Consider the following 57,377-nt stretch of genomic DNA (forward strand, 5'->3'; position numbering starts at 1 on the left):
TAACGGATTACCCTTTCGTTTATTTGAAACAGTATCAATAAGGTCCATTTACCACCCAATAATTCCAAAGATTTCCGTACAGGGCAGTTTTCGTCGGACTGCTTAATTATTTTTTTATTTTCTTCCATTTGATAATCAGTGTTTCTAACAAATAGGTAAGTACTGTACCAATAGGTAGGTACTTGTACAAAGGTAAGTAATGTTCTAATTTTGTACAATAAACATTAAAAGAAATTATTATGACAGCAAAAGAAGTAGTAATTGCATATGCTGAAGCACTGGGAAAAGGTGATGTACCGACAGCATTTTCGTATTTTTCAGAAGGCGTTAAATGGCATCAGCCAGGCGACAATCAATTTTCTGGATTGAAAAACGGTGCTGATGAGATCGGTAAAATGATTGCTGGTATGATGGAAGTTTCCAAAGGGACCTTTGCATTAACGCCAAACAGTAATTTAATGGTCAATGGTGATTTGGTTGCAATGCCTTTGCGTTTCAGCGGTTCGATAGACGAACGCAAATTGGATATGTTAGGTGTTGATCTGTTTAAAGTGGAAAATGAAAAGATTACCGAAGTTTGGTTGTTTTCAGATGACCAAGAAGCTGAAAATGCTTTTTGGGGGAAATAGTAAAATATTATTTAATGGACATATTGATAAAGAGCATTCTAAAAAATGCTCTTTTTTTATTCAGGGATAAGCAAGGAAGGGAAGGGTTGGGAAATATTTTATTCCATCCAGGGGTTTTCAAAAAAAATATGGGCATAGATAGATCCGAGACCCTTCGGCGGAGCCCTCAGGGTGACACATAAAAGATGTTGAAAAATATTTCAGCCATGCTGAGGTTTGGTCATTGATTGATAACATGGGTCTACAAAGATTTCACCCACGCTGTGGGTTGGTCATTATAAACATCCAATTTCTACAAATATTCCACCCATTCTGGGGGTTTATGAATCCTAAATACCTTTATTTATCTTTAGTCATGAAAAGTTAAGAATGGTTTTGGCGTACAGGTCCTTTACCTTCGGTAAAGGATGACAGGGAATATTAGTAGAGAACCGTACAGATTCTTCACTGTTCGTTCAGAATCAAAATGCGCTAAAGAGGGATTCAGAGTGAAACGAAGAATCTATTTTTTAACTTTTTAAGGATCCGTGTCATTCCGTAATCGTAAGATGAGGAAACTTTTTCAAATGATTGTGGATAGTTCCGAGACCCTTCGGCGGAGCCCTCAGGGTGACACATAAAAGATGGTGAAAAATATTTCAGCCATGCTGTGGATTGGTCGTTGATCGATTTCCATTTTTTATAAAGATGTTCCCCATGGGAGTTTGGGCTGTGGATTTGTAGGCGCGATAATTTGAAAATCGAGGAATTTTTTTAATCAGAATTGAGGTTGATGTTAGGATTGCAGAAGGCGGGCTTATGCAATAAGCCCCTACAAAATCGGCTACCTTTCCAGTGGCAAATTAAGCATAATCTTGGACCATCCTCACATCCCTTCCATCCTGGTTCAAAACCCAGATCTTGGACCATCCTCACATCCCTTCCATCCTGGTTCAAACATGAGCTTACTTACTTTTTCGCAAAAAGTAACAACAAAAAAAACAGTAGCAGCTCTTCGCCACTACTGTTTTTCATATAGGAATTATTCCTGTTTCCAGGAACAAATCAAATTATCCTTATAATTTACCTACTTCTTGAGCTAGGTCGATAATTTTGTTTGAGTAACCCCACTCATTATCGTACCATGATACCACTTTCACGAAGTTATCGTTCAAGGAGATACCAGCTTTAGCGTCGAAGATAGAAGTACGGGCGTCACCTAAGAAGTCAGTAGAAACTACATCATCTTCAGTGTATCCAAGGATACCTTTCAAGTCGCCTTCAGAAGCCTCTTTCATTGCTTTTTTGATGTCTTCGTAAGAAGCACCTTTTTCTAGACGTACCGTTAAATCAACAACAGATACGTCAGCAGTAGGAACGCGTAGAGACATACCGGTCAATTTACCTTTCAATTCAGGTAAAACAAGACCAACCGCTTTAGCAGCCCCAGTTGAAGAAGGGATGATGTTTTGGTAAGCACCACGTCCACCTCTCCAGTCTTTTACTGAAGGACCGTCCACAGTTTTTTGAGTAGCAGTCACGGCGTGAACTGTAGTCATCAAACCTTCTACGATACCGAATTTGTCGTTCAATACCTTAGCGATAGGCGCTAAACAGTTTGTAGTACAAGAAGCGTTAGAAACGATGTTGTATTCTGGTTTAAGATCTTTATGGTTTACACCCATTACGAAAGTAGGAGTGTCGTCTTTAGCAGGAGCAGACATAATTACTTTCTTAGCACCAGCTTCGATATGTTTTTGAGCTAATTCTTGAGTCAAGAAGAAACCTGTAGATTCGATCACAACTTCAGCACCAACTTCATTCCATTTCAGGTTTGCAGGGTCTTTTTCAGCTGTAACGCGGATAGTTTTTCCATTAACGATCAAGTTACCGTCTTTTACTTCAACAGTACCGTCGAATTGACCATGTGTTGAATCGTATTTCAACATGTATGCTAAGTAATCAGGTTCTACTAAGTCGTTAATACCTACTACTTCGATATCACTGCGTTTTACAGCAGCTCTGAATGCTAAACGGCCAATACGGCCAAATCCGTTAATTCCAATTTTCATTTTTACTAATTTTTATTTATAAAATATTTAACAAGGTTTTGTACAGGTTCCCTAATAATGGTGCCCACGGCCAGATGGTTTTCTTTGGCGATTTCGCGCAACCAATCGGCGTAATTATTAGCTACTGAACCTGTGAAATTTAAGGTTGAGTCAGGGTATGTCTCCGAAAGGGGGACCAAATAGGTCTTCACATATTTTTCGAGACCTTTTTTGATGATCCCTTCCATGTAAGGGTCATCCTTGTTTTCCAGGATGAAGTCGGCGAAAGAGGTCAGGAAGATGTTAGGGTTTGGGCTGTTGTACGTTTTGTCCAGGATGACCTTGCGGTCGATGTTGTGCTTGTGCAATAACTTTTCGCGGAATCCCTGGGGCATGGACTCGGTCAGGAAATCCTTGAGGATCTGACGTGCCTGCCAGTTTGTAGAAGCTTCATCCGCTAGGATGTAGCCCAGACCATAATTGTTCTCGACGACTTTACGTCCGTTATAATATGCAGCATTTGATCCACTGCCGATGATGCCAATGATCCCTTTTTCGTTTCCGAAGGTGGAGATTGCCGAGGCCAGCATATCGTGGCTGGCTTTGACTTTGGCATTCTTGAAGAAATTGGAAAATACCTTTTCGATCTTTTCCTGTCTTTCTTTGGAAGAGGCACCGGCGCCGAAGAAATAGATCTTGCGGATCTTTTCGGCATTGTTGATCAGTTGGGTGTTTTTATTGAGCAGCTGAAAGATAAACCTTTCATCTTGGATATAAGGGTTGATACCGGTAGTGCGGAATCCATGAAGGATCCTGCCTTTTTCGGCAAGTCGCCAATCGGCGTATCTTGATCCACTAAAAACGACTGCAATCATAAGTTTATATGTTCATTACTTCAGCAATAGTGATGAGCTCTTCATCCAGTTTGAATTCCTTGCCACGCAAAGCTTCCTCCAGAGTGGTGCTTACCATTTTGCTACCACGTATTCCTACTGTAGCGCTTCTATTGCCATTTATTAGTTCATTGACTGCGAAATATCCCATTCGGGTTGCAAGTACTCTGTCGAAACTACTTGGGGATCCTCCACGTTGTAAATGTCCTAATATACTAACTTTTGTGTCATAAAAATCAAATTTTTCTTCCACGCGTTTGGCAACATTGTAGGCGCCACCATTTTTATCACCTTCAGCAATAATAACGATCATGGAGGTTTTGTTTCGATCTTTTGCAACTTCCAACATTTCGATGAGTTCGTCGATCGCGGTATCCTTTTCAGGGAGCATAATGGCTTCTGCACCACCAGCTACACCAGCATTCAGGGCGATACATCCAGAGTCTCTACCCATTACTTCAACGAAAAACAAACGGTTATGTGATGCGGCGGTATCTTTAATTTTGTCGATGGCATCAATGACAGTATTGTTTGCCGTGTCAAAACCTAGGGTATAGTCCGTACCATATAGGTCGTTGTCGATAGTTCCTGGGATACACATCACCGGGATATCATATTCTTGGGAGAACACTTCGGCCCCTGTAAAGGTTCCATCTCCACCGATTGCCACCAAAGCGTCAATCCCCACTCTTTTAATATTTTCGTACGCTTTTTTACGTCCTTCAGGAGTTCTAAATTCAGGGCAGCGAGCAGATTTCAAAATAGTTCCACCTTTTTGAAGGATAGAACTTACCGAGCGACTTACCATTTCGGTGAAATCTCCCTCGATCATTCCTTCATATCCCCTAAATATACCTGTTACTTTGAGGTCGTTAAAAAGTGCTGTTCGAACTACTGCGCGAATGGCTGCATTCATGCCTGGAGCGTCTCCTCCTGATGTATAAACGCCAATCCTTCGTATCTTGTTCATTAGGTCTTTCTTATTTTTTAGAAATACGAATATAATGTGTATTTCTTACACTATTAAATTTTTTTAGTAATTTGTTTGTGTAATTCTTATTATTGTTGAGGTTTTAGGGGAAACAATTGATCAATTAAAATAAATTTAGATTTTGCAAACACATTTTACCATAGATTGTGTCATTCTGACATTTGATGAGGGCCAACTAAAAGTATTGTTAGCGGAAAGAAATGAATATCCTTACAAGGATTGGTGGGCTCTACCGGGCTATTTTGTGAATAAATACGAGGAAATGGCCGATGCTGTGGCCCGTATCCTATTCGAGATGACTGGGTTAAAAGATATTTACATGGATCAATTGGCCGCCTTTGCCGGGGTCAAGCGACATCCCGAAGGGCGGATCCTGACGGTTGCTTACATGGCTTTGGTACAGATGGAAGAGGTCAAGAATAAAATTTCCTCGGGCGGTACCTATATGCGTCAGCTGAAATGGTTTCCTGTAACAGAATTGCCTGACCTGGCCTTTGACCACAAAGATATTATAGAGCTGAGCTTGGACCGACTCAAGAAAACGGTCACTTTTTCTACCACTCCCTATGAGTTATTGCCAGCCAAGTTTACCCTGACCCAATTGCAGCAAGTCTACGAGGCCTTACTCAACAAACAGCTAGATAAAAGGAACTTTAGGAAAAAAATCAATAATCTGGGTTATCTCAAAGAATTGAATGAATTCCAAAAAGGAGTATCCTATCGTGCTGCAAAGCTGTATTCATTCGACAAGAAAAAATTCCACAAAATCTTTAGCCAGGACTAAAAACAACTTTTTTAAATTTTTGTCTAAACGTAGGTCCTATGTTAAAAAAGTGTTAATCGTCACTTTTTTGACAAAGGGATGATATTATTTATTTTCTATTTTATACTTTTGAACAATTTTTAGAAAAAGTCAAAAATAAAAAAGGTATAAAAATGGAGAACCGTAAGGATCAAATCATTGATGCAGCGTTGAAACGCTTCTCTCATTTTGGTTTTCATAAAACCACAATGAATGAAATTGCCGATGATCTGCGAATTACAAAAGCCAATCTTTACTATTATTACCCAGATAAGTCAACTCTTATTTTAGATGTATTGATAAAGATTGGAAATGATGTGTATGCAGGAGAGAAGGAGATTGTAGAGTCCTATTCAGGCGACCTGATGAAGACGATGACGGATGTATTGGAATATAGGGCTGCTTATACCCGCAAATATTATGTGTTGCATATCTGTGAGAACCTGGACTGGATCAAAGGTCTGGATTTGAACGAGGTGATGCAGGAGTTCTATAAACGTGAGGTGGCCTTGATCAAGATGCTTTTCCAACGTTCGATAGAAGCTGCCGAATTGATCATGGATGATGTGGAAGGATGTGCACAGACTCTAGTAGAAATACAGAAAGGCCTTGGGATTATTCATACCATTTCGGATGTCATTACAGGCATTCCGAATGAGTCGAATGTAGACAAGATCGTAGAGAGTCAAAAAAGAGCGCTAAAACTAATTTTCGAAGCACGAATAGCTAGCAACAAATAGAATGAATAAAACAAAACTTATGGCCCTTATGGTAGCGGGAATGCTATCCGGATCATTGTTACATGCACAAGAGACCTTAACCTTGCAGGAAGCGGTAAAATTTGCATTGGAGAATAAAGCTGAAGCCAAAAAGGCGATGCTGGACCTAGAAAACTCGGAGTACCAAATCGACGAGGTTAGGGCAGGGGCTTTACCACAAATCAACGGCTCGGCAAGTGTAAAATACAATGCCATCATCCCAAGTATGCCCTTGGAAGTTGGTGGACAGACCCAATACCTTAAAATGGGTCAGCCTTGGAACTCCACTGCTGGACTTTCAGTGAACCAACAGATCTTTAACCAATCTTTGTTCACTGGCTTGAAAGCAGCAAAGACCACGCGCGAATTTTATATAATCAACAGACAGTTGACCGATGAATCCTTGATCGAGAAAGTGGCCAATGCATATTACGATGTTTTCCAAACGCAACTGCAATTGGAAACCATTGACAATAACTTGGAAAATACCAATAAGACCAAGACGGTAATTGAAGGTTTGGTTACTGCGGGTATCGCTAGACAGATCGACTTAGATCGTATCATAGTAAACATCAATAACTTGGTTGCACAGAGACAGATCGTTGTCAATGCATTGGAACTAAAGGAAAATGCCTTGAAGTTTGCGATCGGTATGCCAATCGAAACAGATATTGAATTGCCAGAAGAAACATTTGATGTAAATCTGGAAATGGCAACATCAACCATGGATTTAGCAGGTAGGACCGAGATCAAGTTGATGGAAAAACAAGCTGAATTATTGGAGCTGAACAGGAAGAGCATGAAAGCGGCCTATTATCCATCGTTGTCATTTGGTGGTGATATCGGTTACCAAGGTTTCGGTCAAGGGATACCGGGAAGCAATGACTTCAAATGGTTCCCAACATCAGGACTAGGCTTGAACCTATCCATTCCAATCTTCAATGGTGGTTCTACCAAAGCAAAGATCAATCAGGCAACCATCCAGATCAAACAATTGGAGGTTGATATTGAAGATACTCGTCTTGGTCTGAACTTGGCCAATGAAAATGCGAAAGCGCAGATCAAGAACAGTTTATTGACCGTGGATGCGAACAGAAGAAACGTTGACCTGTCAAAAGAAGTTTTGGATGATACCCAGAACAACTACCGTAACGGTTTGGCAACCTTGACCGAGCTTTTGGATGCAGAGAATGCACTGGCTACGGCAGAGAACAACCTGAATACCTCATTGTTGAATTATAAAATTGCCGAGATCCAGTTGATCAAAGCAAACGGACAGTTAAAAACATTAGTAAACGAATAATATAACCACATAAATGAAACGTACATTAATTACCCTAATTGTTATCATTGCTGCTGGAGCAGGTATCTACTTTATCCTCCAAAAGAATAAAGCAAAAAATGATGCAGATACAGCTGCGGTAGCTGAGAAGAATGCTGCAGTGGCAGTTCGTATCGATACGGCTGAGAATAGCAATATGAGCTTAGAATACCTAGCGAACGGTACTTTTATGCCAAAACAAGAAGTAACGGTAGCAGCAGAAACTGGTGGTCGTGTGGTTCGTGTTATGGTTGATGAAGGATCAAGAGTTTCAGCAGGACAGACTTTGGCAATCGTGGAAGGCGATAAGCTGAACGTGAATGTTGCTAATGCGCAAGCAAGTTATGATAATGCGCTAGCGAACCTACAACGTTATGAGAATGCCCTGAGCACTGGTGGTGTTACTCAACAACAAGTGGATCAAATGCGCCTTCAGTTTGAAAGTTCTAAAAATAACCTGAAAAGTGCAAAATTGACTGCTGGTGACGTAACGATCAAAACATCAGTTGCTGGTATCGTGAATTCCCGTAAGATTGAACCAGGTGCTTATGTAAGCCCAGGTACTCCGGCATTTGATATCGTGAATGTGAGCACTTTGAAATTGCGTGTGAATGTTGACGAAAAGAATGTTGCAACCCTACGAGTGGGACAGGTTGTAAACGTAAGAGTGAGTGTATATGCTGACAGAGAGTTTACTGGAAAGATTACTTTCATTGCACCTAAGTCCGATGGAAGCTTAAACTTCCCAGTGGAGATCGAGATTGCGAACAACCCGAACAATGAATTGCGTGCAGGTATGTACGGAACTGCTGTATTCGGAGCAAGCGGTACTTCAAGCGTATTAGTAGTTCCTAGAACAGCATTCGTAGGTAGTATTTCGGATAACAAAGTATTCGTTTTGAAAAACGGAAAAGCAGTAGAATCAGAGGTTGTAGCAGGTAGAAGCTTTGGTGATAATATTGAGGTTCTTAGCGGTTTACAAGCTGGTGACCAAGTTATTATTTCAGGTCAGATCAACTTGTTTAACAACTCACCTGTTGAAATCATTAAATAATTTGTGCTAAGAACGAACTCATAAAATGAAGATTACTGAAATATCGATAAAACGTCCGAGTCTAATCATAGTATTGTTCATACTATTGACATTAGGCGGGATATTCTCATATACCCAATTGGGTTATGAGTTGATACCTAAGTTTGAGGTAAACGTAATTACCATCCAGACCGTGTATCCAGGTGCTTCACCTTCCGAGGTTGAGAGTACTGTAACCAAGAAAATTGAGGATGCCGTATCCTCGTTGGAAAATATCAAGAAATTGGAATCCACTTCCTTGGAGAACGTTTCGATCGTAATGATTACCCTGAATGATGGAGCGGATGTCAACTTCCTGCTCACAGATGCCCAGCGGAAGATCAATGCGGTCCTCAATGACCTCCCTGAAGATGTCGAGGCTCCATCCTTGAATAAATTCTCCCTGGATGATATCGCCATCATGAGTTTGGCGGTGACTTCCAACCAATCGGAGAAAGAATTGTACGACCTGTTGGACAACAAGATACAACCGATCTTTGCGCGTATCTCTGGTGTTGCAAAAGTAGACATGGTCGGTGGTGAAGAACGTGAAATCCAGGTTTCCGTAGATCCACAAAAAGCAGAGGGTTATGGAGTTTCCATTTCCCAGATCCAGAACGTAATTGCACAGTCCAATTTGGACTTCCCTACGGGTAACGTGAGCACACGTGAGTCTAGAACGACAATCCGTTTGGCAGGTAAAGTTGTGGATGTTGAAGAGTTGAGAAACTTGCCTATTACCACGCCTACAGGTGTAACGATCTTCTTGAGAGATGTTGCCGATGTTCAGGATGGTATCAAGGAAATCGAAAAAATCGCTCGTTTGGACCGTAAGAATACCATTCTATTACAGGTATTCAAGCAGTCGGATGCGAATGCGGTTGAGGTTTCCAAATTGGTAAAAGAAACCATTGAAACTGTTCAGGTAGATTACAAAACAGATAATATTCAGATCAAAGTTGCGAACGATTCAACGGATTATACCTTGAATGCAGCAGACAACGTAATCCACGATTTAATGATCGCGATTGCCTTGGTAGGTTTTATCATGTTGTTCTTCTTGCACAGTTTGAGAAATGCGGCGATCACCATGATTGCGATTCCGTTATCCTTGGTGGCAACCTTTATCGGTCTGTTATTGATGGGATATACCTTGAACTTGATGTCCTTGTTAGGTCTTTCCCTAGTGGTAGGTATCTTGGTCGATGATGCGATCGTTGTAATCGAGAATATCCACCGCCATATGGAGATGGGTAAGAATAAGGTTCGTGCAGCTTATGATGGAGCAAAAGAGATTGGATTTACCGTATCGGCGATTACCTTGGTTATCGTGGTGGTATTCTTGCCTATTGCGATGTCAACCGGTTTGGTAGCTAACATCCTAGCACAGTTCTGTGTGACGGTAATTATTTCGACCTTATTATCCTTATTGGTTTCCTTTACCGTGGTGCCTTGGTTGTATTCACGTTTCGGAAAATTAGAGCATATCAATCCTAATTCCTTTATCGGAAAGATTGTACATGGTTTTGAAGCAGGATTGACAGCATTCACGCACTGGATCACAGGTATCCTTGAATGGTGTTTGAAAAACTGGAAAACCAAATTGGCAACCTTGTTTATCGCTTTGGTTCTATTCTTTGGTTCATTCGCATTGGTAGGACTTGGATATATCGGTACTGACTTCTTCCCGGCATCAGATAAGGGAGAATTCATGATCCAGTTGGAATTGGAGAAAGATGCGTCTTTGGAGAAAACCAACTTCCTGACACAAAAAGCAGAATCGATTATCGAGTCTAAACCAGAAGTGGAAAGTATCATTACCACAGTAGGTCAATCCTCTGATGGGGTAATGTCTACAGCAGGTTCACGCTATAAGTCAGAGATCCACGTGATCTTAAAAGATACCTATACAGAAAGCTCGAAGGTTTATTCAGCTCGTTTGAAACGTGAGTTGGAGAATAAATTGATCGGTTCCAAGGTTACGGCCGTAAACATGGGCTTGATGGGAGCAGAGCAGGCACCTTTGAAATTGACCGTTATGGGTTCAGATTTGGAAGATGCACGTGAGTTTGCGATCAAGGCGGAAGAGATTTTACGCAATATCCCTGGAGCTACAGGTGTGAAATTGACTTCGGAAGATGGTAACCCTGAGATCCGTGTTCAAGTGGACCGTGATAAGATGACTTCACTTGGATTGAATGTGGCTACTGTAGGTATGACCATGCAGACAGCATTCTCGGGTAACACGGACAATAAATTCCGTGCAGGTGATAACGAATATGATATCAATATCCGTTTCGCTGAGAGTGGAAGAGCAAATATCAATGATGTGAGAACCTTGAAGTTTATCAATAACCAAGGGGCGACCATTTCACTGGATCAGTTTGCAACCGTAGGTTACGGCTCAGGACCAACATTATTGGAACGTCGTGATAAATCACCGGCGGTATCTATCCAAGGTTCGGTAGTTGGTCGCCCAATGGGTACCGTAGCTGCTGAATGGGAAGAAGGATTCTCTAAGTTGGAGCGTAAGCCAGGTGTAGTATATGTATGGGGTGGTAACATGGAAAGTCAAACTGAAGGTTTCGGTACCTTAGGAGTAGCTTTGATTGCATCCATCTTATTGGTGTACTTGGTTATGGTTGCTCTTTACGATAGTTTCTCTACTCCATTTGTGGTATTGTTCTCGATTCCATTGTCATTCATCGGAGCGTTATTGTTACTAGCATTAACGAACCAGACCTTGAACATCTTTACCATCTTGGGTATTATCATGTTGATCGGTTTGGTGGCGAAGAATGCGATCCTATTGGTTGACTTTGCCAACCATAGAAAAGAACATGGGGACAGTACACATGACGCTTTGGTTGCTGCCAACCATGCCCGTCTACGTCCGATCTTGATGACAACCATCGCGATGGTTTTCGGTATGATCCCGATTGCATTGGCAACAGGTGATGGTGCGGATACCAACAGAGGTTTAGCGATTGTAATTATCGGGGGACTTTTATCGTCTCTATTATTGACCTTGGTTGTCGTACCGGTAGTTTACTCGATCTTCGATGGTTTCGGTCGTCGTTGGGGTAAGAAAGAAAAAACGGATTATGCTGAATTGATGGAAGCGGATTATGTTCCAAACGAACATTATGTTGACGAAATGGAAGTTAAGCATAACTAAACTTGAACAATTAATTTTCTAAATACTAAAGGCCTGGAATTCGTTTCAGGCCTTTTTTATTGAAAATAGGTAAATTTTAGCGTCCGTTTTTGCTGGAAATGGATTAGAAATTGATGGAAATCGACGGAAAAGCAGGTGGTTAAACATGTAATTTATTTCTGGTAAAATCATTGTTTTTTGTGGTTTTAAGACAGATTTATGATTTTTTGAGACCGATAAAACCTTTACTTTTTTTAGAAATATATCCTTCTCTCGTGAAATTTACCGTACTTGGTACAAAGCAAATTCCTCCAACGAATCGAATTAAATTTGAAATCGGTTTTTGGGTCGAGATATTTAAAGATCACACACACTAACTATTATGCTAACGGCCTGAATCCGCAAGGATACAGGCCGTTTAATTTTTTCCGTTTTCTATTAATCGCCATCGTGGTCATCGACCTTATTGGGGTTAGGAGGGAGCGGATTGGTATCACCTTCCGGACGCTTTCCGGTATCCGATTGTACTTTTTCGTTGTCCTCCCTTGGTTGCTCAGGTTTGTCTTTTTCTAATTCTTCAGGTCTTGTTTCTTTCTGTTTGCTCATGATCTGTGTATTAATTGTTTCTATGCTTAGAACAAGAGAGGCAGCTTTATGTTCGGAACAATTGTTGATTGCATAAGCAAACATTTTAATTTGATGGCTGTTTCTAACAGATAGAGAGCAACGATAATTTATGGAAAAACAAGAAAGCAAAGGATTTTTTAAGGATACATTTCAAATATTAAAGAATACTGTCATGGGGTTTATGAATGAGGACAGTATGAAGTACAGTGCATCACTAGCTTATTATACGATATTTTCCCTTGGTCCCATATTGGTTTTGATGATCTCCCTGGCAGGGATCTTTTATGGAGAGGATGCCATCAAAGGTAAGTTGTTTTCAGAGTTGAATGAGCTTGTTGGGCTGACCGCTGCCCGTCAGATTCAGGACGTAATCAAGAACCTGAGTCTTTCTGGTAAGTCTAATCTGGCCCTTATCGTCAGTATCGTGACCTTGATCATCGGTGCCACTACGGTATTTGGGGATATGCAAAACTCCATCAATAAGATTTGGCATGTCAAGGCTAAACCCAAAAAGGGCTGGTTAAAGATGATTATGGACCGTTTGCTTTCTTCTTCCTTGATCATTGGATTGGGATTCTTATTGGTCGTGACTTTGGTTGTCAATGGTATTATCCTGGCCTTTACCGATAGGTTATTACGATTTTTCCCGGATATGACGGTCTATGTGATGGATTTAATCAATTTTGCATTGACCTTCGGTATCACTTTTATCCTCTTTGCCGTGATCTTTAAGGTGCTACCCGATGTGACCATCAGCTGGAGGCCTGTAAAGGCAGGAGCCCTTTTTACAGCTATATTGTTCGCTATTGGTCGTTTTGGAATTGGTTTTTATCTACAATCATCCGACACGGAGTCTACCTATGGTACTGCGGCATCCATTGTTTTGATCTTGTTATGGGTGTACTATACGGCCGCCATCCTTTATTTTGGAGCCATATTTACCCGAGAGTTTGCTACGTTCCATGGCATCAGTATTGAACCTTCTGAATATGCCGTTCATGTAGAATTAAAGGAGATAGAAAGGAATGTCAGTGAAATCCCCCCCGCGCCACTAACTGAGGAGGAAAGGGTTATTGAAAAATAATCAATTGAAGATGCTGTCTATAGGAATCCAGAAAAATCTTGGGCGGTAAACGGAGGCTTTCTTCCACCATAGTCTTTCACTGTAGGTATTGACGTTATAACTGACCAATATACTGTTGTTTCTCCTGATCTGAGGATGGACCATGGCATTGTAGGTGAATAGGCTATCTGATTTAAGTTCGGGTTCATTGATTTGATAGAGCAGTTTCTCCTGTGCAAATGGCCCTTGGAAATTATCAGCGATATAGGATAGGATCTTTCCAGGTATCTGATAGCGATCTTGGTTGAGCAACACAATCTTGCCATTAATCTCCCGAACACTGAATTGCTCGGAAACCATACTGTTTATGCCCTTGATGGCTTGGCTTTTATCAGCTTCTTTTACCCAATTGCTACCATTCCAATATTCTAATTTTTCTAATTTGCTCCCTTTTATGCGAGCTCGCATAACATGCAATTCCGACCTGAAGTTTTTGTTGTCTGCTTTCGAACCATAGATATAGAGCACATTATCTTTTCGGAGGATGGCATGTCCATAATGAATTGGGTTACTGCCTGCAATAAATGGAGAACGATCTAGAATGTTATAGTTCACAGGGGCCAGCAACAGGAAATCACAGCCTTCATATTGAAAGGCAAATGGTCCATTCTCGTTAGCTTTCTTGCTGTATTTGGCCATAAATACCAGTAGCTTTTCCTTGTAGATTATTGCATCTCCTGGCCAATACCAGTACTTGCCTTTTTCTTCTTCCTTCACATCAATAAAGGAACTGGGTTGATCAAAATTTCCGGAATATAGGCTTCTGATGGAATCCTTGCTCATGAGCGTTGCGGTATTCCCTAAGATAAACTTTGATGGCTGCTGCCTGATATTATCTTTGATAGGGCCAAGGAAAGAGTCTCCCCAGAGGAAGAGCGATTTTCCTTGGCCTAGATCTATTGAAATGCTTCCATCTGCTCCTGATATCCCAATAGGGTTTTCTGGCAGCAGCAGGTCTGTAAATGCGCTATCTACCTGAATGGTATCCCTTATAGCTACCTGTGAAGCCTCAGCTTGGTAGATGGCCGTTAGGACCACAAGTAAGAGGCTCCATTTTGAAAGCTTTTTCATCAATTATTTATTGTAAAAATCCTTGACCTTTTTCTCTAAATCCATGATGATGGCATTTGCAAAGTCCTTCTTTAAAATTTGTGAAGCATGGTATAAAGCTCCTGGGCTGAATACATTCACCTCCATGATCTTGTCACCTACGATATCTAAACCAACTAGGTACATGTTATCATCTTTAAGCTGTTGGGATACCTTGCCAACGAGGTTCAGGATATTTTCATCAATGATAGCTTCTTCCGGTTTAGCCCCTTGGTGGATATTGCTACGGATTTCATCTTCTTTTTGGACTCTCCTGACTGCGGCATACTTTCCATCGACGATCAATGGTTCGCCATCCATCATAAAGAATCTAATATCGCCTTTTTTTGCTTCAGGAAGGTATTCCTGTGCAATGACATAGCCATCTCTCGCAATGGCCTCTACAGTTTGTTTTAGGTTTTGGCGCTCTTTATAGTCGATCATAAAGACATTTTTGCCTCCAGAACCTTTTAAGGGTTTAAGGATGATCTTATCCTTTTGGTCCTCCAAGAAACGAAGAACATCGTCGTGGTTTCTGGTGACCAAGGTTTTGGGACGAACGGATTTTGGAAAATTCTCCAGATAGAGTTTGTTGTTGGCTTGGACCAAATAATCAGGGTCATTGATGACATAGCGACCATTCCTTTTGACGATCTGTGCAAACTGGATTCCCGCTGCTGCGGCCCAAGGTCTGTTCAGCATGTCCAGGGTAGGGTCAAACCTAAGCCAAAGGACATCGATCTCGCCTAAATCGACCAAGGTCTTTTCAGCATCTTTCAGGTGTTTTACAAAATCTGCTCCATTGCTGAGGCCATGTTCGGGTTTAATGACGCGGCAATGCGCCAAGACGGTCTGTTCATCTTCATAAACAAAATCTGCCAAGCCAATGTAAAGAACGGAATGTCCTCTTTCAAGGGCTTTGAGGGCCAGCATGGTCGTCGTGAATTTTTCCTCTTCTTTGTGAGACTGGTTGATTAAGATCGCTATTTTCATATATGTTGTTGAAAAAATTTCTTATTGAATTAATTTAAAAATGCTGCCTTTCCTTTTCACGTCCTTCCATTGTGGACTGAACTCTGGGAAGAGGTAGCGTGGTGTGATAGCAGGGGGGATCAGGATTTCCTTTTGGAGGAGGTCCTTGATAATGGGCAAGTAATCCTTTCGGATTTTTCCCATCATCAGCAGGTGTACATTGTTGCCATCCTTCAGGTAATTCAGCAGCTCCATAATCCCTTTCAGGTAAAGGGCATCCTTGGTCAGGCCACCACCCCGATAAACGCGCATGACGATCTGAAAGGCCGTTTCGGGCTGAAAACTATATTGTTCAACGAGCATGTTGAAGGTGTCGATAAATGAATTTCCCAAAAGCATGTTCTGCACTGCAATAACACGTGCTGCAATGATGCGCAGGCGATCATTGTTCAATCCGCCTACAATGTATTCCGCCAATACGGCAAGTCCTTCCTGCAGTTCTTCATAGCCGGGAACACCTAAGCTGAAGATGCTCAACGGTTGCTGTCGTCCATTGAAATAAGTGACCACATGGGTTCCGATCTCATGCTGGATCAAGGCTTTAGCCCGCTTGCGGGTCAGTCTATATTCCTTGCTGATGTTCAGCACGCCGCGGTTGACCATCACGCCAGAGATATCCTCACGGACACGGACAGGGCTGTTGAATTCCTGGTTCTGCCTCTGTAAAAACTTGATTTCATCCCTTGCCAGTTTTGCAAACTCATTTGCACTGATATAGTCATCGCTTTTTTTGATCGGTTCTTCGGGTTCCGTGACCATCAAGATGGCCATAGCTGACTTGTATAGTTTCTCTGAGACGTTGCCAAAGACCTGGAGACTGCCGTGCAGGAAGTCCTCCTTGCCACGATCGGCAATCATGCTGACCATAGAGTCCAATTCGGTCCGCTTATCCCGAAAGATATAGGCCATGGTAGGGTCATAAATATCTTCTATTCGAAGATTGTACAGTCTACGCTTGACCAAGTCGGGGTCAATGTGCATGGGCCTATAGAGGAACTTGGGTGTTTTCCAGAATTTGTCTTTTTTGAACTGTAACCAGGCTTCATGCGCATTCAATGGAGTCACCATCAAGAGAAAGTCGAATTTAGTGCTTTCCTGGGCCAATGATTTATCGATATCTATCATCAAGGGCGTGAGTTCCTGATGGAAGTTGAGCCTTTGTGCTGTGGCATTGAGATGGGTATAGACGCGCAGGAACTCAAAGAACAATCGGGAAAGGGACTTCGCTAGAGTTTCGCGATATAATCGCATCAAGATCGGTAAGACCTGATCTTCATCCTCGATATAGTTCTGCTTAATGGAAAGCCCCATATAGAGAATCTGCTTGTTCTGTAATTCTTTCTTGCTGAACAGAGCTGAAACATCCAAAGGTTGAGGGATATTAAGATCCTTCGCCAGGGAAACATTGATTTCACGGGCTTCCTTTTTGATGTTCTTCTGAAAATATTCAGCCAGCGGCAGCATATCCTTTTGCCCCACATGGACCATGATATCCTCCTTCTGTCCCGGTTCAGCAGTCCATGCCTCGACTAACAGACATGCGCCAAACTCTTCAGCCAGCCGCTGGGATATAGGTTTTATCCATTCCTCCAGATCAAATTCCTTGGACCGACAGACAATGCTGGCATTTTCCGTTTTGGCGAGATCCACCAACATCTTGTCCCTCTTTTCTGCACTGGGCACTCTGTAAATAAAGATATAGGGAACAATTTTGTTGAAGATGAACTTGCCTACGTTGGGAATCTGATAATGGACTGCATTCCGCTTATTGATAGCGTTTAAGATTCTTAAAAGGGGTTTGTTCTTATCTTGAATCATTTTTAAAGTACTGTTTTAAGACCTGGATTGAATTCATTAGAAGTTGTTTGCAGGAGACTACCCTTGGAAGGTCAGGAGAACCGGTCCACTCGTCCATAAAATCCTTTCGGAATTCGATGGATAGGACACAGCCATATGCTCCGAATTTTTTGTTGATCAACTGGGATAGGTATCCTCCCTTAAATTTAATGTTTTCTCGAATATCAATCGGTCCATCGTACAAGCTATCCTTGCTGATGAAACCCATTAACTGATCAATCAGGGGTTGCCACTTTGGATCGACATAGGCTGTTCCAAGGTTGATTTGCGGATTGATTTCGGTGTCAACTTCTTCCTCAGATCCATTACGCTTGGCATTATAGCTATGGATATCATACACTACAAAATAGCCATTTTGGTCGATGGTCTCTTGGATCTGCTCTTCAATTTCCTGATAGATGTTTTTATGGTCTAGGTAGAGTTCTGTAACAATATTTTCGGGAAGGCTGTCTTTCCAGACCTGCAGTCCCCAAGCTTGATCGGGACGCAGATATACCGAATCTTCAATCTTTCGGTTGAGATCAAGTTGGAACCGTGAGGAGCCGACGATAAATTGATTCATAGGTAATTCAGCCATGACAGCTGTAAATGGATCCTCCTCACGCAGTCTTTCACTTTCATTGAGATTGATATATGGGTCAATAAAAGGATCGATCTGCTGTCCATCATGAATCGCAAAAGCCCAAAAGGGGCTGTCTATTCTTTTAATGAAATACTTGGTGAATTTTGCCATAAATATCTTTTCTACTTTAATGAACAATAAATCCATTAATTAGTTTTCTGCAAGGTTTCGAGAGGTTTATTGATTTTAGGGAAAAGCGAGGTTTGCTAATTATTTTACAAAAAATTATTAAATACATAATATCAAGGTCTTTTTCTGCGTTTTAGTTTTATAACCAGTTAAAAAGGAGGTTGTTATGAACCTAATTCAACGCATTGAACATTGGGGAGATGCCCATCATCCGAGATGGATCGATTTTATGAGGATTGTTCTCGGGATTCTGATCTTTGCAAAAGGAATAAGCTTTATTATGGATCGTGATTCAGTCGCTACTTTGATCGAGAAGACACATTTTCAATTATCCATTTGGAGTGCAGTTCACTATGTGGTGTTTGCCCACCTTGTTGGCGGGATATTCATCGCATTGGGACTTTGTACCCGATTGGCGGTAGCTCTTCAGATTCCCATCCTGATAGGAGCGGTATTCTTTGTGAACATTACGAATGGATTCAGCTTTTTGAATTCGGAATTTTGGTTGTCCCTAGTGGTACTTTTACTCCTTATCTATTTCTTGATCGTAGGTTCAGGGCCAATGTCACTGGACAAAGCGATGGATAAGCCAGGTTATAAAAGACAAATTTAATAGGTTAGAAAACCTATAAAGATTTCTTAGTTTTATTTGGAAAGGCCTTGTTAGCAAGGCCTTATTTTTTTGCTTTACTTATTACCATAGGTCAACGCTTTCCGGTTAAGGAAGGGTTAACTTTGTATTACTAATAAGGAGAATACCATGAAAGAAAAACAAATTGAAAGGATTATTAAACCTGGAATGCCACATTTTGTAGGGGATGGTTTTAGAGTGCATAGTTTTATTCCTTCTGCTATTCCAATGAAGAGAATGGATCCATTTATTGTATTTGATTATAACTCAAAATATAACTTTCCAGCGAGTGAAATCCCAAAAGGGGTAGGAGTGCATCCACACCGTGGATTTGAAACGGTGACCTTAGCCTATAAGGGCAGGGTAGAGCATGCGGACAGCAGTGGCGGTGGTGGAATTATCGGTGAGGGTGATGTACAATGGATGACCGCTGCTTCTGGTGTACTGCATAAAGAATTCCATGAATCGGAATGGAGTAAGAATGGCGGTGAATTTCAAATGGTGCAATTGTGGGTAAACCTGCCAGCTGCACATAAGATGTCGACACCAAAATATCAGGCTTTGGAAAATAAGAACATCCCAAAGGTTGATATAGATGGTGGATTAGGATATATTGAGGTTGTGGCGGGTGAATACCAAGGAACCAAAGGTGCTGCGAGTACCTTTTCGCCCGTGAACTTATTCAATGCTAAGTTGAAGGCCACGGCTAAAGTAGATTTTGAATTTCCAGAGAACTTTAATACGGGATTGTTAGTTCTGGAAGGCTCTGTCAAGGTCAATGGACAGGATGTTGCAACCGATCATTTTGTTTTGTTTGCAAACAAGGGTGAAAAGATCGAGTTGGAAGCTACAGAGGATGCTTTAGTCTTGGTTTTGAGTGGCGAACCGATCAATGAGCCCATCGCAGCTTATGGTCCATTTGTCATGAATACCGAGGACGAGATCAAACAAGCATTCCGTGATTTTCAAACTGGCAAATTCGGTTACCTGGAAGATTAATATTTCCATCGATAAATAAACAAGGGTAGAACATGTTGTTCTACCCTTGTTGCTTTTAATAGTTAACCGACAATCCTACTCCAAGTCCCATGTCCGAATCATAATGGGTTCGGACCCCTAGATTCTTGGTCAGGATATAACGCAGGTCGCCCATGTATTCTAGATCGGAGTTGACCATCACTCCGGCTCTTAATCTTTTGGTTACTGGTATGTCCTCACGCATCAATTGCAATCGGACATTTCCATCATGGTACACTTCGGCCTGGAATCTCACCAACATAGGCAGCATATAGGTAAAACCGGCAGAGAGTAAAGCTCTTTCGTTTTTGCTGTTCCGCTGTCCGAAGATGTTCTTTTCCGGACCGTGTTTGTCCATTCGTCTATAGCGATAGTCAAAACCGATAAAAGGCATGAACCATTGCATCTTTCCAATGTATCGGCCTAGATGGGTTTCGACCTCATAGCCGTGCATATCAGAATAGCCTAATCGCCATTCGGTAGTGAGGCTATATCGGGTGTTGTGCAACATCAATTCGCCATCGTTTCCATTGGTCGCAAAATCATTTTGGATCATGAAGTGCTTCATGTTGCTTTCTTTTTGCAATTCGCGATATGCCCATGCTTTATTTGGCAGATATGGATTTGGCTGTTGGTCTTCGGTGCTGAACGCGCGGTTCATCCCTGCCATCATATGGTAAAGGATATGGCAATGGAAGAACCAATCCCCTTCCACATTGGATAGGAATTCAATGGTATCTGTTTCCATAGGCATAATATCCAAGACATTCTTTAATGGCGCATAATCTCCCTGACCATTGATTACCCTAAAGTCATGTCCATGAAGGTGCATGGGGTGTCGCATCATTGAATTGTTGTACAGGATGATCCTTAGGATTTCGCCTTCCTTTATGAGGATTTTGTCGCTTTCGGCAAGAACTTTATTGTCCATGCTCCAAACATATCGGTTCATGTTACCTGTCAACTCAAACTTCATTTCCCTAATTGGGGCATCTTTTGGCAGGGTTGTCTTCGTTGGAGATCGAAGCATACCATAGTTTAAGGTCACGATATCTGAACTAGCATGTTGGCTATGGTCCATAGCTTCCATTTTGGAATGGTCATGCCCGGTTGCTTGTTCCTCCTTATTTCCCATATCATGCATGGAATGGTCTTCCTTGTGGGAAGAGCTGTCCTGGGCTCCATGGTTTTGATGATCTTGATGTCCTTTCTGATCTTTGATCTCAGGATACATGACGGTATTCATGTCCATTTTCTGCAGGCTCATCTTCATCCCCATATCGTCGAGGTCGCCATTCATTTTCATCATGTCGTTCATCATCTTCATTCCTTCGAAGTATTTCAACTTCGGTAAAGGACTGACCAATTGCTTGACACCGGAACCCAAATACATGGAAACATGATTGGTCCTGTCTTCAGGAGTTGCCATAAATTCATAGGCGAAGCCATCTTCCGGAATGGTCACAACGATATCATAAGTTTCTGAAACTCCGACTATCAAACGGTCGACTTCGACTGGTTCTACATCATTGCCATCATTGGCTACCACCGTAATTTTCCCACCGGCATAAGTCAGCCAGAAATAGGAGGAAGCACCGGCATTGATTACTCTCAGCCTTACCTTATCCCCAGCTTTGAACTGCGAATATGTCTGCTCTGATGTACCATTCAACAAGAAACGGTCATAATACACATCACTGACATCCATGGCCAGCATGCGCTTCCATTCGTTGGTAAGCTTGGTTTTAAAATGGCCCTCTTTGATTGCCTCTGCATAACTTTGGGTTGCATTCTTCTTGATAGCGAACCAGTCGTTGGCGTTGTGGAGCATTCGGTGCACATTATCGGGGTCCATATTGGTCCACTCGCTTAACACAATCGGGATTTCAGGAAGGTCATCTATCCCTTTTCTAAAATTGGGGTCCTCAGCTCTTTTTTTCAGGATCATCGCACCGTACATACCGATCTGCTCCTGCATACCGGAATGGCTATGGTACCAATGGGTTCCGTCTTGGATGATCGGAAACCGATAGGTAAAGCTGCTGTTTGGGGCGATCGGCATCTGAGTCAGAAAAGGAACTCCATCTTCCTTGTTCGGTAAATAGACGCCATGCCAGTGTAGGGAAGTCCCTTCCTTGAGTTTGTTGTGTACATGGATTTCTGCAGTATCACCTTCAGTAAAGGTCAATGTAGGCATAGGGATCATGCCATTCACTGCCACCGCCCTACGGTCCTTACCTGCATAGTTTACCATGCTGTCTGTTACATTCAGGTCGTAACGCACAACTTTTTGGGAAAAACCAACTGTTGAGCATAGCAAAAATGTACAGATCAATATGTATTTGATTTGTTCTCTCATGAATACCTCTTACGTGTTTAAATAATAGATTTACAGCAATGGTTTTAGATTTTTTCCTTTACCTCGCCGCAGCTCATCATTTTAGATCCGTAATAAGGGTTTTTAATTGCCTCCTCATTGCTTAGCCATTGTGCACCTTTATTGTTGTTTGCCATCGGGCAATATTGCCAATAAAGGCCTTCACTTGATTTTGAAGTTTTGGCCAATTCATACATATGGTTGGAAAGGGCCATGAAAGTATTTCTTTGGCCTTCCAGTTTGCCATCCTTTGAAATTGCTGTAGATGCCTTTTCCATGCTTCCTTTCACTTTCATCCATTGCTTGTGTTCATTGTCTGCAAGTGCTTTCATGTCTACTTTTAGAATGCTTTGGCCTAGCTTCTCGGCAGCAATCGCTGCTTTTTTCTGGTCACTGCTCACTAAGGCATCCTTCAAGGTCAGATAATTTTGGAATACAGGAGCTAGCCCTTTAGCTTGGCTTGCATCTTCATGCTGAGCAGCTGCCTTAGGCATGTTATTGTGGTTCATCTGAGCATGTGGCCCACCTTTCACCTCGTGGTTTCTGTCGTATCTGCAACATTCGTGAAGGTTGGCATATACATCGTCTGGTGCCCTGAATTGCGCATTGTCATATCCCGCCTGGGCAATTTTCTTCAAAACAGCTTCCTCACTGGTCTTTGTTGTATCAAAGGTGATTTCGGCTTGTTTCTGTTTGGTGTCCCATGTTACTTTTGCGATTTTGCCTTCCGAACCATTCGTTTCAATAGTCTTTTTGCACATTCCGCAATTGCCGTTTACGGCTACCGTTACTGTTTTTGCATTGTTGATTTGAGCTATACTAGCATTTATACCTAAGCCCAGGATAAGGCCTAAGATTAAGGATATCTTTTTCATCTTTTAATTTTTTAATACATATAAATAACCTGGCAAACCTGATTTGCCAATAAATTCTAAAACCAATAGGTTTTTGTAGCTTGTATTAAACTATTTTGGGAGGGATGAAAATCGAAGAATATCCGGTGGTTTCTTGAAAAACCAATAATGTAGATATCTTTTCCCTATGAGTAGGGATATGGAAGTGAAATTCAAATGAAGGGTTGGAATAGAGGCAACAGCTATGGTTTGCCATCATTGGACAGCAGCAGGTGCTATCGCCACAGTTACTGTTGTCTTTATTGCTCTCAGGTTGATCGTGGGCTTCAGTGTCGCAACAACTATGCTCATCAGCAGTATGATGTTGGTCAGTTTCACAATTTGTTTCCACAGCGATCTTTTCCTGATGTTCCGTACAAGCAAATGTAAGCTTGGGGCTGATCAAGGCAATGAGTGTGAAACAGATTATGTAAACTATCTTCGTCATCATGTGATATTTACAAAGCTAGGGAAAAAAATCAGAAAGCGAAAGCTCGGTAAAAGTGAAGGCCCAGGTTGGGAACCTGAGCCTATAGTCACTAACTATTATTAATTATACCTTGCTATTTTATTTTTGAAGATCACTATCTTCTTTCTCTAGGTGGTACTTGGCAAGAGCCATTTACCGAACATCCCCCAATATTCATCAAGGGTAAAATCGTAAATAGTACGCCTAAGCCGGCTATTAGCCACATCTCTGCTTTAACCCCTTGGATAATAATGAGGATACCCATGACCAATCGCAATACCCGCATCACATTCCATTGGGACAAATAAATCTTAACTTTATCCATTTTTTCTCTCCAATTTTATAAACAATTCCGATCCTTTTCTTGGCACAATGCTATTGTAGCAAAGTTCCATCTTCTCAAGTTTGAAATAAGGCTCAAAAAGCTTGCTGTATTCTTCAGCAGACCCACCAAATGGAGGACCTTGCTTTTCGAATTCAATTCCAAATAAAACCCCTGCAATCTTTCCTTCAGATCCCAAAAGCGAATGTGCTTTTTTTACATAATCCGGACGAAGCTTTGGCTCCAATGCACAGAAAAATGTTTGTTCTAGCATCAGGTCATACTCCCCTTCATGTTGAAAGAAATCGCCTAATATGATCTCAATGTTTGCTTGATCCTTAAATCTTTCCCTTACCTTTTCAATAGCCTTTGGTGCAATATCGATCAAGGTTAAATCAGTGAAACCTTGTTCCAAGAGGTAGGCAGCTTCATAGGCATTCCCACATCCAGGGATCAATATTTTCGCATCCTTGTTTGGATAACTGTCCATGAAGGTTACAATAGGAGTAGAGGCATAGCCAATATCCCAACCTGTCTGTTGGTTTTCCCAACGCTCATTCCAGAAGTTCTGATCTAAAGATGTTTCCATTGAGTGATTTTTTAAGAACGCTACTCTTTATTTCTTACAAAGAATAGCACAAAAGTGTAGATTAATATTATGTTGCTCTGTATCTTTTGTTACACAGCTCTTTAGTATGCAATTGACGAAAATAGAAGAAAGTTTCTCAAGGAGAATTCAAAGATGAAATAAAGCTAAATAATTGCCTTTTTTACAAACCCACTAGCCTTGGTATTCCATCAGGACCATATCAAAACCTTTAGCCCAATAATCGGGAACTCTTTCTTTGACCTGAAAGCCCATCTTTTGATAAAATCCCTCGGCCATTTGTGAAGTCCTTACAATCAATCTTTGGATATGGGGCATTTGCTGAACATGCAGGATTCGATGTTGGGTCAATAAAGTCCCTGCTCCATTTTGCTGCAAGGTCTTATCTAGGAAATCCCAACTAAGACGCGCCGTGATTTGATCTTCATCGTAATTGATCCCTCCAGCACCAACTATCTGGGCATCTTTGATGACTACAAAATAATCTTCTATCTCTTGTTCCAGATAATGGAAGAGGTCCTGCGTCTCGCTAGGGTCAAAGAAATCCGGAACATTGCTGTTGAAAACACCGATGACCTCTTGGAAGTCTACGGGCTGGTATCGACGGATGGAGAATGTGTTCATGGTACCATATTTTGGATTAAACCATTTTATAACGCTCAAAGGACTGCCAATATTTGTCCTTGAAGAAATCGAATGAAAGATTGAGTTGGTCATGATATTTGATCAGCAATCGCTCCATGACCTCTGTGGCCTTGCGGAATTCCCTACAGGCAATGAAAGTTTCCCTTAATCCATCCACAGTCTCCGATCCCAAGAAGATATAACCATCCCTGCTAGGGAGTTCTTCCTCCAGGTCTTCTTCAAACCTGGATATGTCCTCATAGGTTTCCGGACTTGGAAAGCCAGCGTCTGTTTCCGAATCATAGGCATTCATGATCACCAAAATCCATGGATGGGATGCTTTATGGTCCCAGTCTAAGACCGAGGTGTTGATGGTTGACAAAATGGTTTTGCCGCCTTCTACCGTTCCTTCAAATCCCGAGAAGCGGTCATCGCTGGAATCATGTCTTACATCCTGGTACTTCTCTACAAACTCCTTCTCCCGCCAATTGATGTAATCAACCAACTTGTTCAAGGGAATCAATTCCTCCTGTAGGTTTTGAGGACCTCGTACATCGATCTTATCAATGCATTGGATCATGGTTTCCTCGCCTAAATAGTTGTCCAGAAAAATAAAGATGCCATTCAGGATCTCTTCTCTAGATTCCTCATGATAGGGATCATAAACAAACATCAGGTCTATTTTGTCGGGATAATTATCGTGAAGGATGGGATAGAACTTTATGTTCTCCTTATCAAAATGAAGGTTATGCATGCGGATCGCAAAATCCTCATTGTTGGATTCGGGTTTCAGGGCAGTAAATTTCCAGTTTTCGATGTCTGGGGCAGCTTCCACGATCTTTTCTGCCCACAGCACATTCTTGATGATGCCATCAGGCGTAAAAACCAGTTCGGCCTTTTTATCTTTGTCCATTCCAACCAAGAAAAACACTTTTGGTTCCACTCTATCCAACTCAGGTGCAAAGATGTTGATAAACTTTTCTTCAACATCTTTTCCCGATTTGATGACTTGATAGAATTCCTTGGCTCGGGCTTCGAACCAATGCCAGAATTCCTGATAGCCTTGATTCAAATTGGTAGAAGAAATGGATTTTTCGCTGCTCATATTTATGGAATTTACTTGAATGTAATAGATGAAAATCACCAATTCTTAAATATAAGGATATAAAAAAACCTATCCTAAAAAATATCTAGGATAGGTTTTTTTATATGTTGGTCAATTTATGCTAGAGGCTCCGGAGCTTCTTCTTCAAACAAAGGAAGTTCTTTGATGATATTGTACCAAGTAATGATCTTTTTGATATCAGAAGAGTAAACTCTTGCTTCGTCATGATTAGGAGCTACCTCTCTAAAATACTCACGCAAAGTGTTTCCGTCAGCTTTTACATCTGGCGTGTTGCCTCCGTTTGATTTGATGGTCTCAAACACGTCCAATAGACGGATTTCCTCGTCCTCACCATAAATAGTGATGTCTTCTAGCGTAGCCATTTTGGTAGTCGATAGATTCACTACCGATTTGATTTTACTGCCATCTAGCGATTCAAGAACGAATCCACCTTTGTTTTGACCGATCAATTTAAATAATCCTGGTTTGCCAGTAACTGACACTAATCCTCTTAAATTCATTTTTTGCTTCTTATATAAGAATTAATCTTCAATAATTTCTACTCCTAAAATACGATCACCTTGACGGATATCATCAACAACATCAACGTTCTCGATTACTTTTCCAAAACAAGTGTGGTTGCGGTCTAGGTGAGCTGTATTGTTACGGCTGTGGCAGATAAAGAATTGTGATCCACCAGTGTTTCTTCCAGCGTGAGCCATTGAAAGAACACCACGGTCATGCTGTTGGTTTCCACCGTCCAATTCACAATCGATCTTGTATCCCGGACCACCTGTGCCCGGCATTCCTGTTGCACCTTCGCGTGTATTTGGACATCCGCCTTGAATTACGAAATCAGGAATAACTCTGTGAAATGTTAAACCATCATAATATCCTGATTTAGCTAACTTAATGAAGTTCGCTACTGTATTTGGAGCATCTTCTGTGTAAAACTGCACAGTCATGTCGCCTTTTTCTGTTTTGATAATCGCTTTGCTCATTATTTCTGTCCTTAATGTTGTAATAGCCTACAAAGATAAGGTTTCTGCGTAAATTCTAAAGATTGTACATTAAGATGTTGAATCCCAGTTTTTAAGCTGTCGTTTACAATCCCTATATTTACTTTAAAGAAATAAAATTTCTATAATATATATGCAAAAATTAGTCATTCGGGATTGGGCAGAATCGGATCGACCGCGCGAAAAACTACTTGAACAAGGTAGAAGGGCAGTAACCGATGCCGAACTTCTAGCCATCCTCATTGGTTCCGGTTCAAGACATGAAACAGCAGTTGAACTCTGCAAAAGACTCCTCAGCTCGGTCAGCAACGACTTATTTAGGCTCAGCAAAATGGATGTCAAGGAGCTTTGTCAGTTTAAGGGGATTGGAGAAGCAAAGGCAATCAGTATCATTGCGGCGCTGGAGCTTGGTCGAAGGAGGCAAGAGTCTGATGTACAGGAAAAACCTGTCCTCAACAGCAGCAAAAAAGCCTATGAATTTTTAAAACATCTTTTAGAAGACCTTAGCCATGAAGAATTTTGGGTAATTTTCCTGAATACCAGTTGCAAAGTCTTGGACAAACAGCTCATCGGCAGGGGAGGCAACGACTTTACCCCTGTAGACGTTCGGATCATCCTTAGGTTTGCCCTTATGAACAAGGCTAACTCCATTATTCTAGCCCATAATCATCCTTCAGGAACCTTAAGGCCCAGTGATGCCGATAGGACCCTGACCAAGAAAATAGCACAGGCGGCCAAATTGATGGACATCCATGTACACGACCATCTTATCATTACAGATGAGAGCTATTATAGCTTTCGGGATGAAGGTTTGCTTTCCACCTGATTTCTTACCCTATGTCAATGCACAGCAAAACTTAATCCCTGAACTTTGTGTTAATTATTAAAGGAGGAGAATATCATGGCAAAATTTTTTTATCACCCAGCGGACTCCCGTGGACATGCAGATCATGGATGGTTGAAATCGAATCATACGTTCAGTTTTGGAGGCTATATGAATGCCGAAAGAATGAACTTCGGTGCATTACGTGTTTTGAATGATGACAACGTAGCGGCTGGAATGGGCTTTGGAAAACATCCCCATAGCAACATGGAGATTATTTCCATTCCATTAGAAGGCGAACTGGCGCATAATGACAGCATGGGTACGGGTTCAGTCATCAAGAAAGGGGATATCCAGGTTATGAGTGCAGGTACTGGCATTGAACATAGCGAATATAATAACAGCAAGACTGATCCGGTAAAATTCCTTCAGATCTGGGTAATTCCAAATAAGCAGCATGTAGAACCCCGTTACGATCAACAGAGCATCGATTTTAATGCTGCAAAGAATAATTTCTTACAGATCCTTTCTCCTGATCCCGATGATGCAGGAGTATGGATCCATCAAGATGCATGGTTTCATATCGCTGATTTTGAGGCTGGCTATGCACGCCAATATATCATGAAAAAACCAGATCATGGTCTATATATTTTCGTGCTGAATGGAGAGATCGATGTGGAAGGACAGAAGATGCAGAGCAGGGATGGACTTGGGATTGCAGGAGCACAAGATGTAAAGATTAAAGCAGATACCAATGCTGAATTCCTATTGATGGAAGTTCCGGTATAAATATATTATTATTAAGTAAAGGCACTTGTAAGGGTTACAGGTGCTTTTTTATGTTTTCATTTATCCAGCCTAAGCCAATGTATTTATCTCGCGCTTCTTTTCCTTGCTCTTGACAATTAATATAAAATCATTTCCAAGATCCAGATAGCCATATTCATAACAGAATATATACTCCTGACCTTTTGAAGTGATTATCCTATGGGTATGGTATTTCAAGGAGAAACCTTCCGTGAGGAGTTTATCTTTGTTTGTTTTCAGCATTTTCTCCTCAGCAAGTAAAATCCTCAGGATCTTTCTGTTCTTTCGGAGCTGGTTGTTGATTTTTTTCAAAAGGTCGCTATCCCTACTATTCTCCCTGTTATTATAGGCGTTTCTGCATCCATCGTTGCAAAACCTTTTGTCGGTCCTTCCGCGCAATACCTCTTCACATTCTTTACATGTTCTTATACCCATGACATAAATGATTTTAATCGTTTAAAACCGACTACAGTCGTTTTTAACTGTTTGAAATACGAATAAACTTGCTGCCCTTCGTCAATTTTGTACCAGTTACTTAGCTAAGTTAATTGATTAATAAGAAAATAAATATCAAAAATTGAAATTTCCATGAGCACGATAAAAAATTCAGTACAACTATTGGGCAGGTTAGGTCAGGAAGCAGAAATCAAGGTCAGCAGCAATGGGATTCCATATTGCTTCATATCCTTGGTAACTAATGAATATGGTGTCAAGAAGAATGGCGAACAATATGAAAAAAGTCAATGGCATCGGATAGCAGTTTGGGGAGATATGATGTGCAATCAAATGAAAAAACGAGGTAAGAAGGGGAGTCTGTGGCTGATCCAAGGAACGATCTTCTATAAACAGTTTGATGGGGGAAACGGAAATCCCCAGCAATATTGTGAAATCAGGGCTAATAAGCTCATGTTTTTGATGGAGTCGATGGGATTGAACAAGAAATTGCAGCCTGAAACCAGTGCATAAGCATCAGGTCCATTACCCATATAAAAAGGGGAGCTGAAATTCATCAACTCCCCCATATTGATTGAAAAGTTCTTTGACTTATTATGGATGTTGCCAACCAGCAACTTTAGAAACCGTTCTCGGGATATCTACATTATCCATTTTCTGATGGAATGCTTCCGCACCCACTCCAATCGCATACACAGGGATATAGGCTGCCGAATGGCTACCTGATGCCCAACTAATCGATGACGCTTTGTTCAAGGCCTTGATCGCTAACGAAGCGATTTTATCGTTGGTGGCATACAGACTTTTGCTGGTTTCATTTTTATGTTCTATAAAGCTTTTTTCGTAAGCTTCATGAAGATCTTCATTATCGTCTTCACTTACCTTGATCGCTTTCCACAATCCTAGGTGTTGACCCAAAAATTCTTTAAGTTGATCCCAAGATGCATTCGCATTCTTGGTCCTGAATTCATTGATGGCAGCTGAAAGTGCTTCTTGAGAAATCTTTTGGTTTTCTAGGTTTTTCAAACGAAGGGTAGAGCTTCCGTTTCCAACCCCGATACCGCCGGTCTCATGATCCGCCGTAACGATGATCAAGGTTTCTTCTGGATGTTTTTGGTAGAATTCAAAGGCTTTTTGAACTGCATTGTTGAAATCCCAAACTTCATGTACAGCAGTAGCGCCGTCATTGGAATGGCATGCCCAGTCAATTTTTCCCCCTTCAACCATCAGGAAGAAACCTTTGTCTCCTTGGCTTAAGGATTCGATCGCTGCTGAAGTGATTTCTGCTAGATTCAAATCTCCTGGTTTTTGATCGATCGCATATTTCAAGGAAACATTGTCCGTTCCTTTTTTGTTCATCAAGATCAGTTTATCTGATTTGTTGGCTTTCTTATAGTCATCCAAACCATAAAGCAATTTATAACCTGCTTTTTCCAGTTGAGGAAAAATAGAAGCAACCTCTTCCTTTTTAGCATTAGTTGTTGGCTTTAGAAAACCTGATCCAGCAAAGAAGTCAAATTTAGATTTAATGATATCCAAGCCAATTTCATAATACATATCGCGATCGGGTTGGTTGGCAAAGAAAGAAGCCGGTGTGGCGTGGTCGATACTTACTGAAGTCGTAATTCCAACCTTCATTCCTTTTTCTTTCGCCAAGTAGGCAATGCTTTTATAGGACTTCACACCTGCACTGTCCATAGCGATAACACCGTTCTTAGTCTTGTAACCAACAGCCAATGCTGTACCGCCAGCACCAGAATCTGTTACTCCATGAGATAAGGAATGGGATGTGGCGAACGTGGCAAATGGAAATTGACTGAAAACAGTAGGGGAAACTGAATTTTTACCTGCAAGAGAACTTTTGTATACTTCTGCTGCCTGTACCTGGTTCAATCCCATACCATCTCCAATCATAAAGAAAATGTATTTCGGTTGTTTCTGTGCAAAACTTGAGCCTACAAATAAGAATAAGGCGAGGAATAAATTGAAAAATTTAATGTTCATACCAAATGGATTAATTTATACAAAACTAAGGTTCTCATATTAAGATAATGTTAATTGGCAAAAACAGCTTGTTGCAAACAAAATGTTACACGGATTGTTTCATCAATTGTACTTATAAACACAGGTTATGGAAAACAATTTATTAGAGCTTGCTCAACAATACTTCAATGAGCACACTTATAGTACTCTTGCCTCCGAGGAAAACATTTCTCCAGATCAGGCAAAAACAGGAATCGAAACTGTAATTCCTTCCTTATTCTTAGGTTTCCAACGCAAAGCCGGACACGGCCTAGGAAGCCTCTTAGAAACATTGAAATCAAATTTTTCTGGATTTAATTTTTCAGATGTATTGAGGTTTAGCCCTCCTGTACAGGATGTGCCTCAAGATGGGGATACCACGAGAACCGTTTTAAGCTCCCTTTTCGGGAACACTTTTGACCAGGTAATACCCAATACTGCGAATTTTTTAGGGTTGAATACCAACACATTGATTCGCCTATTCTCCGCAGCGATTCCAGCTGTGGTTGGTGCCTTGACCAGCAATGGCCAACGCTGGGATACTACTTCCATCGAAGCCGACTTGAACAACAATCGTTCAAACTTCCTGAAGGCTCTTCCAGCTGGTCTGCCGTTGAATATTTTAGGTGAAGAACCAAAAGGACCAACCATCGTAACAGAAGAAGAAGTGGTAGAAGTGGACCCAATTGTTGATCCAGCAAGGGATGTTCTTGTCGAAGATCCAATCGTGCCTACCTCCAGGGTCCGTCGCGAGGAACCACCTGCTGCACTTCCTCCAGCAGATGAAGACCGTAAGAAAGGCGCAGGCCTGTGGTGGATACTCCTTCCGATTATCCTTCTTTTATTATGGTTCTTTTTCGGAAAGGGTTGTAACCGTGAAGAGGCTCCGGTATCGGATGCCCATGTGGATTCCTTGATTACTGATTCAGTAGTTAACCAAGACACGACGATGACACCAGCTGAAGTAGTGAGGGAAAGTATTATGGTGACTTTGCCAAATAATACCGAACTCAATGCCTATAAAGGTGGTATTGAAGACCAATTGGTTCAGTTCCTGAACTCAGACTATAAGAGCCTTTCGGATGAGGAATTAAAAGACCGCTGGTTTGATTTCGATAATTTAAATTTCGAAACTGGAACAGCAAATATCCTCCCGGAAAGTCAGGTGCAGCTTGACAATCTGGTGGCCATCCTGAATGCATACCCAGATGCTAAGGTTAAGCTTGGTGGATATACCGATAAGACTGGTGATGAAGCCATCAATAAAAAACTGTCAAATGACCGTGCAATCGCAGTTAAGAATGCTTTTGATGCAAAAGGGGTCGGTAATCGAGTAATGGCAACTGAGGGATATGGTTCCCAATTTGCTAAATACCCTGCTGATGCCCCTGAATCAGACCGCGTGAAAGATAGAAGAGTTGCGATAAGCGTCAGAAAATAATAATTGAAAACCAAAATGGAGCAGCCCAAATTATCTTGGGCTGCTTTTTTTATTGTCAATCCTATTGTTATTTTTGCCTTATGCTTACAGAGAAACAACAAGACATGATCAAGGGAGATTTCGAAAAGTACTTTAAGGATTTGAAATCCAAAAGGAAGGCCCTAGATTTTGAACTCTTTGGTGATTACGCAGCTTCCATCCTCAACTTTTATATCGGTAGTTCATTATTGAACATCCATGAGAAGGAGGAAGGAGCTCTCTTTTTAATTCGTCTTTTTAATGCTGGATTAGGAAACGTAATCAGTGCTGCAGATCAACAAGAAATTGCTAAGGTTATCCAGCAGGACCCAACCTTAAATTACGCCATTATACAACCTGTATTTGATCTTTAACCCTCCTGAATGGTCCACTTTAATTTCGAAGTGTCATAACCACAAGCTTCTGCATATTTCAGGTAAGCGGCTTCCCGTTCTGGCCTGATTGTTTTTGTTCTGGAAAGGATCCACATATAATCCAGGTTGTCGCCAAAGACTAAGGCATCTTCAAAGTTTTCATCCAATTGGACAATATGGTAACCAGAATAAAAAGGACCGAAAAAAGAAACTTTAAGGGAACCTTCATTGACATCACCTGCATACTTGGCCTTTCCAATACTGGTTTTTGTTTTTCCATTCACTGTACTCACGCCTTCATTTTTCACCCTGACCGATCCATCATCGTTCAGACTATATTCGGCACTCACATTTTTCAGGTCTTTCTCCCAAAAAAAGTCTAAACGAGCGATCTCGTACCATTTCCCTAAATATCGTTGCAAGTCAAAATCTTGAACAGACTCGGCATTGGATTTAATGGGTTTCAAGTAGTTATAGATTACAGAACCTAGGGCTACTGCTGTCAGGGTTATTAGGGTTTTCTTTTTGTCCATCGTAAATATTTTATAGGAAAACAGGTTAAACCACCTAAATGTTTAAAGAGATTCCTAGTTTTGCATAAAATTAAAGAATTGTATTCAAGAGAAGAAGCTAAGAAAATAAAGGAGTCTTTTTGGACCAGTTTTGGGCAGTACATGGCCCCAATCCCGAGTGAGGACGGTGAAAAGGTAACATGGGTAAATTACAAAACCGGAATTCGGCACCTGTTCTTTAGGATGGAAGCAACCAATAAGGTGGCCCAGATCGGAATTGAAATAGCCAATCCTGATGCCGGGATCCGTGACTTGCTCTTCGAACAATTTAAGGAATACGCGAAGATATTGGAAGCTGAAATAGGGGAAGAATGGATATGGGACGATTCCTTTTATGATGAATATGGGAAACACACTGCCCGTATCTACATCGAGATCCGTGGATTGAGCGTCTTTAATAAAGAAGATTGGCCCGCGCTCATATCATTCTTTAAACCCCGGATTATCGCCCTTGATAGCTTCTGGTCGGCAGCTAAATATGGATTTGAACTTTTTAAATAATTAGGAATATGAAACTAGTAGGTAGAATTCTAGTATTTTTTATGCTATTAACGCAATCCCAACATGTATTGGCATGGGGGATGACTGGACATCGCGTGATTTCTGAAATCGCGGAACAACATCTTACGAAAAAAGCGAAACGAAACATTGAGAAACTGATCGGCCATCAAAAGATTGCTTATTGGTCCAACTGGGCAGATTTCGTCAAATCCTCGCCAGACTCCGTTCTCCTGAAGACTGGATCTTGGCATTTCTTGAATACCCCAGGGAACCTGACCCACGAGCAATTTTTAGTGGAACTTCAAAATTCACCGGAACAAAACCTTTACAAGGCTTACCAAAGAGTTAAAAAAGAGGTTGCCAACAGAGATTTGTCCATCGAACAAAGGCAGCAAGCTTTTTATTTTATGGTCCATTTATTAGGGGATGCCCATCAACCCATGCATGTGAGTAGGGCAGAAGACCTGGGTGGAAATAAAATTGCCGTTACTTTCTTTGGTAGGGGATCGAGTATACACCGCGTATGGGATAGTGACTTGGTCGATAATGAAAAATGGTCTTATAGCGAATATGCCCGTGTATTGGATTATGAAAAGTACTTCTATAACCAATACACAAATTCAACTTTTGAAGATTGGTTGTATGAATCACATCAATTGGCCAACATTATTTATGACGATGTTGCCAAAAACAACAAGCTATCCTATGACTATATCTTCAGGTTCAAAGATCCAATGGAAAACGCTTTGTTGAAAGCAGGTTTAAGACTTGCTAAAGAGTTGAACGAAGTGTTTGGCTAAGATCCCCGCCGTTCATTTGAACAAACAGGAACATATTAAAATAAAAGAACAGGTATCTGGATTTCAGGTACCTGTTCTTTTTTAATCCACCCTACCTAATACGATATAATATTTTAATTACTAGGTAATTGGATGTTAAAATTTGTATATTTGATTGAAAACCAATTGTTAAATTTTCTAATCCCTCACGCGTATGATGGAGATTCAGATTAACTTCTATAACTTTTTCTATCTCATAGCTGGAATAAGTGTCCTTTTCAAATTGATCCTAATTGCCAGCAATATTGTTCAGAAAGATTGGTCTGCTTTGAAAGCTAACTTGATAATTCTATCGATCATGTTGATCCTGATCGCCATTATCATTTATTATTTCAAAGTCTATATGTTCAATTAATTGTTCAACGTCCAATCAAAGTAACTACCGGTTGCAACAAGTAGGTTGTTTTCGATATTGAAATTGAAATCAAGATAATCATTGCTGCAACTCCCCATATCTGAACAGCAAAACTTTCGGTCAATGTCAAATTGCATCCGAAAGGTACCCTTATTTTTTTCGGTATCATATTTAAAGCTTGAAACCTGTATGTTCCCCACCTCCGGACTGCCATCTTTATCGCCTAAAACATCAAAGATAAACCAGCTTAATTTATCCAGTTCTTCTTTTGATATATGGTCCAATAAGCTCGAAGGATTTCCTGCGAAGCTTTCCAGTTGCTCAGGGTTTATTTCAGTTTCAAATCTATATTCTTTCGTTTCCATAGGATAATATTTTTTCAATTTGTCTTGCATCCGGAAAATGTCTTTCCAAAATTCCAGCCTGCAATTTATTTTTTCCAGCTAATCCTATCAAAGCCTTTGCCAATAAATATTCATTGCACCTCAGGTCCAATTCTATGTTGGATTTATTATAGGTTAAGGTATTTCCTGAATTGACAAAATAGCGCTTGGGAAGTTTTTTAAATTCTATGTCTTCCAGAAGGTAATCCAATATCTCCTCCCATTTCCCGATCATCGTCTTGATGACTTGTTCAAACATATATTGTCGTAGCTGTTTTTCAAGTCTTTCTTGGTTTTTGCTCTTAAATAGAGACTTGGAATAATAGATGATATTGTTTTTTAGATAAGGTTTAGACTGTCCATTGGTCAGAGGTCTTACAGGATAGTCTTTGGAGAATAGTTTTAGGGTAAAGAATTCCAATTCTTCATCTGCCATGGATTTCTTCTGTTCTTTCTTGGCAAATCGCTTCACATAAGCTGTCAGTTCCTGGATAGAAAGATCTGCAGGGGCATAGATTACCGGTAAATCTTCCGTATTAAAATCTATGCTGATCCCTTTTTTATCGCTGCTGACCAATAAATAATCGATGTTTTCTACCTGAATTATCATTTCGGCCAATTTAGCAATTCCATTGTGTTAAATTAAAATCAATTAAATATATAAAAATAGTTACTTTCTGTTTTTTCCTAGAATCGCTATGTTTGCATAGGAACTATCTCTTAGTTCTAAAACAAAATAGGTTAATTATGAAACAATACGTATTAATGGCAGCATTATTTGCTAGTTCAGCTTATGTTTATGGGCAAGAACATCAAGCAATCAATGTTTCCTACATGGACAAATCCGTTCGTCCTCAAGATGATTTCTACAATTACGTCAATGGTAATTGGATGAAAACTGTAGAAATTCCTTCTGATAAGGCTCGTTGGGGTTCTTTTGATCAACTAAGAGAAAACACGGATGAAGCGGCCTTGAAAATCCTTAAAGAATCTTTGAACACTAAATTCGAAAAAGGAACCGATGGGCAAAAGATCGCTGATCTATATAAATCTTATGTAGACTTTGATACCCGTAACAAGTTGGGGATAGCACCTATCCAACAACAATTGAAGGATATCGACCAAGTGAAGAACCTGAAAGGTCTTTACGATTACTTCGTTAAATACGGAGCTATCGGTGGTAACCCTTTCTTCGGTGCCTATGTTTATGCCCACATGAAAAACAGTAACATGAATGCTGTTTATTTAGGTGGTGGCGGATTAGGTCTTGGCCGTACTTATTACCAAAAAGAAGATGCCAAAAATACAGAGACTTTAGGAAACTACAACCAATATATCAACGCCTTATATGGCAAGGTTGATCCGAAGACCAGAGACCTGAAAGGTCCTAAAGTAATTGAATTTGAGAAATTGATCGCTTCAAACCTGAAAACAGTAGAAGAGATGCGTGATGCTCAGAAACGTTACAATCCTGTAGCGGTGAAAGACTTGAATAAAATGGTAAAGAACATGGATGTGGCAAAATACATCCAGACCCTTGGATTCAAAGCTGATACCGTAATCATTGGTGAACTTAACTATTACCAAAACCTAGATAAGATCGTTAATGAGGAAAATTTACCGGTAATCAAGGAATACTTGAAATTCCATGTAATGGATGATGCTACTGGTTATTTGACAGAAGAATTAGATCAGTTGTCTTTTGATTTCTATGGGAGGAAACTAAGAGGTCAGAAAGAACAACGTTCGCTGGATAAAAGAGGATTGGAATTTGTCAATGGCAATGCTGGTGAATTGTTAGGAAAGCTGTACGTTAAAGAAAATTTCCCTGCTGAAGCGAAGGCTGCCTGTGAAGAATTGGTGCAGTACTTGATCAAATCTTTCAATGTACACATCAAAGATCTAGCTTGGATGTCTCCTACGACCAAAGAAAAAGCATTGGAGAAACTTTCTAAGTTTACCGTGAAGATCGGATATCCTGATAAATGGAAAGACTATTCAAGTCTTCAGGTTGGTACTTCCTTGATCGAAAACGTAAATAATGTACGTCGTTGGTCATTTGAAGAAAACCTTGCTAAACAAGGAAAACCTGTTGACAAATCTGAATGGGGAATGACACCTCAAACCGTTAATGCTTACTATAGTCCATTGTTCAATGAGATTGTATTCCCAGCAGCTATCTTACAACCTCCATTCTATGATTACAAAGCTGATCCAGGAGTGAACTTTGGTGGTATCGGTGCAGTAATCGGTCATGAGTTATCTCATGGTTTTGATGATTCAGGTTCACAGTACGATGGAAATGGTAACTTGAACAACTGGTGGACTGATGATGACAGAACTAAATTTGAAGCAGCTGCTGATGCTTTAGTTGCACAGTTTGAAGCATACGAGCCAGTACCAGGGGTATTTGTAAACGGAAGGTTCACCTTAGGTGAAAATATCGGTGACCTAGGTGGTTCTTCTGTTGCTTTTGATGCATTGCAAATGTACCTGAAAGACAAAGGAAACCCAGGATTGATCGATGGTTTCACACAAGATCAACGTTTCTTCCTGTCATGGGCAACAATCTGGCGTACTAAAACGACAGATGAGTTTGTGGTAAACCAAGTGAAAACTGACCCACACTCTCCAGCTCAATACCGTGCGACAGGTCCGATCATCAATTTAGATGCATTCCACAAAGCATTCGAAACCAAAGAGGGTGACAAACTGTACATCCCTAAAGATAAACGTATCGTTATCTGGTAAACAGATCCTGATATAAAATGGAAACAGGAGTAACCGAAAGGTTGCTCCTGTTTTTGTTTTGAGAGGTTGGGGGTGGATAGGATGTGGCAGTTGGTTTTGAACCAGGATGGAAAGGATGTGAGGATAGACCAAGAACTGGGAATTAACCAGGATGGAAAGGATGCGAGGATAGACCAAGAACTGGGAATTAACCAAAATGGAAAGGATGTGAGGATAGACCAAGATTTTAAATAGCCTAACCTATAGGGGGTGCGTAGCGCAATAAAAGGTCCCTTTCCGGTGTCAACCTGACGAAGGAAGGGTCTCGAAATATTACAGACCTAATCAATTTAAATAATATGGATTTTTTTGGCGTACGGTTTCTTAACCTTCGGTTAAGAATGACAAGATCTAGAGGAGTAGAACCGAACAGATTCTTCACTGATCGTTCAGAATCAAAATGTGACCTAGAGGGATTCAGAGTGAAACTCAGAATCTAGTTTTTAGGATCACTGTCATCGAAATCGTAAGATGAGAAAACTAATTTCTTTGATTTATGTCCATTCAGAAAGATTTATTGAAAAATATTTCACCCCCGCTAGGGGTTAGCCGGTTTAAAAATCAATTTTTATAAAGATGCCACCCCCGCTGGCGATTCTCACCATTAACAAACATTCACCTTCCGGAGGAAGCCCTTTAGCCTCCGGCTCATTTCCAATGGCGGAAAAATGGAAAGAATGCTGTTGCCCTGTGCGATGGGATTGCTAAAATAATTGAACCCTTCTAGGGTTCTTTTTATTGCAAGAATTTGGCATTGGCAGTGGGTAAAGGAACATTTCACCTTCCGGAGGAAGCCCTTTAGCCTCCGGCTCATTTCCAATGGCGGAAAAATGGAAAGAATGCCGTTGCCCTGTGCGATGGGATTGGCCTTGGAATGCTTTCAAAAGATCATCCCTTTTGATGGGAGGATCTTTTGAAAGATATTCCCGACAACAAGGCATTCTTGTCCATGTGTAGTGGATGGTGCGAAAAGCCATCTTAAATGAGCCGAAGCCTTTTGGTTACTTTTGGGCTTCAAAAGTAACGGAGAATCAGTGTTTTTTTCCTTAACTTAATGACATTGCCTGCTAGGGGTTCTTGCCATTAACAGACATTCTCCTTCCGGAGGAAGTCCTTTAGCCCCCCGGTTCATTCCTTTGCTGGAGAGATGGACAGCATGCGGACATCTGGCCACAAAAAAAAGCCACAATCAATGTGGCTCTCCATAGTGGTAATATTTTCGAATATTAAACTGTTGTATCGTCAATACTTGCGTCAGGAGCGTTTTCTTGGATTGATTTGATGCCGTTGCTGCGGCCAGCTTCGCTTTCGTACATTTCGCTCGTTCCGATGATCTGACCGTTGGCAGCTTTTAGGTTGAAGTAAAACTTACCGTTCTTTGCTGTTAACTTGTCAAATTTTGAACTGTCTTGTGAATTTTTCTTAACGGACTGTATCCCGTTTTCACAAGCAGCTTTTGTGGTATAACCTTCACTGCTTAGGATGACCTGTCCATTTGCAGCTTTTAGGTTGAACTGGAATTCCCCATTCTTCCTAGTTGAAATTACAAACTTTCCCATAGTTTAAAATATTTAGTTATTTACTAATTTACTAATTTCCAATAAATTCCAAACCCTCAAAAACCATAATATTATTTAGGCAATTATTCTGCCATCCAAATAGTACCAAGTCCCCTGCAGTTTTTGGAACCTGGATTTTTCATGGTGCTGCTGTTTTCCACCGAAGGGATCCACAAAATAGGCCTTAAATTCTACCGTGTTTTCAGTGGCTTTTATGATTTCCAATCCTTCCCATTTATTCTCTTTGCTCCACTGTTCAATTTCGGACTTTTTCTGGAACCTTCTGCTGTTGGGGTGGAAGGAATTATACAGAAAATCGACCAAGGATAGGCAGAAAGCACTATATCTTGCCCGCATCAGCTGCTCGGCAGATTCGGCATTTTTTAGGTCAAGATGTACAATTTTGCAACAATCTTCATAATTATTTCCAGAACCACAATAACAATTCATGTTCATATTCAAGGGATTAAGATTTTCTTCTTTTTTAGGGACCAATGTTGGTCTAAAACTTGTTTACCGAATATACAGATGTTTCGTTTGTCACAGAAATATCTATATAAGGAATGTTACAAACTATTAATGAAGAATCGCCGTTATAATGGCAAACAATAACCCCTAAATGACAACATTGAAGAATGAATTAGTAGGCACATGGCAACTACTATCCTATATAGAAGTACCTATTAAAGGTGCAGATTCAATATTCCCGATGGGCCAATCTCCAAAGGGATTATTAATGTATGGAGCTGATGGCTTTATGTCAGTCCAGATATCAAGTTCAGAGCGCAGTCAATATGCCTCTGATGACCGCTATTTAGCGAACGAAAAGGAAATCCAAGAACAGGTCAAAGGTTTTATCGCTTTTGCCGGTTCATATAAGATCGACAATAACAATGCTATTGTTCAATATTCCATTACAACTTCTTCATTCCCGAATTGGGAAGGTCAATTCCAGGAACGCAAGATCGATTTTGAAGGTGATATCCTGTACCTGAAATCTGTTGAACCGATTCTTTCGGACGGTATCATGGTCAATAGCTATATGACTTGGCAACGCATAGAAAAAGCTGAGTTTGTTTCAAGACGTGAAAAATTCATCGAATACACAAAGCCTAAAGTTGTAAACCCATAATGGGAGAGCCGCAGTACCAAAGGTTTTGTATGGTTGGGCATATCAGATACGCCCAACCATACAAAATTCTTTTTCCCTCAACAGGATTATAGAATGTAATTAACTCCACATTATTTTAACAGTAATATCCGATATTTCCGTTCTGGTGTCTGATGTCTCTTGTCTGAAGTCTATCTTTAAGTGAAATATTTTTTACATTAAGATGTATCTGATATTTTTTCAAAATTCCGTACCTTTGTGCCATCAATTCAAGATATGAGTGACGCTATAAAACACGAGTGCGGTATCGCACTAATCCGACTACTAAAACCCCTATCTTATTATCAAGAAAAATACGGTACGCCCTATTACGGCATCAACAAATTGTACCTTCTTATGGAGAAGCAGCACAATAGAGGCCAAGATGGAGCGGGTATTGCGACGATTAAATTCGACGTCAAGCCTGGTAACCGTTATATTTCGAGGTACAGGGCCATGGGGTCTTCGGCAGTTGCCGAAATCTTCGAATACGTTCAGAAGAAGTTCGCTGCGGTTAACAAAGCTTATCCTGAGGAATCCAAGGATACCCAATGGTTGAAAGACAATGTGAGCTTCACGGGCGAAGTGTTATTAGGCCATTTGCGTTACGGCACACATGGTAAAAACAGTATTGAAAGCTGTCATCCATTCCTTAGACAGAACAACTGGATGTCCAGAAATCTCGTTGTAGCAGGTAACTTCAACATGACCAATGTGGATGAACTGTTGCAGCAACTGTACGATCTCGGACAGCACCCTAAGGAACAAGCGGATACGGTTACGGTACTGGAAAAAATCGGTCACTTCCTAGATGAAGAAAACCAAAAGCTTTTCGATAAATTCAAACAGGACGGTTATTCCAATATTGAGATTTCCGCCCAGATTGCGAAAAACATCGATGTTGCCAAGATATTGACCCGTTCAGCAAAGACTTGGGATGGTGGCTATACCATCGCCGGTATTTTCGGTCATGGAGATGCTTTCGTTATGCGTGATCCTGCAGGTATCCGCCCAGCATTCTACTACCAAGACGATGAAGTGTTGGTCGTGGCTTCGGAAAGACCAGTAATACAAACAGCTTTCAACATTCCATTGACCGCTGTCAAAGAGATCAAACCAGGCCATGCCTTGATCGCTAAAAAAGATGGAACGGTAACTGAAGAAATGTTCAGACAACCGGTAGAACAGATGTCCTGTTCCTTTGAGAGAATCTATTTCTCCAGAGGGTCAGATGCTGATATCTACCAAGAACGTAAATCCCTTGGTAAATTATTGATCCCCCAAGTATTGAAGGGTATCAACAACGATATCAAGAATACGGTATTCTCTTTCATCCCGAATACTGCCGAAGTATCTTACTACGGTATGATGGAAGGAATCAACCAACATGTCAGAGATTGCCAGAAAGAGGCCCTTTTGAACCGCACGGATAAAATCTCGGATGAAGAATTGAATGAAGTATTGGATCTAAAGCCTCGTTTCGAGAAATTGAACGTGAAGGATGCCAAACTCCGCACCTTTATCACGCAAGATGCTGACCGTCAAGATATGGTACAACATGTCTACGATACAACTTACGGTATCGTAAATGACCATGAAGATACCATCGTTGCCATCGATGACTCTATCGTTAGGGGAACGACCTTAAAGCAGAGTATCCTAACCATTCTGGACCGTCTACATCCTAAAAAGATCGTAATCGTTTCTTCAGCGCCTCAGATCCGTTATCCGGACTGTTATGGTATCGATATGTCCAGGATGTCAGAGTTCGTTGCATTTGAGGCAGCAATCGCCTTATTGCGCAAGAATGGATTGGCCCACATCATTGATGAGGTCTATCAAAAATGTTTGGCTTCAACGACCATGCCGAAAGATCAGGTTGAAAACTATGTAAAGGCAATCTATGAGCCGTTTACCGATGATCAGATCTCGCAAGAGATCTCCAGGATCGTGAAACCTCATAACCTGAACGCAGAGTTGGAAGTAATTTTCCAAACGTTGGATAACTTGCATATTGCCTGTCCAAACCACAAAGGTGATTGGTACTTCTCTGGTAACTATCCTACTCCGGGAGGTAACAAGGTTGTAAACCGTGCCTTCATGAACTGGATGGAAGGTAAGAACGTAAGAGCATACTTCAGCAGCTAGTCTGGATTATAGAAATATTAAGATTTAAAGGTCATGATTTTATCATGGCCTTTTTCGTGCCTATTATCTTGACCTCAGTTTGACCTTGTTCGAGACACATTCGGAAAATTGAAAATATGTTAGAGATCAATTCCCAATTCAATCCAGTAAATTCCCGAATGATTCTCGAATATGTCTCGAATAAGGTAGGTCTTTTAGCTAAAATCCTGTCCAAAAAAATGGCCTTTTGATAGGTTGATTTTGAATTCAAGATATTATTGAAATTCCTTGTTGGTGGGGGAATGTTTTCTTTGCCAAAAAAGAATGTATAGTTTCAATTCGAAGCTAGCAAATTTTGCCGTAATTCCATATTTCTAAATATGTAATCAAAAAAAAGATCATGAACTCCAGTTTCAATAACCGGATCCATGATCTTTATCTTTTATCGGAACCTCCGTCTAAATACTAAGTACTTAGTACTAAATACTTAATTCAGAACAGTTTTAGATTTACCTGTTTCCTCATCATGCTGAGTGGCAATCAGGGTAGAGGTTGGTTCAAAAGGATGTTTCTTTACAAATTTTGTAGAGGCCAGATATTCTTTGTTTCCGGCATAGATATACATCAGACTTCCACCTTTGATCGTATTGATGATCGGTTTGGTCAATTCGCGAGGTAGGGCAGGGCAGCCGTAGCTTCTTCCTAATCTACCGGTAGATTTAATGATATCTGTACTGCAATAATCAGCTCCATGAACCACGATGGCCCTAGGTCTTGCTTGATCATTGATTCCTTTTTCAAGTCCATCCAGGCGCAATGAGAATCCATTTCCGCCGTAATAGGTTTCTTCAGCATAGTAGAATCCAAGTGAACTTTGGAAAGATCCGTGTTTGTTAGAAAAAGATTTTGCAAATTTTTCACCGCTGTTTCTTCCATGGGAAACTATGTTGTGGTATAAAAGCTTTTTGGCTTTCATGTCCAGGACATACATTCTTTTGTCGGTTGAAGGCAAGGTGAAATCAATGATGGTCATGATGTTCCTGTTCTTGGGGTTCAATTGCTGGTAACCTTGCATAGCTTGCTCGAAGGCGTCCCATTTAATGATCCCTTGCAGTTTCATTTCATCATATAATTCTTTAACTGGATCTTTTACTACTTCTACTTTTGTCTGTGTGATTTCTTTAGGAGCATTTACTTGCGGATTGATGTTTAGGTCTCCAGACATTGTGGAGGTCGCAATAGCCCATAATGAAATAAGCAATAGTTTATTCATAAGCACATTTTCCTAGTCTCTTTTTACAAAGCTAGGAAAAATATGACAATCAAAGTGTTAAATACGGTTCTAGTCTATTACAACCACCAGGGATTTAAAGGGTTTTGACGTGTCGTAAACAAACTTGGCATGAGATGACGCATTTCTGACACACATATGTGACCTTGGTGTCGTACCCAATGACCATGAATACTCCACGATCTTACCTTTTGGATTATTCACCGGCACACCATGGATATAGCCTCCATTGGTGAATCGGGACGCATATGGGGCAAATCCTTCAATGGTCGTCGTCCCATCGCCGTAATAGAACATTTTTGGTTTTTGTTCTTGGACCATAAAGATTCCAACCGGTGTTTCCATCTGGTGAGGCGGGTTGTGCTGACCCGATGTAGCAGGGTTCATACTGCGGATTTTCCATTCATTTTCGCCCGTTCTTTCCACGGTCATAATATTTTGGTTTGTAACATCTACAATGTTGACATGGGTAATTTTCAGGGAATCACCGATAGATTTAACATATCTTTTCGGCACAAACCAGGTTCCTTCAAAGGAGATCCCATTGACCTTGACCATCTTTAGGGTGTCGGCGCTTTCCAAGCTTACCAAGGATCCATCGCGACCATAAATGGACGGCTTTTTACTGTCTTCTGCTTGGTATAACGGAGCAGATTGATATTTTTCAGTACCTAAGGTATCCGATACACGTTTATAGGCATTTCGGACGAAGTTTTCCACTACGGCAGCTTCGCCATTGCGGTTCTTATAGTTTTGAAGGACGCCATATTGATGGGGAGCCCTTTGGAAATTTTCAATGAATGCCAATTTTTCCTTGATCTTTTCGATTTGGAATTGGCGGGTGGTATCCTTGTAAGGATAGGTTTCCTCTAAAGAGTGTTTATCGTATTGTAGATCTTTTTCCAGTTTGATGTCAGCTGCAGTGCGAGGTCTTTCCCTTTCTGCTCTTTCCGCTTCTTCTTGAGCTTTTTTAACGCGCTCTATGGAATCTTGCTTTCTTTTCTCAGCAGCACTAGTGGTTTTTGACGAGTTCTTACAGGATGCGACGATTAATAAAGCAAAGAGTAAGGACCAGAAAAAGTAATGTTTCATTCGCTAGTTTGGTATTTTTTAGTGGATTGTAATCTATTTTTGATGCAAAAATAGGATTAACTTCAATATCAACCTATTGAATACTAAAAATCATTCCATTATTTCGGAAATTAGGAAATTAATTCTCAAATTCATCAAATGAAGCTAAATAACTACATCACCATTGCCGTTGGAGTCGTCATTAACAAACAGGACGAGTTATTGACCGTCCAGAAGAATGGCTCCAGCTATTATCAGCTTCCGGGCGGTAAGATTGAAGGAGAAGAGCGACCTGTGGATAGTTTGATCCGGGAACTGCATGAAGAATTGCATTTAGACCTTGATGAAAAGCATTGTGTGCTGCTTGGGGTACACGAAGCCCAAGCCGTCAATGAAGCGGGAAAAACGGTCCGTGGCTATGTTTTTCAATGTGAATTTGTGGATCAATTCGAAAAGATCGAACCACATGCTGAACTGCGGGAAATCCGTTGGGTAAAGAAAACCGAGATTGAAGAAGTGAAATTGGCCAATCTATTGAAACAATTTGCCTTGCCCATCTGGATGGAAAACTAGTACGTTTGGAGAAAAGTAGGTAAAAAATAAAGGGATTGCCCGTTTAGGCAATCCCTTTATCTATAATAATTATTATCGATTAAAAGTGAAAAGTAACACCAACAGTTGGAGCTAATGAATTAACGTTCAATCCGTATGTATTCACTGTAGATTTTACATCAGTAGCTTCATCAGTTGAAGAACCATTGTTGTAGAACAAACCTTTTACTTTAAATTCAATACCTAAGTTTGAAGTAGGGAAGTAAGCCACACCAGGAGCTAATTCCACACCATAGTTTGCTGTAGTACTTGTTTTATCACCATTTAATTTTTCAGTACCCCATGACATAGGAACAGTCAATTGACCGAAGAATTTTACAGGACCTTCATTGTTACTGTACATTCTTCCAAATGGAGCAACAACAAAAGAAGAATAGTTATTTTTTGTGTCAGGACCATTTTGGCGTTCATTCCAAGAGTAACCAATACCAGTACCTACAGCGATATTATCGGCTACAAAGTAACCCACATTAGGGATAATGCTAAACTCATTTGATTTTGTGTCTGAATCTTTAATAGAATGACCTTGGTAGGTAACTTGGCCACCTAGCATAAATTTACCTTTTTCAGTTTGTGCATTTGCTGCTAATCCTAATACTGCTACAGCAGATAATGTAAGTAATAATTTTTTCATGATTTCAATATTAATTGTTTGACTTTATTGTCATATATGGTCAAATAGTCAATCTCTGTACCAACTTGATCGACGTATTAGATGTTTAAGCAACTATTTTTTTTAACTAATCAATAAGGTGTTGAAATACAGGGAGTTTAAATTATTTACCGGATTTTTTAATGACAATTAACAAACAATCTTCAAACCATAGCTAATTTCTTCAACTGATAATAGTTAAAATAATAGCCAAAATGTCATGGATTTCGGGAAATTTAGACTGTCAAAAAATCACTTTGCTTGTCAGGTCCTCAAGAATTAGGCATAAGCGATCCTTTTTCGGATTTTGCTGAGCGCTTGAGGCGTCACAGCTAAGGTGTTTCTGTAGGATATGCTGAAGGAATGAGGTTGTTCCTTTAATTATTGAAGGTAACTCAAATAGGATTTATAAATTTTAAGTTTTAAACCCAAACCAAGGGTAGATTCTTTAGTTTTACGATATTAATAAAATCTATGGAAAAAAGCGGAAATCCTATACTTTCAAAATCCCTGTTATGGCTCATGACAATCGTATCAGGGGTTGTTGTAGCGAATAATTATTATAATCAACCTTTATTGGCAGAGATGGCATCAGAATTTGAGGTTTCTGAATCCACAATCAGTAAAATTACCGTCCTGACCCAGCTTGGATATGCCTTTGGATTATTGATGATCATTCCATTAGGTGATAAGCTGTTCAGAAAGAAGTTGATACTTATTGATCTGGTATTTGTTTTTTTAGCCTTGCTTTGGATGGCCATGTCCAAAGAGTTATGGATGATCTCCATTGCGAGTTTCTTGATAGGATGCACATCCGTTATACCGCAACTCTTTGTACCTATGGTAGCAGACCTGTCTAATGAAGAGAGTAGGTCCCAAAATATCGGCATGGTGATGTCAGGCTTGTTGATGGGAATTTTACTGTCCAGGTTTATCGGCGGTATTGTAGGCGATATTTGGGGCTGGCGAAGTATTTATTATGGAGCCGCAGTCCTGATGTTGATTTCATGGATCTTTGTGTACCGTATGTTGCCGGAAATGAAACCTAACTTCAAGGGGAATTATTCTTCCTTAATGAAGTCCGTTTGGAATCTGGCAAAATCAGAACCTATCCTACAATTGGCCTCATTCAGAGGTGCGGTTAGTTTCGCTTCTTTATGTGCAGTATTTACCACTTTGGCCTTTCACCTTGAAGAGCCACCCTTTGAGGTCGGTCCATCCGTGGCGGGTACATTTGGCTTGATTGGAGCAGCAGGAGCTTTAGGTGCTGCTTTTGTTGGGAAATTAAATCGAGTTTGGTCTAGACATAAAATTATTACGGTTTCGCTTTTTATCCTCCTTTTCAGTTGGTTCTTTACCTATTTTATGGGGAACACCTATTTGGGCTTGGTAATCGGCATTGTCATGATCGATCTGGGATTGCAATCTTCGCATATCATGAACCAATCCGATTATTTCGCTATCAAGACCCCTGCAACAAGTAGGTTGAATACGGTTTATATGGTGACCTACTTTATCGGAGGTTCTTTCGGTTCATGGCTGGCAGCACAGGCTTGGGGATTTGCCGGTTGGACAGGGGTATGTACAGTAGGGGCAAGTTTTGCGGTCTTGGGGCTGGTCTCGCACCTGCTGCTGGCGAAGAAAGTGAATGAAATGAAGAAAGGTGATTTGAATTAAATTTTTAGGGCTATATTATAGTCGATTGAAGGATTGTTTTGAACCAGGATTGGGATTCGACTCCCCTTCGGCTTCGCTCAGGGAGAGCTCACCCAATGAGGATGAGAGGATGGACCAAGATTTGGGTCAATTTGTCGCAGGAAAGTCCCCAATACGGCAGGGGCGTATCGAATACGCCCGCCCCATACAAACATGAATTAAAATCATTTTCTTCGTTGCTTTTAAAGCCCAAAGTAACCAAACCGACGAAGGAGCTCACAGATGCCAATTCTCTTCGTTACTTTTGAAGCCCAAAAGTAACCAAACCGACGAAGGAGCTCACGGATACCAATTCTCTTCGTTACTTTTGAAGCCCAAAAGTAACCAAAAGGCTTCGGCTCATTTAAGATGGCTTTTCGCACGGTCATCCGCACATGGACAAGAATGCCTTGTTGTCGGGAATATCTTCCTTCAAAATTCTCCCATTAGATGGAGAATTTTTTGAAAGCATTCCAAGGCCAATCCCATCGCACAGGGCAACGGCATTCATTCCATTTTTCCGCCATTGGAAATGAGCCGGGGGGCTAAAGGGCTTCCTCCGGAAGGTGAATGTTTGTAATGGCAAACCCAAAGCGTGGGTGAAATGTTTTTCTATACCTTTCTGTGTCACCCTGAGGGCTTGCCGAAGGGTCTCGGAACTATCCATACTTAACTTGAAATAGTTTTCTCATCTTACGATTTCGAAATGAAGAATTCTTGCAATAAAGAGAACCCTAGAAGGGTTCAATTATTTTAGCAATCCCATCGCACAGGGCAACGGCATTCTTTCCATTTTTCCGCCATTGGAAATGAGCCGGAGGCTAAAGGGCTTCCTCCGGAAGGTGAATGTTTGTAATGGCGAACCCACAGCGTGGGTGAAATGTTTTTCTATACCTTTCTGTGTCACCCTGAGGGCTTGCCGAAGGGTCTCGGGACTATCCCTGCTTAACTTGAAATAGTTTTCTCATCTTACGATGACAACCACCTCAAAAAATAAAATAAAAAATAGATTCTTCGTTTCACTCTGAATCCCTCTTTAGCGCATTTTGATTCTGAACGATTAGTGAGGAATCTGTACGGTTCTCTACTACTAATGTGTGTCATCCTGCACCGAAGGTGCAGGAACTGTACGCCAGTGCAACCCTTATTATTCCGAGATGTTTCGTGCCTCAACATGACAAAAAAGAGGAAAGAAGGTTCTGGAAAGTACAGCAATGTAATCCTCAACCAGCTTATCGATTTGGTCTGTTTTATTCCGAGATGTTACGTGCCTCAACATGACAAAAAAAGGGGAAAGAAGGTTCATGAAAATACGCCAATGTAATCCTCAACTAGTTTGTCGATTTGGTCTGTATTATTCCAAATTGTTTCGTGTCTCAGCATGAAAAAAAATGAAATGTCAATGTCCTCTGGAATTTATTTTCATAGATCCTAAATCCTTTCCTCTTAATCCAATTTCACTGCATTTAACCTCAATGAATTGACAATTACAGAGACAGAACTCAAGCTCATGGCTGCAGCTGCGATCATTGGGGACATCAGAATCCCAAAAGATGGATATAATATACCGGCTGCAATGGGAATACCGATGACATTGTATAAAAATGCGAACAATAGGTTTTGCTTGATGTTCCTCAGCATGGATTTACTTAGCTTGAAGGCTTTGTGCACGCCGATAAGATCTCCTTTAATCAAGGTGATTTCTGCACTTTGGATGGCAACATCTGTTCCGGTGCCCATGGCAATACCCACATCTGCTTGGGTTAAAGCTGGGGCATCGTTTATTCCATCACCGACCATGATCACCTTTTTACCAGCCTTTTGCAATTCTTTGATGCCATTTAGCTTGTCTTCAGGCAATAAACTGCCTTTCGCATGTTCGATACCTGCCTCTTTCGCAACGATATCTGCAGTATTTTGGTTGTCACCGGTAAACATATAGACTTCAACACCCTCGTCCATAAATCTCTTGATTACCTCTATGCTGCTTTTTTTCAAGGCATCAAATGCGGCAACCAAGCCAGCAACTTTTCCATCGATGGCAAGTACGGATACAGAATTTCCCTTTTTCTGCAATTCCTCAATCTTTTGGATTTGTTCATTGCTGACCTCGATATGCTGTTCTTCCATTAACCTTGGCGTTCCAAGTAAGGCGGTCATATGGAATATATGGCCTTTGACACCCTTGCCTGAAATGTTTTCAAATTGAGCAACATCTAACAGCTGTAAGCCATTTTCTTTGGCCTTATCCGTCATGGCCTGTGCCAATGGATGGGTACTGTTCTTATTCACAGATGCTGCGATCTGAAGGATGTCATTTTCTGAGAATTTGTCGTTTTCAGAAGTAACCTCAGATACGGAAGGTTTTCCTTCTGTAATAGTACCTGTTTTGTCCACAACCAGCACAGTGGCTTTTTCAAGTTTTTCCAGTGCTTCCGAATTCTTGATCAGGATACCATTTTTTGCTCCTTTTCCAATCCCAACCATAACAGACATAGGCGTTGCAAGACCTAATGCACAAGGACAGGCAACAATCAATACAGCTAACATATTTGAAAAAGCCATGGCCGTACTATTGGGGACAGATGATATGTTCCAAAGGATAAAGGTCAAGATTGCAATGGCAATAACGGCAGGGACAAATATTTTGGAAACCTTATCGGTCAATTTTTGAATGGGAGGTTGACTTCGACTGGCATTATTTACCAGCTGAATGATTTGGGAAAGGAGAGTTTCAGAACCCACCTTTTCCGCTTTGATCAAAATCTCATGGTTTCCGTTGATGGTTCCACCGATTACCTGATCATCTTTTGATTTTTCAACGGGAATAGGTTCTCCAGTAATCATGGCTTCGTCAATGGAAGTATTACCTTCAGTCACAATTCCATCTACTGGGACTTTATCTCCGGCTCTTACCCTTAAGATATTCCCTACTTTAACATCGTGGATCGATATTTTCCTTTCTTTTCCATTTTCAACCAGGATAGCTTCAGCAGGACTTAATTTGATCAATTCCTTAATGGCAGAATTAGTTTTAGAATGGGCTTTGGCTTCCATTACCTGACCTAATAACACCAAGGTAAGGATGACCACAACGGATTCGAAATACAGGTGGACTTCTCCATGATGTCCCTTTAGTTCTTCAGGAAAGATCTGAGGGAAAAAGAAAGCCAATAAACTAAAAATAAAAGCTGCTGCTGCTCCTAAGCCAATCAGGCTGAACATATTTAAATTCCAGGTCTTGAAAGAGGTCCATGCACGTTGGAAAAACATCCAACAGGTATAGAAAACTACAGGTAATGTCAAGATCAATTGCAACCAGGCATTGACTTTATACGGGATAACCTGACTGATAGGTTGACCGGGCAACATATCGCCCATGGACAGGATAAATACAGGCACTGTACATGCGACAGAAATCCAGAATTTCTTTAAGAGATCCCGATAATGTTGGTCGTCTTCTTCAGTAACCTGATTAGGGACAAGCTCCATTCCGCAGATTGGGCAATCTCCAGGGTGATCCTGAACGATTTCTGGGTGCATGGGGCAGGTGTATTCCACTTTAAGGGTGGTATCAGGAATTTTTTCCAAATTCATTCCACAAACTGGACAAGAACCAAATTTATCATAGACTTTGTCTCCTTCGCACATCATAGGGCAATAGTATTTCCCTGCATTACTGGCATTGACCGTCGGTTGTGCCTGATGTTGATGGGAGGGAGCATTGAAGTCCACTTTTTCTACAGGGCGTAAATGCATATTACAAACCGGACATCTGCCAGGTTCATGGTAAATCTTGTCCTTACCCTCGCAAAACATTGGGCAGATATATTCTCCACTTTCAGATAGCTCAGGCTCATGCGAATGTTGATGATGCATGTGCGGGGCACTTCCTTTCTCCTGGATATGGTAATGTCCACCTAATTCATCCAATTTATTTTGTAGTTCTTCGGTGGAAATGGCAGATTTTGCTTTGATCTGGGCTTCTCCCTTTTCAAGATTTACGGTAGCTTGAAGTTCCGGAATTTCATTCAGTTTTTTCTCCACATTAGTCCTGCAGCCATTGCAGGTCATTCCAGTCACTGAGAATGTCTTTTCGGTTGGGGCATGACTATCCATATTATCCTCTTGATGGATCTGATAATGACCGCCCAATTCATTGAGTTTATCTTGAAGATCAGAAATTTGAATAGGTTCATCTGACTGCAATTGTGCCTCTGCTTTTTCAAGACTTACTTGAGCTTTGATCCCAGGAATCTCATTCAGCTTTTTCTCGACGTTGGTCCTACAGCCATTGCAGGTCATACCCGTTACTTTATATGTGTGATTCTTCATTATGCTATTGATCGTTATTAATGAATACAAATTTCAGGAGAATTGGGTTTAGAATTGTTACATAATTTCCATTAATAGTTATAAAATTATGTAGAATTTGCAGGAAGATCCGTAAATTCATAGAAACCTAAAACGAATGAGCATTTCAAGAAGAGAATTTATTTATAAGTCAGCTTTGCTATTTCCTGCTTTGCACTTAACATCATTATATGGTAGGACGAATAAACAATCTACCCTGCGTGTTGGCGCTATTGGTATCAAGGGGATGGGTTGGTCAGATTTAAGTTCCATCCTAAAAGTATCCAATGTAAGTTGCACCGCTATCTGTGATGTGGATGATGCTGTGATTCAGGAAAGGCAGAAACAATTAGAAGCTTTAGGTCAAAAACCTAAGGTATATAAAGATTATAAAGCCTTATTGAAAGATCCTGAGGTCGATGCTGTCATAATCGGTACGCCTGATCATTGGCATTGCTTGATGTTGGTGGATGCCTGTAAAGCTGGTAAGGCAGTTTATGTGGAGAAACCCATTGGGAATTCCATTGTGGAGTGTAATGCCATGCTAGCAGCGAAAGAAAAGTATAACAGCATTGTGCAGGTAGGACAGTGGCAACGATCGCAGAAGCACTTTAAGGATGCCATTGAATTTGTGCATTCAGGGAAATTAGGGAAGGTTCGCTTAGTAAAAGCTTGGGCTTACTTAGGTTGGAAAAAGCGTGTTCCAGTTGAGCCTGATGGACCAGTTCCAGCAGGTGTTGATTATAAATCTTGGTTAGGTCCCGCTAAGACAAGACCATTCAATCCGAATCGTTTCCACTATAATTTTAGGTGGTACTGGGATTATGCAGGTGGTCTGATGACCGACTGGGGAGTCCATCTATTGGATTATGCGCTATTGGGGATGAAGGTTTCAGATCCGAATTCCATCATGGCAGCAGGAGGTAAATTTGCTTATCCTGATGATGCAGGTGATACCCCTGACACCTTGACTACTGTCTATGAATTTGATGGATTCAATATCCAATGGGAACATGCAACCAGTATTTCAGGAGGTCCATATAGTCGTGAACACGGTATTGCCTTTATAGGTAACAATGGCACTTTGGTATTGGATAGAAATGGCTGGGAAGTGATTCCAGAGATGGACAGAATGGAGGCTGTTCCCTATCAGAAGAAAGTAGACAATGGACTGGATCTGCACATGCAGAATTTTGTGGAAGCCATCCGGACCAAAAATGGAAATATTTTAAATGCTCCCCTAGAGGTAGGAAGTCATATTGCTAAATTCTCCCAAATGGGAAACATTGCCTATAGAACAGGGAAAAAGATCTATTGGGAGAAGGAAAAACAACGATTTAAAGAAGCTGAAGCCAATAAATTATTGGCAGCGGGCTACCATAACGGCTATAAGTTACCCCAGGTTTAAATGATGGGGTATAAGGAAGATTTAGGATTGATGGAATAATTTTCTTTCATGGTTTTGAAGAAACGTGTATTCATCAGATTATCTTCCAAAATAAAGGGCACAAAAACTTGGTTATTATGAACGCTGAGTTCATAATAACCAAATAATATCTGATTGTTCTTCTGAACAGATTTAACCGCACGAACTTGCTGAACATCCTTCAGCAGATTAAAAGAAACTCTATTTCCACTTAGCCATTCAATCAGCACATCATTGGTATTTGGATTGAACCATATCCTTTGATCCTTGGCATATTTCAATTGATTGTTCAAGAGAAATAGTTGGCTCATGAGATAGAGACTGATCGGAAGCATGAAAAGGATAATCTTGACCTTCATAGCCAATACGATCGTGATAACAAAGAGTACAACCCCAATACCTACACTGAACAGGGTGTTCTTGATGGTCCTTTGGATAATGGGCGCGCCACTTTCCACAAGAAAAAAGCCTTGCTTATTGCTTTTTTGAACAGCAGTAGATTTGCCCTTCATCATCACTCTTCGCGACAGAAAGTAAATCAATATACCGACAAGGATTACAATAAGAAGGATTTTGTTCATGATTAATATTGTTCAGATTCGTTAGGGTATTCTTGTGCTTTCACGTCGGCCACGTATTGCTTCACGGCTTTGTTGATCTCTTCATTTAAGTTTAGGTATTGTCTCAAGAATTTAGGTTTAAACTCTTGTGTAATACCCAGCATATCATTAACGACCAAGACTTGGCCATCGCAGAGATTACCTGCTCCAATTCCTATGGTCGGGATGTCCAACATCTTGGAAACTTCGCCTGCTAAAGCTGCAGGAATCTTTTCCAGGACAACGGCAAAACATCCTGCTTCTTGAAGGGCTATGGCATCTTCCTTTAATTTTGCGGCTTCAGCATCTTCTTTAGCACGGACACCAAAATCACCAAATTTATAGATGGATTGAGGGGTCAAGCCTAAGTGTCCACAAACCGGAATTCCAGATTGTACGATTTTCTTGATGTTGTCAATGATTTCAGTTCCACCTTCTAATTTGATGGCATGTACGCCGGATTCTTTCATCATCCTGACCGCTGCTTTGTAAGCATCTTCAGTAGCACCTTGATATTCACCGAAAGGAAGATCGGCGATGACCATGGAGCGTTTAGCTGCTCTAGCTACCGCTGAAGCATGATAGATCATATTGTCAAGCGTAATAGGCAGTGTGGTTTCAAAACCTGCGAAAACATTGGCAGCAGAATCGCCTACCAACAGAATATCAACACCGGCATCATCTAAGATTCTTGCGGTTGAATAATCATAAGAAGTAAGCATACTGATTTTCTCCCCTCTGTTTTTCATATCGCGAATAATAGATGTTGTAATTCGCTTGATTACTTTATTTACTGACATGTTAGATTGCTTTTATTGCAAAAGTAGGCATTTTTGTAGGAGTATCAACCTGAATGTTAACCTATTGCTTAAACTACGCTGAATTATAGAAAATTAGCAATAATTCTTATTTTTGCGGTTATGGCTCAACAAGAGAAAAATCTATTTAAATACCCGAAATTCAACGAACTGATCATACACGAGGATGACAACCTCATTGTTATCAATAAACCACCCTTTGTGGCCTCATTGGATGCAAGGGGAGGTGATGAGGTGAATATCCTTCGCTTGGCGAAAAACTATTTTCCAGACGCACAGGTCTGTCACCGACTGGACAAGGATACTTCCGGTGTTCTCCTGATTGCGAAAAATCCAGAAACCTATAGGCTCATGTCAATAGAATTCGAAAAACGTAGGGTCGATAAAACCTATCATGCCATTATTGGAGGGACCCATGTTTTTGAAGAACTTCTGGTGGACTTACCGATCCTGAACCAAGGAAATAAGAATGTGACCATTGATCGCTATAATGGGAAACCTGCAGAGACAATTTTCAACAGTATCCAATATTTCAAACATTTTACTTTAGTGGAGTGTAAGCCGATTACTGGTAGGATGCACCAAATCCGTATCCATCTTGCTACCCAGCATGCTGCCATCGTAGGCGATGCGATGTACCGTGGGAAACCTGTATATCTTTCCCAAATCAAGAAAAGAGGATTTACACTTTCTAAGGATCAAGAAGAATTGCCGATCATGAAGCGCTTTGCTCTGCATTCCAAGGCGGTTAAGTTTACTTTGAATGGTAAAGAGTATGCATTTGAGGCAGAATATCCGAAAGATTTTGCTACTTTGTTGAAACAGTTGGAGAAATTTGATTCATAATCATGGCCGAAAAGAAAAACAACACAAAAAATATTTTATCCTGGGTCCTTATTATTGTTTTGGCAATATTGGTATTGACACCAACGACCAGAACAGCAATTCAAAGAGGATTAATGAAAATAGGTCTTTTTAATCCCTCAATCCCAAAACAAACGGCTGCAGAGCCTTCCGCAACCCCTATGGTGATGACGGAAACAGTAACCCTATCCGATGATACCGGAAAAAGGATCCAAACCCATGAACTCCAGGGGAAAGTTGTCTTTATCAATTTCTGGGCAACTTGGTGTGGTCCTTGCCGTGCCGAAATGCCATCTATCCAAAAACTATATGATAAGTATAAGGATAATGATAAGGTTGTGTTTATGCTAGTAGAGATTGAGCATAATGCAGAAGGTGCGAAGGCGTTTATGGAAAAGGAGAAGTTGAATATGCCCATATATTATCCTGAAAGTGAGATACCAACAACTTGGTTAAGTGGATCAATTCCTTCCACGGTTGTGCTGAATAAACAGGGAGCTCTTGCTTTTGACCATAAGGGCATGGCAGACTATTCAACCAAGGAGTTTGAGGATTTCATGATCTCATTAATAAATCAGTAATATAT

At 40.7% G+C, this 57,377-nt stretch carries 57 protein-coding genes (1 of these 57 only partly in view); 26 read left to right on the top strand and 31 right to left on the bottom strand.

Features of this window, described 5'->3' with window-relative positions; genetic code table 11:
* A protein-coding gene (locus ACWICE_RS13365; protein WP_454298558.1) for a winged helix-turn-helix transcriptional regulator crosses the window boundary here: on the bottom strand, window positions 1–128 show its 5' portion. Its footprint begins 205 nt before the window's first position; 128 of the gene's 333 nt are visible here — the first part of the coding sequence; its start codon is at window positions 126–128; its stop codon lies beyond the left edge, outside the window.
* A gap of 111 nt (window positions 129–239) precedes the next feature.
* Between ACWICE_RS13365 and ACWICE_RS13370 the strand changes: the two genes are divergently transcribed.
* The gene (locus tag ACWICE_RS13370; RefSeq protein WP_185214230.1) at window positions 240–629 is read left to right on the top strand and encodes a nuclear transport factor 2 family protein; all 390 of its coding nucleotides are present in this window, start codon (window positions 240–242) and stop codon (window positions 627–629) included.
* A 1,055-nt stretch (window positions 630–1,684) separates the two neighbouring features.
* Here the strand turns inward: ACWICE_RS13370 and gap are convergent.
* Genes gap through pfkA form a run of 3 tightly spaced genes read right to left on the bottom strand, consistent with a single transcriptional unit; the run spans window position 1,685 to window position 4,522 of the window.
* Window positions 1,685–2,680 (bottom strand): type I glyceraldehyde-3-phosphate dehydrogenase, encoded by a 996-nt coding sequence (gene gap / locus ACWICE_RS13375; RefSeq protein ID WP_185214231.1) that lies wholly within the window; start codon window positions 2,678–2,680, stop codon window positions 1,685–1,687.
* A 5-nt stretch (window positions 2,681–2,685) separates the two neighbouring features.
* Window positions 2,686–3,534: a hypothetical protein gene (locus tag ACWICE_RS13380; RefSeq protein WP_185214232.1), complete on the bottom strand. Its 849-nt coding sequence runs from the start codon at window positions 3,532–3,534 to the stop codon at window positions 2,686–2,688.
* Between the two features lie 4 nt (window positions 3,535–3,538).
* Window positions 3,539–4,522, bottom strand: coding sequence for a 6-phosphofructokinase (gene pfkA, locus ACWICE_RS13385; protein WP_185214233.1), 984 nt, complete (start codon window positions 4,520–4,522; stop codon window positions 3,539–3,541).
* 142 nt (window positions 4,523–4,664) lie between these two features.
* Between pfkA and ACWICE_RS13390 the strand changes: the two genes are divergently transcribed.
* The 5 genes from ACWICE_RS13390 to ACWICE_RS13410 all read left to right on the top strand — a co-directional run bounded on the left by ACWICE_RS13390 (window position 4,665) and on the right by ACWICE_RS13410 (window position 11,674).
* Window positions 4,665–5,327, top strand: coding sequence for an NUDIX hydrolase (locus tag ACWICE_RS13390; RefSeq protein WP_185214234.1), 663 nt, complete (start codon window positions 4,665–4,667; stop codon window positions 5,325–5,327).
* A 152-nt stretch (window positions 5,328–5,479) separates the two neighbouring features.
* The gene (locus tag ACWICE_RS13395) at window positions 5,480–6,085 is read left to right on the top strand and encodes a TetR/AcrR family transcriptional regulator (RefSeq protein ID WP_185214235.1); all 606 of its coding nucleotides are present in this window, start codon (window positions 5,480–5,482) and stop codon (window positions 6,083–6,085) included.
* 1 nt (window position 6,086) lies between these two features.
* Window positions 6,087–7,406 carry a TolC family protein gene (locus ACWICE_RS13400; RefSeq protein ID WP_185214236.1) on the top strand — a complete coding sequence of 440 codons (1,320 nt, stop codon included), beginning with the start codon at window positions 6,087–6,089 and terminating at the stop codon, window positions 7,404–7,406.
* 13 nt (window positions 7,407–7,419) lie between these two features.
* Window positions 7,420–8,478, top strand: a complete 1,059-nt coding sequence (locus tag ACWICE_RS13405; RefSeq protein WP_454298559.1) for an efflux RND transporter periplasmic adaptor subunit — start codon at window positions 7,420–7,422, stop codon at window positions 8,476–8,478.
* A gap of 25 nt (window positions 8,479–8,503) precedes the next feature.
* Window positions 8,504–11,674 (top strand): efflux RND transporter permease subunit, encoded by a 3,171-nt coding sequence (locus ACWICE_RS13410; RefSeq protein ID WP_185214238.1) that lies wholly within the window; start codon window positions 8,504–8,506, stop codon window positions 11,672–11,674.
* A 417-nt stretch (window positions 11,675–12,091) separates the two neighbouring features.
* On the opposite strand, the gene ACWICE_RS13415 is transcribed toward ACWICE_RS13410, so the two are convergent.
* Entirely contained in the window at window positions 12,092–12,259 is a 168-nt protein-coding gene (locus ACWICE_RS13415; RefSeq protein ID WP_185214239.1) for a hypothetical protein, read from the bottom strand.
* Between the two features lie 130 nt (window positions 12,260–12,389).
* On the opposite strand from ACWICE_RS13415, the gene ACWICE_RS13420 reads away from it, so the two are divergent.
* Entirely contained in the window at window positions 12,390–13,364 is a 975-nt protein-coding gene (locus ACWICE_RS13420) for a YihY/virulence factor BrkB family protein (protein ID WP_185214240.1), read from the top strand.
* On the opposite strand, the gene ACWICE_RS13425 is transcribed toward ACWICE_RS13420, so the two are convergent.
* Genes ACWICE_RS13425 through ACWICE_RS13440 form a run of 4 tightly spaced genes read right to left on the bottom strand, consistent with a single transcriptional unit; the run spans window position 13,365 to window position 18,114 of the window.
* Window positions 13,365–14,474, bottom strand: a complete 1,110-nt coding sequence (locus tag ACWICE_RS13425; RefSeq protein WP_454298560.1) for a hypothetical protein — start codon at window positions 14,472–14,474, stop codon at window positions 13,365–13,367.
* Between the two features lie 3 nt (window positions 14,475–14,477).
* On the bottom strand, window positions 14,478–15,485 hold the full coding sequence (locus ACWICE_RS13430; protein WP_454298561.1) for an ATP-grasp domain-containing protein: 1,008 nt from the start codon (window positions 15,483–15,485) through the stop codon (window positions 14,478–14,480).
* A gap of 21 nt (window positions 15,486–15,506) precedes the next feature.
* Window positions 15,507–17,342: a flavohemoglobin expression-modulating QEGLA motif protein gene (locus ACWICE_RS13435; protein WP_454298562.1), complete on the bottom strand. Its 1,836-nt coding sequence runs from the start codon at window positions 17,340–17,342 to the stop codon at window positions 15,507–15,509.
* A complete protein-coding gene (locus ACWICE_RS13440; protein WP_454298563.1) occupies window positions 17,329–18,114 on the bottom strand; it encodes an N-formylglutamate amidohydrolase in 786 nt (261 codons plus the stop codon). Before ACWICE_RS13440 ends, ACWICE_RS13435 begins: the two co-directional genes overlap by 14 nt.
* A gap of 184 nt (window positions 18,115–18,298) precedes the next feature.
* Between ACWICE_RS13440 and ACWICE_RS13445 the strand changes: the two genes are divergently transcribed.
* Together ACWICE_RS13445 and ACWICE_RS13450 are read left to right on the top strand one after the other, a co-directional pair.
* A complete protein-coding gene (locus ACWICE_RS13445; protein ID WP_093098056.1) occupies window positions 18,299–18,745 on the top strand; it encodes a DoxX family protein in 447 nt (148 codons plus the stop codon).
* 147 nt (window positions 18,746–18,892) lie between these two features.
* The gene (locus ACWICE_RS13450) at window positions 18,893–19,762 is read left to right on the top strand and encodes a pirin family protein (RefSeq protein ID WP_454298564.1); all 870 of its coding nucleotides are present in this window, start codon (window positions 18,893–18,895) and stop codon (window positions 19,760–19,762) included.
* A 55-nt stretch (window positions 19,763–19,817) separates the two neighbouring features.
* On the opposite strand, the gene ACWICE_RS13455 is transcribed toward ACWICE_RS13450, so the two are convergent.
* From ACWICE_RS13455 to ACWICE_RS13495, 9 genes are all read right to left on the bottom strand, one after another.
* The gene (locus ACWICE_RS13455; protein WP_454298565.1) at window positions 19,818–22,139 is read right to left on the bottom strand and encodes a multicopper oxidase domain-containing protein; all 2,322 of its coding nucleotides are present in this window, start codon (window positions 22,137–22,139) and stop codon (window positions 19,818–19,820) included.
* Window positions 22,140–22,183: 44 nt separating this feature from the next.
* Entirely contained in the window at window positions 22,184–23,032 is an 849-nt protein-coding gene (locus ACWICE_RS13460) for a DUF3347 domain-containing protein (protein ID WP_454298566.1), read from the bottom strand.
* Window positions 23,033–23,117: 85 nt separating this feature from the next.
* A complete protein-coding gene (locus ACWICE_RS13465; RefSeq protein ID WP_185214248.1) occupies window positions 23,118–23,501 on the bottom strand; it encodes a hypothetical protein in 384 nt (127 codons plus the stop codon).
* A gap of 133 nt (window positions 23,502–23,634) precedes the next feature.
* Complete coding sequence (locus ACWICE_RS13470; RefSeq protein ID WP_093098049.1) at window positions 23,635–23,844, bottom strand: hypothetical protein; 210 nt, start codon at window positions 23,842–23,844, stop codon at window positions 23,635–23,637.
* The gene (locus ACWICE_RS13475; protein ID WP_454298567.1) at window positions 23,837–24,430 is read right to left on the bottom strand and encodes a methyltransferase domain-containing protein; all 594 of its coding nucleotides are present in this window, start codon (window positions 24,428–24,430) and stop codon (window positions 23,837–23,839) included. The genes ACWICE_RS13470 and ACWICE_RS13475 overlap by 8 nt, the downstream gene beginning before the upstream one ends.
* A gap of 192 nt (window positions 24,431–24,622) precedes the next feature.
* Window positions 24,623–25,072, bottom strand: a complete 450-nt coding sequence (locus ACWICE_RS13480; RefSeq protein ID WP_185214250.1) for a GNAT family N-acetyltransferase — start codon at window positions 25,070–25,072, stop codon at window positions 24,623–24,625.
* Window positions 25,073–25,088: 16 nt separating this feature from the next.
* Window positions 25,089–26,177, bottom strand: a complete 1,089-nt coding sequence (locus tag ACWICE_RS13485; protein ID WP_454298568.1) for a DUF695 domain-containing protein — start codon at window positions 26,175–26,177, stop codon at window positions 25,089–25,091.
* Between the two features lie 116 nt (window positions 26,178–26,293).
* Window positions 26,294–26,698 (bottom strand): DUF5606 family protein, encoded by a 405-nt coding sequence (locus ACWICE_RS13490; RefSeq protein ID WP_185214252.1) that lies wholly within the window; start codon window positions 26,696–26,698, stop codon window positions 26,294–26,296.
* 21 nt (window positions 26,699–26,719) lie between these two features.
* The gene (locus tag ACWICE_RS13495; RefSeq protein ID WP_185214253.1) at window positions 26,720–27,178 is read right to left on the bottom strand and encodes a peptidylprolyl isomerase; all 459 of its coding nucleotides are present in this window, start codon (window positions 27,176–27,178) and stop codon (window positions 26,720–26,722) included.
* A gap of 151 nt (window positions 27,179–27,329) precedes the next feature.
* On the opposite strand from ACWICE_RS13495, the gene radC reads away from it, so the two are divergent.
* Together radC and ACWICE_RS13505 are read left to right on the top strand one after the other, a co-directional pair.
* Window positions 27,330–28,022, top strand: a complete 693-nt coding sequence (gene radC, locus ACWICE_RS13500; protein WP_185217478.1) for a RadC family protein — start codon at window positions 27,330–27,332, stop codon at window positions 28,020–28,022.
* A gap of 75 nt (window positions 28,023–28,097) precedes the next feature.
* The gene (locus tag ACWICE_RS13505) at window positions 28,098–28,808 is read left to right on the top strand and encodes a pirin family protein (RefSeq protein WP_185214255.1); all 711 of its coding nucleotides are present in this window, start codon (window positions 28,098–28,100) and stop codon (window positions 28,806–28,808) included.
* Window positions 28,809–28,877: 69 nt separating this feature from the next.
* On the opposite strand, the gene ACWICE_RS13510 is transcribed toward ACWICE_RS13505, so the two are convergent.
* Window positions 28,878–29,261, bottom strand: coding sequence for a hypothetical protein (locus tag ACWICE_RS13510; RefSeq protein ID WP_454291902.1), 384 nt, complete (start codon window positions 29,259–29,261; stop codon window positions 28,878–28,880).
* 153 nt (window positions 29,262–29,414) lie between these two features.
* Here ACWICE_RS13510 and ACWICE_RS13515 point away from each other — a divergent pair, with 153 nt between their 5' ends.
* Window positions 29,415–29,792 carry a single-stranded DNA-binding protein gene (locus tag ACWICE_RS13515; RefSeq protein ID WP_254527909.1) on the top strand — a complete coding sequence of 126 codons (378 nt, stop codon included), beginning with the start codon at window positions 29,415–29,417 and terminating at the stop codon, window positions 29,790–29,792.
* Window positions 29,793–29,873: 81 nt separating this feature from the next.
* On the opposite strand, the gene ACWICE_RS13520 is transcribed toward ACWICE_RS13515, so the two are convergent.
* The gene (locus ACWICE_RS13520) at window positions 29,874–31,283 is read right to left on the bottom strand and encodes an alkaline phosphatase (RefSeq protein ID WP_454298569.1); all 1,410 of its coding nucleotides are present in this window, start codon (window positions 31,281–31,283) and stop codon (window positions 29,874–29,876) included.
* A gap of 127 nt (window positions 31,284–31,410) precedes the next feature.
* Here ACWICE_RS13520 and ACWICE_RS13525 point away from each other — a divergent pair, with 127 nt between their 5' ends.
* Entirely contained in the window at window positions 31,411–32,742 is a 1,332-nt protein-coding gene (locus ACWICE_RS13525) for an OmpA family protein (RefSeq protein WP_185217474.1), read from the top strand.
* 80 nt (window positions 32,743–32,822) lie between these two features.
* The gene (locus ACWICE_RS13530; protein WP_185214260.1) at window positions 32,823–33,134 is read left to right on the top strand and encodes a hypothetical protein; all 312 of its coding nucleotides are present in this window, start codon (window positions 32,823–32,825) and stop codon (window positions 33,132–33,134) included.
* Here the strand turns inward: ACWICE_RS13530 and ACWICE_RS13535 are convergent.
* Window positions 33,131–33,667, bottom strand: coding sequence for a lipocalin family protein (locus ACWICE_RS13535; RefSeq protein WP_454298570.1), 537 nt, complete (start codon window positions 33,665–33,667; stop codon window positions 33,131–33,133). The two genes, ACWICE_RS13530 and ACWICE_RS13535, sit on opposite strands and share 4 nt — an antisense overlap.
* Window positions 33,668–33,745: 78 nt before the next feature.
* Here ACWICE_RS13535 and ACWICE_RS13540 point away from each other — a divergent pair, with 78 nt between their 5' ends.
* The 3 genes from ACWICE_RS13540 (at window position 33,746) to ACWICE_RS13550 (ending at window position 35,401) form a co-directional block, all read left to right on the top strand.
* The gene (locus ACWICE_RS13540; protein WP_454298571.1) at window positions 33,746–34,207 is read left to right on the top strand and encodes a DUF4268 domain-containing protein; all 462 of its coding nucleotides are present in this window, start codon (window positions 33,746–33,748) and stop codon (window positions 34,205–34,207) included.
* Between the two features lie 8 nt (window positions 34,208–34,215).
* Window positions 34,216–35,007 (top strand): S1/P1 nuclease, encoded by a 792-nt coding sequence (locus ACWICE_RS13545; RefSeq protein ID WP_454298572.1) that lies wholly within the window; start codon window positions 34,216–34,218, stop codon window positions 35,005–35,007.
* 193 nt (window positions 35,008–35,200) lie between these two features.
* Window positions 35,201–35,401, top strand: coding sequence for a hypothetical protein (locus tag ACWICE_RS13550; protein ID WP_185214264.1), 201 nt, complete (start codon window positions 35,201–35,203; stop codon window positions 35,399–35,401).
* Here ACWICE_RS13550 and ACWICE_RS13555 read toward each other — a convergent pair.
* Both ACWICE_RS13555 and ACWICE_RS13560 read right to left on the bottom strand, forming a co-directional pair.
* On the bottom strand, window positions 35,398–35,766 hold the full coding sequence (locus ACWICE_RS13555; RefSeq protein WP_185214265.1) for a hypothetical protein: 369 nt from the start codon (window positions 35,764–35,766) through the stop codon (window positions 35,398–35,400). The genes ACWICE_RS13550 and ACWICE_RS13555 overlap by 4 nt on opposite strands.
* Window positions 35,747–36,394 (bottom strand): hypothetical protein, encoded by a 648-nt coding sequence (locus ACWICE_RS13560; RefSeq protein WP_454298573.1) that lies wholly within the window; start codon window positions 36,392–36,394, stop codon window positions 35,747–35,749. Before ACWICE_RS13560 ends, ACWICE_RS13555 begins: the two co-directional genes overlap by 20 nt.
* Window positions 36,395–36,531: 137 nt before the next feature.
* Between ACWICE_RS13560 and ACWICE_RS13565 the strand changes: the two genes are divergently transcribed.
* A complete protein-coding gene (locus ACWICE_RS13565; protein WP_254527901.1) occupies window positions 36,532–38,535 on the top strand; it encodes a M13 family metallopeptidase in 2,004 nt (667 codons plus the stop codon).
* Window positions 38,536–38,616: 81 nt separating this feature from the next.
* The gene (locus ACWICE_RS13570; protein ID WP_454298574.1) at window positions 38,617–38,769 is read left to right on the top strand and encodes a hypothetical protein; all 153 of its coding nucleotides are present in this window, start codon (window positions 38,617–38,619) and stop codon (window positions 38,767–38,769) included.
* A 1,031-nt stretch (window positions 38,770–39,800) separates the two neighbouring features.
* Here ACWICE_RS13570 and ACWICE_RS13575 read toward each other — a convergent pair.
* Both ACWICE_RS13575 and ACWICE_RS13580 read right to left on the bottom strand, forming a co-directional pair.
* The gene (locus tag ACWICE_RS13575) at window positions 39,801–40,133 is read right to left on the bottom strand and encodes a YegP family protein (protein WP_185214268.1); all 333 of its coding nucleotides are present in this window, start codon (window positions 40,131–40,133) and stop codon (window positions 39,801–39,803) included.
* A gap of 75 nt (window positions 40,134–40,208) precedes the next feature.
* A complete protein-coding gene (locus ACWICE_RS13580) occupies window positions 40,209–40,589 on the bottom strand; it encodes a YchJ family protein (RefSeq protein WP_313262114.1) in 381 nt (126 codons plus the stop codon).
* A 163-nt stretch (window positions 40,590–40,752) separates the two neighbouring features.
* Here ACWICE_RS13580 and ACWICE_RS13585 point away from each other — a divergent pair, with 163 nt between their 5' ends.
* Together ACWICE_RS13585 and ACWICE_RS13590 are read left to right on the top strand one after the other, a co-directional pair.
* On the top strand, window positions 40,753–41,265 hold the full coding sequence (locus ACWICE_RS13585; protein WP_185214270.1) for a lipocalin-like domain-containing protein: 513 nt from the start codon (window positions 40,753–40,755) through the stop codon (window positions 41,263–41,265).
* A gap of 255 nt (window positions 41,266–41,520) precedes the next feature.
* The gene (locus ACWICE_RS13590; RefSeq protein ID WP_313262115.1) at window positions 41,521–43,431 is read left to right on the top strand and encodes an amidophosphoribosyltransferase; all 1,911 of its coding nucleotides are present in this window, start codon (window positions 41,521–41,523) and stop codon (window positions 43,429–43,431) included.
* A gap of 466 nt (window positions 43,432–43,897) precedes the next feature.
* Here ACWICE_RS13590 and ACWICE_RS13595 read toward each other — a convergent pair whose 3' ends face one another.
* Together ACWICE_RS13595 and ACWICE_RS13600 are read right to left on the bottom strand one after the other, a co-directional pair.
* On the bottom strand, window positions 43,898–44,683 hold the full coding sequence (locus ACWICE_RS13595) for a murein L,D-transpeptidase catalytic domain family protein (RefSeq protein ID WP_454298575.1): 786 nt from the start codon (window positions 44,681–44,683) through the stop codon (window positions 43,898–43,900).
* 69 nt (window positions 44,684–44,752) lie between these two features.
* Complete coding sequence (locus ACWICE_RS13600; protein ID WP_254527894.1) at window positions 44,753–45,793, bottom strand: L,D-transpeptidase; 1,041 nt, start codon at window positions 45,791–45,793, stop codon at window positions 44,753–44,755.
* 138 nt (window positions 45,794–45,931) lie between these two features.
* Here ACWICE_RS13600 and ACWICE_RS13605 point away from each other — a divergent pair, with 138 nt between their 5' ends.
* Window positions 45,932–46,345, top strand: coding sequence for an NUDIX hydrolase (locus ACWICE_RS13605; RefSeq protein ID WP_313262117.1), 414 nt, complete (start codon window positions 45,932–45,934; stop codon window positions 46,343–46,345).
* A 79-nt stretch (window positions 46,346–46,424) separates the two neighbouring features.
* Here ACWICE_RS13605 and ACWICE_RS13610 read toward each other — a convergent pair whose 3' ends face one another.
* Window positions 46,425–47,018, bottom strand: coding sequence for an outer membrane beta-barrel protein (locus tag ACWICE_RS13610; RefSeq protein WP_185218742.1), 594 nt, complete (start codon window positions 47,016–47,018; stop codon window positions 46,425–46,427).
* 540 nt (window positions 47,019–47,558) lie between these two features.
* On the opposite strand from ACWICE_RS13610, the gene ACWICE_RS13615 reads away from it, so the two are divergent.
* Window positions 47,559–48,713: an MFS transporter gene (locus ACWICE_RS13615; RefSeq protein WP_454292363.1), complete on the top strand. Its 1,155-nt coding sequence runs from the start codon at window positions 47,559–47,561 to the stop codon at window positions 48,711–48,713.
* Window positions 48,714–50,177: 1,464 nt separating this feature from the next.
* Here ACWICE_RS13615 and ACWICE_RS13620 read toward each other — a convergent pair.
* A complete protein-coding gene (locus ACWICE_RS13620) occupies window positions 50,178–53,066 on the bottom strand; it encodes a heavy metal translocating P-type ATPase (protein ID WP_454298576.1) in 2,889 nt (962 codons plus the stop codon).
* A 136-nt stretch (window positions 53,067–53,202) separates the two neighbouring features.
* Between ACWICE_RS13620 and ACWICE_RS13625 the strand changes: the two genes are divergently transcribed.
* Window positions 53,203–54,492 carry a Gfo/Idh/MocA family protein gene (locus tag ACWICE_RS13625; protein WP_454298577.1) on the top strand — a complete coding sequence of 430 codons (1,290 nt, stop codon included), beginning with the start codon at window positions 53,203–53,205 and terminating at the stop codon, window positions 54,490–54,492.
* Here ACWICE_RS13625 and ACWICE_RS13630 read toward each other — a convergent pair.
* The gene (locus tag ACWICE_RS13630; RefSeq protein ID WP_454298578.1) at window positions 54,489–55,091 is read right to left on the bottom strand and encodes a hypothetical protein; all 603 of its coding nucleotides are present in this window, start codon (window positions 55,089–55,091) and stop codon (window positions 54,489–54,491) included. The genes ACWICE_RS13625 and ACWICE_RS13630 overlap by 4 nt on opposite strands.
* 2 nt (window positions 55,092–55,093) lie before the next feature.
* Window positions 55,094–55,909, bottom strand: a complete 816-nt coding sequence (gene panB / locus ACWICE_RS13635) for a 3-methyl-2-oxobutanoate hydroxymethyltransferase (RefSeq protein WP_313262124.1) — start codon at window positions 55,907–55,909, stop codon at window positions 55,094–55,096.
* Between the two features lie 120 nt (window positions 55,910–56,029).
* On the opposite strand from panB, the gene ACWICE_RS13640 reads away from it, so the two are divergent.
* Both ACWICE_RS13640 and ACWICE_RS13645 read left to right on the top strand, forming a co-directional pair.
* The gene (locus tag ACWICE_RS13640; protein ID WP_454298579.1) at window positions 56,030–56,773 is read left to right on the top strand and encodes an RluA family pseudouridine synthase; all 744 of its coding nucleotides are present in this window, start codon (window positions 56,030–56,032) and stop codon (window positions 56,771–56,773) included.
* A 2-nt stretch (window positions 56,774–56,775) separates the two neighbouring features.
* A complete protein-coding gene (locus tag ACWICE_RS13645) occupies window positions 56,776–57,372 on the top strand; it encodes a TlpA family protein disulfide reductase (protein ID WP_454298580.1) in 597 nt (198 codons plus the stop codon).
* Window positions 57,373–57,377: the final 5 nt, after the last annotated feature.

Source organism: Sphingobacterium sp. NPDC055346 (assembly GCF_053645235.1).

Bases quoted from the DNA above. Each gene is read 5' to 3' on its own strand.
- ACWICE_RS13370 (WP_185214230.1), top strand. From the start codon at position 240: ATGACAGCAAAAGAAGTAGTAATTGCATATGCTGAAGCACTGGGAAAA.
- gap (WP_185214231.1), bottom strand. From the start codon at position 2,680: ATGAAAATTGGAATTAACGGATTTGGCCGTATTGGCCGTTTAGCATTC.
- ACWICE_RS13380 (WP_185214232.1), bottom strand. From the start codon at position 3,534: ATGATTGCAGTCGTTTTTAGTGGATCAAGATACGCCGATTGGCGACTT.
- pfkA (WP_185214233.1), bottom strand. From the start codon at position 4,522: ATGAACAAGATACGAAGGATTGGCGTTTATACATCAGGAGGAGACGCT.
- ACWICE_RS13395 (WP_185214235.1), top strand. From the start codon at position 5,480: ATGGAGAACCGTAAGGATCAAATCATTGATGCAGCGTTGAAACGCTTC.
- ACWICE_RS13400 (WP_185214236.1), top strand. From the start codon at position 6,087: ATGAATAAAACAAAACTTATGGCCCTTATGGTAGCGGGAATGCTATCC.
- ACWICE_RS13405 (WP_454298559.1), top strand. From the start codon at position 7,420: ATGAAACGTACATTAATTACCCTAATTGTTATCATTGCTGCTGGAGCA.
- ACWICE_RS13410 (WP_185214238.1), top strand. From the start codon at position 8,504: ATGAAGATTACTGAAATATCGATAAAACGTCCGAGTCTAATCATAGTA.
- ACWICE_RS13415 (WP_185214239.1), bottom strand. From the start codon at position 12,259: ATGAGCAAACAGAAAGAAACAAGACCTGAAGAATTAGAAAAAGACAAA.
- ACWICE_RS13420 (WP_185214240.1), top strand. From the start codon at position 12,390: ATGGAAAAACAAGAAAGCAAAGGATTTTTTAAGGATACATTTCAAATA.
- ACWICE_RS13425 (WP_454298560.1), bottom strand. From the start codon at position 14,474: ATGAAAAAGCTTTCAAAATGGAGCCTCTTACTTGTGGTCCTAACGGCC.
- ACWICE_RS13430 (WP_454298561.1), bottom strand. From the start codon at position 15,485: ATGAAAATAGCGATCTTAATCAACCAGTCTCACAAAGAAGAGGAAAAA.
- ACWICE_RS13435 (WP_454298562.1), bottom strand. From the start codon at position 17,342: ATGATTCAAGATAAGAACAAACCCCTTTTAAGAATCTTAAACGCTATC.
- ACWICE_RS13440 (WP_454298563.1), bottom strand. From the start codon at position 18,114: ATGGCAAAATTCACCAAGTATTTCATTAAAAGAATAGACAGCCCCTTT.
- ACWICE_RS13445 (WP_093098056.1), top strand. From the start codon at position 18,299: ATGAACCTAATTCAACGCATTGAACATTGGGGAGATGCCCATCATCCG.
- ACWICE_RS13450 (WP_454298564.1), top strand. From the start codon at position 18,893: ATGAAAGAAAAACAAATTGAAAGGATTATTAAACCTGGAATGCCACAT.
- ACWICE_RS13455 (WP_454298565.1), bottom strand. From the start codon at position 22,139: ATGAGAGAACAAATCAAATACATATTGATCTGTACATTTTTGCTATGC.
- ACWICE_RS13460 (WP_454298566.1), bottom strand. From the start codon at position 23,032: ATGAAAAAGATATCCTTAATCTTAGGCCTTATCCTGGGCTTAGGTATA.
- ACWICE_RS13465 (WP_185214248.1), bottom strand. From the start codon at position 23,501: ATGATGACGAAGATAGTTTACATAATCTGTTTCACACTCATTGCCTTG.
- ACWICE_RS13470 (WP_093098049.1), bottom strand. From the start codon at position 23,844: ATGGATAAAGTTAAGATTTATTTGTCCCAATGGAATGTGATGCGGGTA.
- ACWICE_RS13475 (WP_454298567.1), bottom strand. From the start codon at position 24,430: ATGGAAACATCTTTAGATCAGAACTTCTGGAATGAGCGTTGGGAAAAC.
- ACWICE_RS13480 (WP_185214250.1), bottom strand. From the start codon at position 25,072: ATGAACACATTCTCCATCCGTCGATACCAGCCCGTAGACTTCCAAGAG.
- ACWICE_RS13485 (WP_454298568.1), bottom strand. From the start codon at position 26,177: ATGAGCAGCGAAAAATCCATTTCTTCTACCAATTTGAATCAAGGCTAT.
- ACWICE_RS13490 (WP_185214252.1), bottom strand. From the start codon at position 26,698: ATGAATTTAAGAGGATTAGTGTCAGTTACTGGCAAACCAGGATTATTT.
- ACWICE_RS13495 (WP_185214253.1), bottom strand. From the start codon at position 27,178: ATGAGCAAAGCGATTATCAAAACAGAAAAAGGCGACATGACTGTGCAG.
- radC (WP_185217478.1), top strand. From the start codon at position 27,330: ATGCAAAAATTAGTCATTCGGGATTGGGCAGAATCGGATCGACCGCGC.
- ACWICE_RS13505 (WP_185214255.1), top strand. From the start codon at position 28,098: ATGGCAAAATTTTTTTATCACCCAGCGGACTCCCGTGGACATGCAGAT.
- ACWICE_RS13510 (WP_454291902.1), bottom strand. From the start codon at position 29,261: ATGGGTATAAGAACATGTAAAGAATGTGAAGAGGTATTGCGCGGAAGG.
- ACWICE_RS13515 (WP_254527909.1), top strand. From the start codon at position 29,415: ATGAGCACGATAAAAAATTCAGTACAACTATTGGGCAGGTTAGGTCAG.
- ACWICE_RS13520 (WP_454298569.1), bottom strand. From the start codon at position 31,283: ATGAACATTAAATTTTTCAATTTATTCCTCGCCTTATTCTTATTTGTA.
- ACWICE_RS13525 (WP_185217474.1), top strand. From the start codon at position 31,411: ATGGAAAACAATTTATTAGAGCTTGCTCAACAATACTTCAATGAGCAC.
- ACWICE_RS13530 (WP_185214260.1), top strand. From the start codon at position 32,823: ATGCTTACAGAGAAACAACAAGACATGATCAAGGGAGATTTCGAAAAG.
- ACWICE_RS13535 (WP_454298570.1), bottom strand. From the start codon at position 33,667: ATGGACAAAAAGAAAACCCTAATAACCCTGACAGCAGTAGCCCTAGGT.
- ACWICE_RS13545 (WP_454298572.1), top strand. From the start codon at position 34,216: ATGAAACTAGTAGGTAGAATTCTAGTATTTTTTATGCTATTAACGCAA.
- ACWICE_RS13550 (WP_185214264.1), top strand. From the start codon at position 35,201: ATGATGGAGATTCAGATTAACTTCTATAACTTTTTCTATCTCATAGCT.
- ACWICE_RS13555 (WP_185214265.1), bottom strand. From the start codon at position 35,766: ATGGAAACGAAAGAATATAGATTTGAAACTGAAATAAACCCTGAGCAA.
- ACWICE_RS13560 (WP_454298573.1), bottom strand. From the start codon at position 36,394: ATGATAATTCAGGTAGAAAACATCGATTATTTATTGGTCAGCAGCGAT.
- ACWICE_RS13565 (WP_254527901.1), top strand. From the start codon at position 36,532: ATGAAACAATACGTATTAATGGCAGCATTATTTGCTAGTTCAGCTTAT.
- ACWICE_RS13570 (WP_454298574.1), top strand. From the start codon at position 38,617: ATGTGGCAGTTGGTTTTGAACCAGGATGGAAAGGATGTGAGGATAGAC.
- ACWICE_RS13575 (WP_185214268.1), bottom strand. From the start codon at position 40,133: ATGGGAAAGTTTGTAATTTCAACTAGGAAGAATGGGGAATTCCAGTTC.
- ACWICE_RS13580 (WP_313262114.1), bottom strand. From the start codon at position 40,589: ATGAACATGAATTGTTATTGTGGTTCTGGAAATAATTATGAAGATTGT.
- ACWICE_RS13585 (WP_185214270.1), top strand. From the start codon at position 40,753: ATGACAACATTGAAGAATGAATTAGTAGGCACATGGCAACTACTATCC.
- ACWICE_RS13590 (WP_313262115.1), top strand. From the start codon at position 41,521: ATGAGTGACGCTATAAAACACGAGTGCGGTATCGCACTAATCCGACTA.
- ACWICE_RS13595 (WP_454298575.1), bottom strand. From the start codon at position 44,683: ATGAATAAACTATTGCTTATTTCATTATGGGCTATTGCGACCTCCACA.
- ACWICE_RS13600 (WP_254527894.1), bottom strand. From the start codon at position 45,793: ATGAAACATTACTTTTTCTGGTCCTTACTCTTTGCTTTATTAATCGTC.
- ACWICE_RS13605 (WP_313262117.1), top strand. From the start codon at position 45,932: ATGAAGCTAAATAACTACATCACCATTGCCGTTGGAGTCGTCATTAAC.
- ACWICE_RS13610 (WP_185218742.1), bottom strand. From the start codon at position 47,018: ATGAAAAAATTATTACTTACATTATCTGCTGTAGCAGTATTAGGATTA.
- ACWICE_RS13615 (WP_454292363.1), top strand. From the start codon at position 47,559: ATGACAATCGTATCAGGGGTTGTTGTAGCGAATAATTATTATAATCAA.
- ACWICE_RS13620 (WP_454298576.1), bottom strand. From the start codon at position 53,066: ATGAAGAATCACACATATAAAGTAACGGGTATGACCTGCAATGGCTGT.
- ACWICE_RS13625 (WP_454298577.1), top strand. From the start codon at position 53,203: ATGAGCATTTCAAGAAGAGAATTTATTTATAAGTCAGCTTTGCTATTT.
- ACWICE_RS13630 (WP_454298578.1), bottom strand. From the start codon at position 55,091: ATGAACAAAATCCTTCTTATTGTAATCCTTGTCGGTATATTGATTTAC.
- panB (WP_313262124.1), bottom strand. From the start codon at position 55,909: ATGTCAGTAAATAAAGTAATCAAGCGAATTACAACATCTATTATTCGC.
- ACWICE_RS13640 (WP_454298579.1), top strand. From the start codon at position 56,030: ATGGCTCAACAAGAGAAAAATCTATTTAAATACCCGAAATTCAACGAA.
- ACWICE_RS13645 (WP_454298580.1), top strand. From the start codon at position 56,776: ATGGCCGAAAAGAAAAACAACACAAAAAATATTTTATCCTGGGTCCTT.